Annotated in this window: 55 protein-coding genes and 1 riboswitch (2 of these 56 running past the window's edge); of the genes, 30 read left to right on the top strand and 25 right to left on the bottom strand. The window is 68.6% G+C overall.

Annotated features, from left to right (window positions below; genetic code table 11):
• A protein-coding gene (locus ACZL02_RS23420) for a tyrosine-type recombinase/integrase (protein WP_472941111.1) crosses the window boundary here: on the bottom strand, positions 1-782 show its 5' portion. The gene continues 430 nt to the left of window position 1, outside the view; only the first 782 of its 1212 coding nucleotides appear in the window; its start codon is at positions 780-782; its stop codon lies beyond the left edge, outside the window.
• Between the two features lie 333 nt (positions 783-1115).
• On the opposite strand from ACZL02_RS23420, the gene ACZL02_RS23415 reads away from it, so the two are divergent.
• Genes ACZL02_RS23415 through ACZL02_RS23400 form a run of 4 tightly spaced genes read left to right on the top strand, consistent with a single transcriptional unit; the run spans position 1116 to position 3743 of the window.
• The gene (locus tag ACZL02_RS23415) at positions 1116-1751 is read left to right on the top strand and encodes a TadE/TadG family type IV pilus assembly protein (protein ID WP_496258577.1); all 636 of its coding nucleotides are present in this window, start codon (positions 1116-1118) and stop codon (positions 1749-1751) included.
• Entirely contained in the window at positions 1745-2398 is a 654-nt protein-coding gene (locus ACZL02_RS23410) for a TadE/TadG family type IV pilus assembly protein (protein ID WP_472941109.1), read from the top strand. The genes ACZL02_RS23415 and ACZL02_RS23410 overlap by 7 nt, the downstream gene beginning before the upstream one ends.
• The gene (locus tag ACZL02_RS23405; protein ID WP_496258576.1) at positions 2395-3177 is read left to right on the top strand and encodes a pilus assembly protein TadG-related protein; all 783 of its coding nucleotides are present in this window, start codon (positions 2395-2397) and stop codon (positions 3175-3177) included. The genes ACZL02_RS23410 and ACZL02_RS23405 overlap by 4 nt, the downstream gene beginning before the upstream one ends.
• A complete protein-coding gene (locus tag ACZL02_RS23400) occupies positions 3174-3743 on the top strand; it encodes a hypothetical protein (protein WP_472941107.1) in 570 nt (189 codons plus the stop codon). Before ACZL02_RS23405 ends, ACZL02_RS23400 begins: the two co-directional genes overlap by 4 nt.
• Before the next feature lie 163 nt (positions 3744-3906).
• Here ACZL02_RS23400 and ACZL02_RS23395 read toward each other — a convergent pair whose 3' ends face one another.
• The gene (locus ACZL02_RS23395) at positions 3907-4875 is read right to left on the bottom strand and encodes a Bug family tripartite tricarboxylate transporter substrate binding protein (RefSeq protein WP_472941106.1); all 969 of its coding nucleotides are present in this window, start codon (positions 4873-4875) and stop codon (positions 3907-3909) included.
• 229 nt (positions 4876-5104) lie between these two features.
• On the opposite strand from ACZL02_RS23395, the gene ACZL02_RS23390 reads away from it, so the two are divergent.
• The 7 genes from ACZL02_RS23390 (at position 5105) to ACZL02_RS23360 (ending at position 12032) form a co-directional block, all read left to right on the top strand.
• Positions 5105-5407 carry a hypothetical protein gene (locus ACZL02_RS23390; protein WP_472941105.1) on the top strand — a complete coding sequence of 101 codons (303 nt, stop codon included), beginning with the start codon at positions 5105-5107 and terminating at the stop codon, positions 5405-5407.
• A gap of 168 nt (positions 5408-5575) precedes the next feature.
• Positions 5576-6691, top strand: a complete 1116-nt coding sequence (locus ACZL02_RS23385) for an ABC transporter substrate-binding protein (protein ID WP_472941136.1) — start codon at positions 5576-5578, stop codon at positions 6689-6691.
• A gap of 218 nt (positions 6692-6909) precedes the next feature.
• A complete protein-coding gene (locus ACZL02_RS23380) occupies positions 6910-7908 on the top strand; it encodes an ABC transporter ATP-binding protein (protein WP_472941104.1) in 999 nt (332 codons plus the stop codon).
• Entirely contained in the window at positions 7905-8843 is a 939-nt protein-coding gene (locus ACZL02_RS23375; RefSeq protein WP_472941103.1) for an ABC transporter permease, read from the top strand. Before ACZL02_RS23380 ends, ACZL02_RS23375 begins: the two co-directional genes overlap by 4 nt.
• The gene (locus ACZL02_RS23370; protein ID WP_472941102.1) at positions 8833-9657 is read left to right on the top strand and encodes an ABC transporter permease; all 825 of its coding nucleotides are present in this window, start codon (positions 8833-8835) and stop codon (positions 9655-9657) included. Before ACZL02_RS23375 ends, ACZL02_RS23370 begins: the two co-directional genes overlap by 11 nt.
• Before the next feature lie 11 nt (positions 9658-9668).
• Positions 9669-11096 carry a gamma-aminobutyraldehyde dehydrogenase gene (locus tag ACZL02_RS23365; RefSeq protein ID WP_472941100.1) on the top strand — a complete coding sequence of 476 codons (1428 nt, stop codon included), beginning with the start codon at positions 9669-9671 and terminating at the stop codon, positions 11094-11096.
• Between the two features lie 108 nt (positions 11097-11204).
• Positions 11205-12032: a sulfite exporter TauE/SafE family protein gene (locus ACZL02_RS23360; protein WP_472941099.1), complete on the top strand. Its 828-nt coding sequence runs from the start codon at positions 11205-11207 to the stop codon at positions 12030-12032.
• 15 nt (positions 12033-12047) lie between these two features.
• On the opposite strand, the gene ACZL02_RS23355 is transcribed toward ACZL02_RS23360, so the two are convergent.
• On the bottom strand, positions 12048-12494 hold the full coding sequence (locus ACZL02_RS23355) for an RbsD/FucU family protein (protein ID WP_472941098.1): 447 nt from the start codon (positions 12492-12494) through the stop codon (positions 12048-12050).
• A 169-nt stretch (positions 12495-12663) separates the two neighbouring features.
• Here ACZL02_RS23355 and ACZL02_RS23350 point away from each other — a divergent pair, with 169 nt between their 5' ends.
• Positions 12664-12828, top strand: coding sequence for a hypothetical protein (locus tag ACZL02_RS23350; protein WP_472941097.1), 165 nt, complete (start codon positions 12664-12666; stop codon positions 12826-12828).
• A gap of 92 nt (positions 12829-12920) precedes the next feature.
• Here the strand turns inward: ACZL02_RS23350 and ACZL02_RS23345 are convergent, their stop codons facing one another.
• From ACZL02_RS23345 to ACZL02_RS23320, 6 genes are all read right to left on the bottom strand, one after another.
• Positions 12921-13040 carry an MFS transporter small subunit gene (locus ACZL02_RS23345; protein WP_472941096.1) on the bottom strand — a complete coding sequence of 40 codons (120 nt, stop codon included), beginning with the start codon at positions 13038-13040 and terminating at the stop codon, positions 12921-12923.
• Between the two features lie 10 nt (positions 13041-13050).
• Positions 13051-14406: an L-lactate MFS transporter gene (locus ACZL02_RS23340; protein ID WP_472941135.1), complete on the bottom strand. Its 1356-nt coding sequence runs from the start codon at positions 14404-14406 to the stop codon at positions 13051-13053.
• Positions 14407-14574: 168 nt separating this feature from the next.
• Positions 14575-15789, bottom strand: a complete 1215-nt coding sequence (locus ACZL02_RS23335) for an OpgC family protein (protein WP_472941095.1) — start codon at positions 15787-15789, stop codon at positions 14575-14577.
• 69 nt (positions 15790-15858) lie between these two features.
• Positions 15859-17784, bottom strand: a complete 1926-nt coding sequence (mdoH, locus tag ACZL02_RS23330; protein ID WP_472941134.1) for a glucans biosynthesis glucosyltransferase MdoH — start codon at positions 17782-17784, stop codon at positions 15859-15861.
• 59 nt (positions 17785-17843) lie between these two features.
• Positions 17844-18209: a hypothetical protein gene (locus ACZL02_RS23325; RefSeq protein ID WP_472941094.1), complete on the bottom strand. Its 366-nt coding sequence runs from the start codon at positions 18207-18209 to the stop codon at positions 17844-17846.
• Positions 18206-19846 (bottom strand): OpgD/OpgG family glucan biosynthesis protein, encoded by a 1641-nt coding sequence (locus ACZL02_RS23320; RefSeq protein ID WP_472941092.1) that lies wholly within the window; start codon positions 19844-19846, stop codon positions 18206-18208. The genes ACZL02_RS23325 and ACZL02_RS23320 overlap by 4 nt, the downstream gene beginning before the upstream one ends.
• Positions 19847-20013: 167 nt before the next feature.
• On the opposite strand from ACZL02_RS23320, the gene ACZL02_RS23315 reads away from it, so the two are divergent.
• Positions 20014-20895 (top strand): SMP-30/gluconolactonase/LRE family protein, encoded by an 882-nt coding sequence (locus ACZL02_RS23315; protein ID WP_472941091.1) that lies wholly within the window; start codon positions 20014-20016, stop codon positions 20893-20895.
• Positions 20896-20977: 82 nt separating this feature from the next.
• On the opposite strand, the gene ACZL02_RS23310 is transcribed toward ACZL02_RS23315, so the two are convergent.
• Both ACZL02_RS23310 and ACZL02_RS23305 read right to left on the bottom strand, forming a co-directional pair.
• A complete protein-coding gene (locus tag ACZL02_RS23310; protein ID WP_472941090.1) occupies positions 20978-21940 on the bottom strand; it encodes an aldose epimerase family protein in 963 nt (320 codons plus the stop codon).
• A 193-nt stretch (positions 21941-22133) separates the two neighbouring features.
• Positions 22134-22619: a MarR family winged helix-turn-helix transcriptional regulator gene (locus ACZL02_RS23305; RefSeq protein WP_472941089.1), complete on the bottom strand. Its 486-nt coding sequence runs from the start codon at positions 22617-22619 to the stop codon at positions 22134-22136.
• 245 nt (positions 22620-22864) lie between these two features.
• Between ACZL02_RS23305 and ACZL02_RS23300 the strand changes: the two genes are divergently transcribed.
• Positions 22865-23275, top strand: coding sequence for a diacylglycerol kinase (locus tag ACZL02_RS23300; protein ID WP_472941088.1), 411 nt, complete (start codon positions 22865-22867; stop codon positions 23273-23275).
• A gap of 13 nt (positions 23276-23288) precedes the next feature.
• Here ACZL02_RS23300 and ACZL02_RS23295 read toward each other — a convergent pair whose 3' ends face one another.
• From ACZL02_RS23295 to pabB, 3 genes are read right to left on the bottom strand one after another with little or no spacing between them, the layout of a single operon-like run.
• On the bottom strand, positions 23289-24155 hold the full coding sequence (locus ACZL02_RS23295) for an aminotransferase class IV (protein WP_472941087.1): 867 nt from the start codon (positions 24153-24155) through the stop codon (positions 23289-23291).
• Positions 24136-24732: an anthranilate synthase component II gene (locus ACZL02_RS23290; RefSeq protein ID WP_472941086.1), complete on the bottom strand. Its 597-nt coding sequence runs from the start codon at positions 24730-24732 to the stop codon at positions 24136-24138. Before ACZL02_RS23290 ends, ACZL02_RS23295 begins: the two co-directional genes overlap by 20 nt.
• Entirely contained in the window at positions 24729-26186 is a 1458-nt protein-coding gene (pabB, locus tag ACZL02_RS23285) for an aminodeoxychorismate synthase component I (protein ID WP_472941085.1), read from the bottom strand. The genes ACZL02_RS23290 and pabB overlap by 4 nt, the downstream gene beginning before the upstream one ends.
• Before the next feature lie 295 nt (positions 26187-26481).
• Here pabB and sthA point away from each other — a divergent pair, with 295 nt between their 5' ends.
• Positions 26482-27963 carry a Si-specific NAD(P)(+) transhydrogenase gene (gene sthA, locus ACZL02_RS23280; RefSeq protein ID WP_472941084.1) on the top strand — a complete coding sequence of 494 codons (1482 nt, stop codon included), beginning with the start codon at positions 26482-26484 and terminating at the stop codon, positions 27961-27963.
• A 220-nt stretch (positions 27964-28183) separates the two neighbouring features.
• Here sthA and ACZL02_RS23275 read toward each other — a convergent pair whose 3' ends face one another.
• Positions 28184-29683 carry a CoA-acylating methylmalonate-semialdehyde dehydrogenase gene (locus ACZL02_RS23275; RefSeq protein ID WP_472941083.1) on the bottom strand — a complete coding sequence of 500 codons (1500 nt, stop codon included), beginning with the start codon at positions 29681-29683 and terminating at the stop codon, positions 28184-28186.
• A gap of 116 nt (positions 29684-29799) precedes the next feature.
• Here ACZL02_RS23275 and ACZL02_RS23270 point away from each other — a divergent pair, with 116 nt between their 5' ends.
• From ACZL02_RS23270 to ACZL02_RS23250, 5 genes are all read left to right on the top strand, one after another.
• Complete coding sequence (locus tag ACZL02_RS23270; RefSeq protein ID WP_472941082.1) at positions 29800-30687, top strand: LysR family transcriptional regulator; 888 nt, start codon at positions 29800-29802, stop codon at positions 30685-30687.
• A 75-nt stretch (positions 30688-30762) separates the two neighbouring features.
• Positions 30763-31020, top strand: coding sequence for a ribbon-helix-helix domain-containing protein (locus ACZL02_RS23265; protein ID WP_472941081.1), 258 nt, complete (start codon positions 30763-30765; stop codon positions 31018-31020).
• Positions 31020-31334 (top strand): type II toxin-antitoxin system RelE/ParE family toxin, encoded by a 315-nt coding sequence (locus ACZL02_RS23260; protein WP_472941080.1) that lies wholly within the window; start codon positions 31020-31022, stop codon positions 31332-31334. Before ACZL02_RS23265 ends, ACZL02_RS23260 begins: the two co-directional genes overlap by 1 nt.
• Positions 31335-31452: 118 nt before the next feature.
• Positions 31453-31653, top strand: coding sequence for a DUF3329 domain-containing protein (locus ACZL02_RS23255; protein WP_472941079.1), 201 nt, complete (start codon positions 31453-31455; stop codon positions 31651-31653).
• Between the two features lie 204 nt (positions 31654-31857).
• Positions 31858-33393, top strand: coding sequence for a putative bifunctional diguanylate cyclase/phosphodiesterase (locus ACZL02_RS23250; RefSeq protein ID WP_472941078.1), 1536 nt, complete (start codon positions 31858-31860; stop codon positions 33391-33393).
• Positions 33394-33442: 49 nt separating this feature from the next.
• On the opposite strand, the gene cobT is transcribed toward ACZL02_RS23250, so the two are convergent.
• On the bottom strand, positions 33443-34459 hold the full coding sequence (cobT, locus tag ACZL02_RS23245) for a nicotinate-nucleotide--dimethylbenzimidazole phosphoribosyltransferase (RefSeq protein ID WP_472941077.1): 1017 nt from the start codon (positions 34457-34459) through the stop codon (positions 33443-33445).
• Positions 34460-34579: 120 nt separating this feature from the next.
• On the opposite strand from cobT, the gene ACZL02_RS23240 reads away from it, so the two are divergent.
• Positions 34580-35356, top strand: coding sequence for an adenosylcobinamide-GDP ribazoletransferase (locus ACZL02_RS23240; RefSeq protein WP_472941076.1), 777 nt, complete (start codon positions 34580-34582; stop codon positions 35354-35356).
• 3 nt (positions 35357-35359) lie between these two features.
• Here the strand turns inward: ACZL02_RS23240 and cbiB are convergent, their stop codons facing one another.
• Together cbiB and ACZL02_RS23230 are read right to left on the bottom strand one after the other, a co-directional pair.
• Positions 35360-36340, bottom strand: a complete 981-nt coding sequence (gene cbiB, locus ACZL02_RS23235; protein WP_472941075.1) for an adenosylcobinamide-phosphate synthase CbiB — start codon at positions 36338-36340, stop codon at positions 35360-35362.
• A gap of 199 nt (positions 36341-36539) precedes the next feature.
• Positions 36540-37853 carry a cobyrinic acid a,c-diamide synthase CobB gene (locus ACZL02_RS23230; protein ID WP_472941074.1) on the bottom strand — a complete coding sequence of 438 codons (1314 nt, stop codon included), beginning with the start codon at positions 37851-37853 and terminating at the stop codon, positions 36540-36542.
• A 53-nt stretch (positions 37854-37906) separates the two neighbouring features.
• Here ACZL02_RS23230 and ACZL02_RS23225 point away from each other — a divergent pair, with 53 nt between their 5' ends.
• Positions 37907-39088 (top strand): cobalt-precorrin-5B (C(1))-methyltransferase, encoded by a 1182-nt coding sequence (locus ACZL02_RS23225; protein WP_472941073.1) that lies wholly within the window; start codon positions 37907-37909, stop codon positions 39086-39088.
• Positions 39081-39863, top strand: a complete 783-nt coding sequence (locus tag ACZL02_RS23220; RefSeq protein ID WP_472941072.1) for a cobalt-precorrin-6A reductase — start codon at positions 39081-39083, stop codon at positions 39861-39863. The genes ACZL02_RS23225 and ACZL02_RS23220 overlap by 8 nt, the downstream gene beginning before the upstream one ends.
• Here ACZL02_RS23220 and cobM read toward each other — a convergent pair.
• From cobM to ACZL02_RS23190, 6 genes are all read right to left on the bottom strand, one after another.
• Complete coding sequence (gene cobM, locus ACZL02_RS23215; protein ID WP_472941071.1) at positions 39860-40678, bottom strand: precorrin-4 C(11)-methyltransferase; 819 nt, start codon at positions 40676-40678, stop codon at positions 39860-39862. The genes ACZL02_RS23220 and cobM overlap by 4 nt on opposite strands.
• Complete coding sequence (cobJ, locus tag ACZL02_RS23210) at positions 40675-42711, bottom strand: precorrin-3B C(17)-methyltransferase (RefSeq protein WP_472941070.1); 2037 nt, start codon at positions 42709-42711, stop codon at positions 40675-40677. Before cobJ ends, cobM begins: the two co-directional genes overlap by 4 nt.
• Positions 42708-43436 carry a precorrin-2 C(20)-methyltransferase gene (gene cobI / locus ACZL02_RS23205; protein WP_472941069.1) on the bottom strand — a complete coding sequence of 243 codons (729 nt, stop codon included), beginning with the start codon at positions 43434-43436 and terminating at the stop codon, positions 42708-42710. Before cobI ends, cobJ begins: the two co-directional genes overlap by 4 nt.
• Positions 43433-44749 (bottom strand): precorrin-6y C5,15-methyltransferase (decarboxylating) subunit CbiE, encoded by a 1317-nt coding sequence (gene cbiE, locus ACZL02_RS23200; protein ID WP_472941068.1) that lies wholly within the window; start codon positions 44747-44749, stop codon positions 43433-43435. The genes cobI and cbiE overlap by 4 nt, the downstream gene beginning before the upstream one ends.
• On the bottom strand, positions 44746-45381 hold the full coding sequence (locus tag ACZL02_RS23195) for a precorrin-8X methylmutase (protein ID WP_472941133.1): 636 nt from the start codon (positions 45379-45381) through the stop codon (positions 44746-44748). Before ACZL02_RS23195 ends, cbiE begins: the two co-directional genes overlap by 4 nt.
• Positions 45382-46322: 941 nt before the next feature.
• Positions 46323-47486 carry a sirohydrochlorin chelatase gene (locus ACZL02_RS23190; RefSeq protein ID WP_472941067.1) on the bottom strand — a complete coding sequence of 388 codons (1164 nt, stop codon included), beginning with the start codon at positions 47484-47486 and terminating at the stop codon, positions 46323-46325.
• A gap of 405 nt (positions 47487-47891) precedes the next feature.
• Here ACZL02_RS23190 and ACZL02_RS23185 point away from each other — a divergent pair, with 405 nt between their 5' ends.
• The gene (locus ACZL02_RS23185) at positions 47892-48635 is read left to right on the top strand and encodes a TSUP family transporter (RefSeq protein ID WP_472941066.1); all 744 of its coding nucleotides are present in this window, start codon (positions 47892-47894) and stop codon (positions 48633-48635) included.
• A complete protein-coding gene (locus ACZL02_RS23180; protein ID WP_472941065.1) occupies positions 48632-50143 on the top strand; it encodes a cobyric acid synthase in 1512 nt (503 codons plus the stop codon). Before ACZL02_RS23185 ends, ACZL02_RS23180 begins: the two co-directional genes overlap by 4 nt.
• A gap of 481 nt (positions 50144-50624) precedes the next feature.
• Here ACZL02_RS23180 and ACZL02_RS23175 read toward each other — a convergent pair whose 3' ends face one another.
• Positions 50625-51470, bottom strand: coding sequence for an SDR family NAD(P)-dependent oxidoreductase (locus tag ACZL02_RS23175; RefSeq protein ID WP_472941064.1), 846 nt, complete (start codon positions 51468-51470; stop codon positions 50625-50627).
• A gap of 142 nt (positions 51471-51612) precedes the next feature.
• Positions 51613-51859: riboswitch (cobalamin riboswitch) on the top strand.
• 32 nt (positions 51860-51891) lie between these two features.
• Here ACZL02_RS23175 and ACZL02_RS23170 point away from each other — a divergent pair.
• The 5 genes from ACZL02_RS23170 to cobN all read left to right on the top strand — a co-directional run.
• The gene (locus ACZL02_RS23170; protein WP_472941063.1) at positions 51892-52086 is read left to right on the top strand and encodes a CbtB domain-containing protein; all 195 of its coding nucleotides are present in this window, start codon (positions 51892-51894) and stop codon (positions 52084-52086) included.
• Positions 52087-52342: 256 nt separating this feature from the next.
• Complete coding sequence (locus ACZL02_RS23165) at positions 52343-53104, top strand: CbtA family protein (RefSeq protein ID WP_472941062.1); 762 nt, start codon at positions 52343-52345, stop codon at positions 53102-53104.
• Positions 53101-53706, top strand: a complete 606-nt coding sequence (gene cobU / locus ACZL02_RS23160) for a bifunctional adenosylcobinamide kinase/adenosylcobinamide-phosphate guanylyltransferase (protein WP_472941061.1) — start codon at positions 53101-53103, stop codon at positions 53704-53706. Before ACZL02_RS23165 ends, cobU begins: the two co-directional genes overlap by 4 nt.
• Before the next feature lie 2 nt (positions 53707-53708).
• Positions 53709-54800, top strand: coding sequence for a cobalamin biosynthesis protein CobW (cobW, locus tag ACZL02_RS23155; RefSeq protein ID WP_472941060.1), 1092 nt, complete (start codon positions 53709-53711; stop codon positions 54798-54800).
• Positions 54800-55490, top strand: the beginning of a protein-coding gene (cobN, locus tag ACZL02_RS23150) for a cobaltochelatase subunit CobN (protein ID WP_472941059.1). It continues 3401 nt past the right edge of the window; the window shows 691 of its 4092 coding nt (coding positions 1-691); its start codon is at positions 54800-54802; its stop codon lies beyond the right edge, outside the window. The genes cobW and cobN overlap by 1 nt, the downstream gene beginning before the upstream one ends.

Raw genomic sequence — 55490 nt, 5'->3', positions numbered from 1 at the left:
CACACTGCCGTCTTTAGGTCGATCTCCGCCCAGGTGGCGCCGAACGTCTCTCCGCTCCGTGCCGCGGTCAGGATCGTGAATTCGAGGGCTCGGGCGGAAACCGCCTGCCGCTTTCGAAGTTCGCCGACGAAGGCGGGCACGTCGCGAAAGTCCATCGCTGCATGATGACCACGGGATAACTTCTGCGCCTTCGGCAGAAGGTTGGCGAGATGCCCGCGCCACAGCGCCGGGTTCTCGCCCACGCGGTGACCTTTGGCCTTGGCGGCGTCCAAGACACGCTCGATGCGACCCCGTAGCCGGGAGGCAGTTTCGGGCTTCGCCTGCCAAATCGGTTTCAGCACGCCGAGGATATCTTCGGTCACGATCGCGTCGACCGGCTTGTTGCGTAGCGGGGCCGCATACTGAGTCAGCGTCATCTTCCACTGAGCGATGTGCTTGGCGTTCCGAAACTGGGGTGCCATCGTCTCAATGAAGTCGTCGGCAGCTTCACCGAATGTCGGGACGCGCGGTACCTCGACCCGCTTGTCCGCGATCGGATCGCCGCCAGCCTGAACAGTCGCCCTGGCGCTGGCGGCCATCTCTCGAGCCCTTGCGAGCGGCACAGCAAGAACGCCACCCAAGCCCATCTCCCTGGCTCGGCCATCGTGCCGAAAGAGGAAGACCCAGCGCTTTGCTCCGCTCTTGTCGATCGCAAGGTAGAGGCCGCCGCCGTCGGCATGCCGACCCGGCTTCATCAGCGTGGAAACGCCGCGGGCGCTAAGCCGATTGATCTCTCTAGCCAACGCCTACCCCTATATCCACCCCAACAGCTGACCATTATTGTATGTGACATCCGTGGACAACGAAAGACGGAAGATCGTCGTAAGCCCTGCAAGCATTGACTTGGGTAGAAGATTGAGGACGTCGCTAGACAGTAGTATGGCGGACCCTCTCTCCGCCATTCCCATTTCTTCTTCACCGCAGCAGTGGTGCAGGCCAGATGATCTGGCCAACATCGGCGTGCGCATTTCTCATGCCGAGTGAGCACATAACGATTTCTCAATCTCTGCAGCTTAGAGACGGCCAATTAGCCTGCTAAGCGAAGTCCGAAAATGCGTTTGGGAAACAGAGGTAAGGTGCCCCCCTTCGACCGGCGGGATCGGTCCGTCCGCGAAATTCGGATTATTCGACTTCGGATATCACGGCGTCTAATTATCCCTGCTCTCGCCCGTTTCGCGGCGGCGCGTTCGGGGTCGGCGGCGGTCGAATTCGCCCTCGTCGCGGCGCCGTTCTTTGCCATCGTGTTCATGGTCTTCCAGGTCGCCCTCTACCACTTCAGCACGCAATCGCTGGACTACGCGACGCGGCTCGCGGCCCGGCTTGTGATGACCGGCGACCTCCCCTCGGACGCGCACGACCTGCCGGCGTTCAAGCGCGATGTGCTCTGCCCGAACCTCCTCGACAACCTGTCCTGCGACGACATCATCGTGAACGCCTACAAGCTATCGCCTGAATCGGACCCGGACCTCGACACTGGCATCTACCAGTTCGTCGATGCGAAGGAGAAATCCCTGGCGGCCGTCAACCGGGGTCAGGCTGCCTTCTGCGTCGGGGGTCCCGGCGACTACGTCTTCCTCGACGTCGCCTACGCGATGCCGTCCTTCGTCGGAAATCTCCTGGGGGCGGGAGAAGGCGATCCACCGCTCTACCTCATGCGCTCGACCACCCTGGTGCGGAGCGAACTCTACAAGGGATCGCCTTCGTCATGCTGAAGCGTCTGTTCCGGGCGATCGCAGGTCTGACGCTCGTCTGCGACCGGTCCGCCGTCGCGGCCGTCGAGTTCGCCATCATACTCCCGATCCTGATGCTCATGCTGATGGGCGGCGCGGAGCTGTCGTCCTACATCACGGCCGCGAACCGCTCGACCTTCATCCCCGAGACCATCGGTGAGCTGGTGAGCCGATCCGACAAGACCCTTGGCGAAAAGGACATGGCCGGCTTCATCAAGATGGCCGCCCTCGTCGATCCCAACGTCATCCGATACGCCGCCGCCACCGGCAAGGCGCTGGAGAAGGCGGTCGACGTGACGGTTTCGAGCGTCGCCTTCAGCCTGAAGAACCCGGCCTGCAAGAAGGACTGCGTGTACGACGCCAAGGTCGTCTTCAGCGAAGCGCTGTCCGGCACCAAGCGCGCCTGCGGCACCCTGCAGTCCGGCGAGGACGCGACGATGTCGACCCTGCCGGCGGGCACGTTCGGCCCCGGCTCCATCGTGGTGGTCGACGTGGTCGCCTACTATCAACCGCTGCTGACGAGCTTCCTCGATGGAACGGTCGCGTTCCGGCGGTCGACCTATTTCCGCCCGCGGCAGGTGCCTGTCGTGAACTACGTCAAGAACTGCCCTGGATTTCCCACCACATGATCCGGAACTTCTGTCGGCTCCTCGCCCGACTTGGCCGGCGCAAAGATGGCAACGTAGCGATGATGTTCGCGCTGCTGGCCATACCGATGATCGGCAGCATCGGGCTCGCCGTGGATTTCGGGCAGATACTGACGGCCCGCAACAAGGCTCAGGTCGCCGCCGACGCCGCGGCTCTCCAGGCCGGCGGCGTCGCCCTCGAACTGATCAGCACCGGCGATGGCAGCGATGCCGCCACGGCTGCGGCCCTCGCGGAAGGCAAGCGCCGCGGCAGCCTCCTCTTCAGCGCGAATGCGTCGCAGCTGGGAATCCGCGATGCCGCGGCATCCATCGTCGTTACCCGCGACGGGCAGAACATCACGAGCCGCGTCGAATTCCAGATTTCCCGCAAGAACTTCATTGCCAGCATGTTCGGGCGGGACGACTATACCGCGAGCGGCACCGCGGTCTCGGCGCAAAGCCTTCCGACCTATTCGGACGTGCACATCGCCGTCGACATCTCGCAGTCCATGGGCATCGCCGCGACCAAGTCCGAGATGCTCCGTCTCTTCAACGCCAAGGTGAACCTGGCGAACGGCGGCACCAAGCAAACCTCCTGCGTCTTCGGTTGCCACGCGGTCGACAGCGGGGATGCCGAGAGCTATTCGGACGTCGCGGCCCGCCTGGGCATCCGCTTGCGCATCGACGTCCTGCGCGACGCCACGCTGAAACTCGTGGAGACGGCGCGCGAGGACTCCCAGTCCTTCCGATCTATCGCATCGCGATCTATGCGATGGGAATGACGCAGAGCTATACCAGCGGTTCGCTGCTGACGCTGCACGCTTTGTCGGGCAATTTCTCCACCCTCGCGACCGCCGCAAGCCTGATCTCGCTCGGGCCCAGCAAGGGCAACCGCTTCTCCGACAGCTACCAGAACGAGACCGTCGCCGAGCTCAACGGCGACCTCACCGCGTCAGGCGACGGGTCTTCGCAGGCGAAGGCGAAGAAATACGTCATCCTGATCACCGATGGCGTGCGTGACGTCCAGAAGGGCGGCAGCGGCTGCGTGCAAGCCAGCAACCGATGCGTCAGCGCCCTCGAGCAGGCGTCCTGCACCGCCATGAAGGCGAAGGGCATCACCATCGGGGTCCTCTACACCACCTATCTGCCGCCCGACCCGATCGCCGCTGGCACCAATTTTTACAAGACGCAGGTGGTCGACACCGGCGTCGCCGCCAAGATTCAGCCGGCACTCAAAAATTGCGCCTCGCCGGGATGGTTCTTCGAAGCGAGCGATGCCAGTGCCATCAATGTCGCCCTCGACAAGATGTTCAAGCAGACGCGGGACGAGCCGGCGCTGACGCAGTGACCCCTCGGTCAACCAGCCAGAGCGCACGGCATTTATCACGATGCACAGAGATGCTGTGTCTTTCTGAATCCAGAGCATCTCTCTTTGATTGAGTGGGGCACCCAATCGCCGGATGCCGAAGCCTACCCCGGCGCCCTGAAACCGCCGGGGCTAGCTTCGGGCGTCAGTCCATCTGGACGTTGGCGGCCTTGATCACCGGGCGCCAGCGGGCGATTTCGGCGGTGACGTGGGCGGCGAGCTGTTCGGGGGTGCCGCCGACCGTCTCGGCGCCCACATTGGCGAGCTTCTCCCTCACCGCCGGGTCGGCCAGCGCGGCGTTCGCCGCCGCGTTCAGCCGCGCGACCGCCTCGGGCGGGGTGCCGGCGGGGGCGAAGAGCGCGTTCCAGGTGTTGGTCTCGTAGCCCGGCACGCCCGCCTCCTCCATCGTGGGCACGTCCGGGAAGATCGCCGCGCGCTGCTTGGTCGTCACCGCCAGCGCCCTCAGCGCACCGGACTTGATGAAGCCGGTCGAGGACGGCAGGTTGTCGAAGTTGATCGGAACGTCGCCGGAGATCGCGTCGACCAGCGCCGGGCCGGAGCCCTTGTAGGGCACGTGCACCATCTCGGTCCCCGTCATCGACATGAACAGCTGGCCGGAGAGATGCAGCGGCGTGCCGTTGCCGGAAGAGGAGTAGACCTCCTCGCCCGGATGCTCCTTCAGCCGCGCGATCAACTCCTGCACGGTCTTGGCCGGGTAGTCCTTGTTGACGGTGAGGACGTTCGGCACGGTGACCAGCAGCACGACCGGGGCAAAGTCCTTTTCCGGATCGAAGGGCGGCACGGCATAGAGCGAGGCGGAGAGCGCGTGCGTGGCGATCGTGCCCATCAGGATGGTGTAGCCGTCGGGATCGGCCTCGGCGACGGCGGTCGCGCCGAGATTGCCGCCGGCCCCGCCGCGGTTCTCGATCACCATCTGCTGCCCCAGCCGCTCGCCCATCGCCTGCGCCACCACGCGGGCGACGAGGTCGGTCGAGCCGCCGGCCGCGAACGGCACGACGAGCCGGATCGGCTTGTCGGGATAGGCGTCCTGCGCCGAGGCTCCGCCCGCAAGGGACAGGATGGCGGCCAGCGCCAGAAAGGATCTCCGCTTCATTCTCGTCTCTCCCAGATCATTTTCTTTGCGGCGGTCGTCGCCGGGACGGCGAGCCTAGCGCGGCGCGGAAACGCAATCGACCGCCCCATTGGTCGGAGACTGTTCTGGCCGGACCCTTGCTCGTGCTCGTGCTGGACAAGCCGCAACCCCTCTGCGCCTGTCAGGCAACCCAAACCGTCCCCGCCGGTTGCTGGCCGACCGCCCTCTCCCGCCGCATGGAGCCGCCCCCGTGAAACGCTCGACGAAGATCCTCATCGCTCTGGCCTGCCTTGCCGCCGCCGCGCTCGTCGGCCGCGCGCTCTACAGCGAGGGCACGGCGGTCCAGCAGGTCGAGAACGTCGCCAGCCAGGTGACGCAGACCGAGTGCGACGTGGCCGACCGCGACCGCACCGCGTTCGAGACCGGCGACGCCCGGGCCGCGACGCTGGATTCCGACGTCGTCGCCGGGCTTCTCGCCAATTGCCAGAAACAGGGCCTGGCCCTGCCGCGTCCGGCGCCGCCGGCGGAATGGGCGCGGCAGTACAAGAAGTAGCCGCGCTCCATTTCCCCTCGTGGATTTTTTCCCCTCGCGGATTTTTGAGGCGCCCCGATTGCGCTGGCTCGGCGGCGCGATAAGCTCGTCTTCGCAAGGCCCGCGGTGGCGCGGCAGAAGAGGGGTGGCAGCATGGCGTCGATACTCAGGACCTTTACCGTCGGCCTCATGGCCGCGGCCTTCGCCGGCCAGGCCGTCGCACAGACCGCGATGACTTCCGTCGGTGACGGCGAAGGCGAAGTGCGGATCGTCGCCTGGCCGGGCTATATCGAGCGCGGCGAGACCGACAAGGGCTATGACTGGGTCACCGGCTTCGAGAAGGAGACGGGCTGCAAGGTCAGCGTCAAGACCGCCGCGACGTCCGACGAGATGGTGACGCTGATGAACCAGGGCGGGTTCGACCTCGTCACCGCCTCGGGCGACGCCTCGCTGCGGCTGGTCGCCGGCAAGAAGGTGCAGCCGGTGAACACCGACCTCATCCCCAGCTGGTCGAAGGTCGATCCGCGGCTGAAGGATGCGGCCTGGTTCACCGTCGACGGAAAGCATTACGGCGTGCCCTACCAGTGGGGGCCGAACGTCCTGATGTACAATACCGAGGTGTTCAAGACCGCGCCGACCAGCTGGAACGTCGTGTTCGAGAAGATGGACCTGCCGGACGGCAAGACCAATGCCGGGCGCGTCCAGGCCTATGACGGCGCGATCTACATCGCCGACGCCGCGACCTACCTGATGGCGACGAAGCCGGAGCTGAAGATCACCGATCCCTATGCTCTCAGCGAGGAGCAGTATGCCGCAGCGCTCGAACTCCTGAAGGGCCAGCGCCAGCTCGTCGGCCGCTACTGGCACGACGCGGCCGTGCAGGTCGACGACTTCAAGACCGAGGGCGTCGTCGCCTCCAGCTCCTGGCCGTTCCAGGTCAACACGCTCACCGCCGACAAGCAGAAAATCGCCTCGACCATCCCGGCGGAAGGTGCGACGGGCTGGGCCGATACGACCATGCTGGCGAGCGGCGCCGAGCACCCCAACTGCGCCTACAAATGGCTGGAACACTCGATCGACCCGAAGGTCCAGGGCGACGTCGCCGCCTGGTTCGGCTCGGTACCGGCGGTGCCCGACGCCTGCAAGGCGAGCGACCTCCTCGGGGCGGAGGGCTGCAAGACCAACGGCTTCGACAATTTCGACAAGATCCGCTTCTGGCGCACCCCGACGGCGAAATGCGAACAGGGCAGCTGCGTGCCCTATTCGCGCTGGGTGTCGGACTACATCGCGGTGATGGGCGGCTGACGGCAGCGGCAGGGCCACCGTCGAGCGTTTTCGATCTCCCCCCTTGAGGGGGAGATGCCGGCAGGCAGAGGGGGGCGCCATAGCGCTCGGCCGTCGCCGTTGCGAAAACTGGCAAAGCTGGCGGCAGCTTGCCCCCCTCTGCCCTGCCGGGCATCTCCCCCTCCCGGGGGGAGATCAGCCGTCATCAAAGCCCGCATCCCCCAGGATCTCATGCCCCCATGACCCCAGCCGTCTCGCTCCGCGCCGTCTCCCGCCATTTCGGCGCCGTCAGGGCAATGGACGGGGTCGATCTCGACATCGTGCCGGGCGAGTTCTTCGCCATGCTGGGGCCGTCCGGCTCGGGCAAGACGACGTGCCTCCGGGTGATCGCCGGCTTCGAGCAGCCGACCGCGGGCGCTGTCGCCATCTTCGGCGAGGACGTCACCGGCGTGCCGCCCTACCGGCGGGCGGTGAACACGGTCTTCCAGGACTATGCGCTGTTTCCGCATCTGAACGTCCGCGACAACGTCGCCTACTCGCTGATGCTGCGGAAGGTCGAGAAGCGCGAGCGCCGGCGCGAGGCCGACGCCGCGCTCGACCTCGTCAAACTCGGCGGCTATGGCGAGCGCAAGCCCGGCCAGCTCTCCGGCGGACAGCGCCAGCGCGTCGCGCTCGCCCGCGCCATCGTCAACCGGCCGAAAGTACTGCTGCTCGACGAGCCGCTCGGCGCGCTCGACCTGAAGCTGCGCGAGAGCATGCAGGAGGAGCTGAAAAGCCTGCAGCAGACGCTCGGCATCACCTTCATCTTCGTCACCCACGACCAGGGGGAGGCGCTGTCGATGGCCGACCGGGTGGCGGTGTTCAGCGAGGGCCGGGTGATGCAGGTGGGCTCTCCGGAGGAGATCTACCGGCGGCCCGTCAACCGTTTCGTCGCCGACTTCGTCGGCTCGTCCAACGTTCTGCCGCCCGAGTTTTCCCGCCGCGTCGGCCTCGACGCGCGCTGGGCGAGCCTGCGGCCGGAGGCGGTGCGGCTGGTGGCGCCGGGCAACGCGCCGGACCACCTCACCGGGTGCCTCGCCTCGACCAGCTATCTCGGCGCCACCACACGGCTCGGCATCGACCTCGGTGCCCTCCGCCTCCACGCCGTCGTCCCGGCGGGAACAGTCGTTCCGGCCATCGGGGAGCCGATCGCCATCGGCTTCGCCCCCGAGGCGCTGCACCTGATGGAGCCGGCGTGAGCGCCGTCGTCCTGCCGCGGCGGCCGGGACTTCTCGGCCGGCTGTCCGACCTCCTCTGGCGGCGGCCAAACCTTCTGATCGTTCTGCTGCTCGCGCCGCCGGTCGCCTGGCTCGGCCTCGTCTATCTCGGCTCGCTCGCCGCGCTGCTGGTCCAGAGCTTCTATTCGCTCGACGACTTCTCCGGCGTCATCGTCGAGGAGTTCACGCTCTCGACCTATGCGGCGCTGCTGCAGCCGGCGAACTTCGCGATCATCCTGCGCACGGTGGTGATGGCGGCCGCGGTGACGCTGGCGTCGGGAGTGATCGCCTTTCCCATCGCCTACGTCGCGGCGCGCCACGCCAAGGGCGCATGGAAGGCGCTGTTCTACCTCTGCGTGATGCTGCCGCTGTGGTCGAGCTACCTCGTCAAGGTCTACGCCTGGAAGCTTATCCTCGCGAAGGAGGGCATCCTGACCTGGCTGTTTGCGACGCTCCACCTGACGCCGCTGCTCGACGCCGTGCTGGCGATCCCCGGCGTCGGCGGCAACTCGCTGTCGGTCAGCTACATCGGCACCTTCCTCGTCTTCGTCTACATCTGGCTGCCCTACATGATCCTGCCGACGCAGGCGGCGCTCGAGCGGGTGCCGGTGAACCTCACCGACGCCTCCGCCGACCTCGGCGCGACGCCGTCCGAGACGTTCCGGCACGTGATCTTCCCGCTGGCGCTGCCGGGCATCATCGCCGGCTCGATCTTCACCTTCTCGCTGACCCTCGGCGACTACATCATCCCGCAGATCGTCGGCTCGTCGCGCCTGTTTATCGGCGAGGCCGTCTACACCCAGCAAGGCACCGCCGGAAACATCCCGCTCGCCGCCGCCTTCACCGTGGTGCCGATCGTCATCATGGGGCTCTATCTCTGGATGGCGAAGCGGCAGGGAGCGTTCGATGCGCTCTGACGCTGCCCCTCACTCTGGCGCTGCCCCGCTCGGCCTGAAGCTTGCCGCCGGCGCCGGCCTCGTCTTCCTCTTGGCGCCGCTGGCGATCATCTTCGTCTACGCCTTCACCACCGAGGAGAAGAGCTTCGTCTGGCCGCCGCCCGGGCTGACGCTGAAATGGTTCGCGGTGACCTTGGACCGGCCGGACGTCTGGGCCGCGCTGAAACTCTCGGTGCAGGTGGCTTCCGTCTCGACCGCCATCGCGCTGGTGCTCGGCACGCTCTGCGCTGCCGCCGTCAGCCAGACGAAGTTCTTCGGCCGCGAGACGATCTCGCTGCTCGTGATCCTGCCGATCGCCTTGCCCGGCATCATCACCGGCATCGCGCTGCGCTCGGCCTTCTCGATCGCCGACATCCCCTTCTCGTTCTGGACCATCGTGCTCGGCCACGCGACCTTCTGCGTGGTCGTGGTCTACAACAACGCCGTCGCCCGTTTCCGGCGACTGTCGGGCTCGCTGATCGAGGCGTCGATGGACCTTGGCGCCGACGGCTTCCAGACCTTCCGCCACGTGGTGCTGCCGAACATCGGCACGGCGCTGCTGGCCGGCGGCATGCTCGCCTTCGCGCTGTCCTTCGACGAGGTGATCGTCACCACCTTCACCGCCGGCCAGCAGCAGACCTTGCCGCTGTGGATGCTGGAGGAATTGATCCGCCCGCGGCAGCGCCCGGTGACCAACGTCGTCGCGCTGGTCGTGGTGCTCGTCACCTTCCTGCCGATCCTCGCCGCCTTCTACCTCACCCGCGATGGCGACAGCGTCGCCGGCGCCGGCAAATAACGGAGACTCTCATGGACACCGAGATGCTGATCGGCTCGGCCTTCACCGCCGGCACGGAGACCGAGGAGGCCGTCCTCAACCCGCGCACCGGCGAGACCATCCTTACCCTCGCGGAAGCCTCCCCCTCGCAGGTGGACGCGGCGGTCGCGGCGGCGAAGACGGCGTTCGAGACCTGGTCGCGGACGACGCCCGCCCAGCGCGCCGGCTACCTCCTGAAGATCGCCGATGCGATCGAGGCGGACGCAGCAAGCTTTGCCGCGCTGGAATCGCTGAACTGCGGCAAGCCGATCAACGCCGTCCTCAACGACGAGATCCCGGCCATCGCCGACTGCTACCGCTTCTTCGCCGGGGCGGTGCGCACGCTGCCGGGCCAGGTGGCGGGCGAGTACCTGCCCGGCCACACCTCGATGATCCGCCGCGATCCCGTCGGCGTCGTCGGCTCGATCGCGCCGTGGAACTACCCGCTGATGATGATGGCCTGGAAGCTCGCGCCGGCGATCGCGGCGGGCAACACCGTGGTGTTCAAGCCCTCCGAGCAGACGCCGCTGACCGCGCTGAAGTTCGCACGCCTGCTGTCGGACATCCTGCCGGAGGGCGTCGTCAACGTCATCCTCGGCCGCGGCGCCAGCGTCGGCAATGCGCTGATCCACCATCCGGGCATCGACATGGTCTCGATCACCGGCGATGTCGGCACCGGCCAGAAGGTTCTGCAGGCGGCCGCCACCACGGTCAAGCGCACCCATCTGGAGCTCGGCGGCAAGGCGCCGGTCATCGTCTACGACGATGCCGACCTGTCGGCCGTGGTCGAGGGGCTCCGCGCCTTCGGCTTCTACAATGCCGGCCAGGACTGCACCGCGGCCTGCCGCATCTATGCCGGCGCTGGCATCTACGACAACCTCGTCGCCGACCTCTCCTCGGCGGTCAACGGCATCCGCTACGACCTCGCCGACGACACGGAGAACGAGATCGGCCCGCTGATCTCCGGCCGCCAGCGCGACCGCGTCAGCGGCTTCGTCGACCGCGCCACCGAGTTGGGCCATGTCGAGGTCACCGCCGGCGGCAAGGTGTCAGGCGATCGCGGCTTCTACTTCCAGCCGACGGTGATCGCCGGCGCCCGGCAGGACGACGAGATCGTCCGGCGCGAGGTTTTCGGCCCGGTGGTCTCAGTCACCCGCTTTTCCGACACCGACGATGCGGTCGCCTGGGCGAACGATTCCGACTACGGCCTTGCCTCCTCGGTCTGGACGAAGGACGTGTCGCGCGCGATGGCGACGGCGGCGCGGCTGCGCTACGGCTGCACCTGGGTGAACACCCATTTCATGCTGGTCAACGAGATGCCGCACGGCGGCCTGAAGCGCTCGGGCTATGGCAAGGACCTCTCGCAATACGCGCTCGAGGACTACACCGTCGTCCGGCACGTCATGATCAACCATGGCTGACGCAGTTGCGGCGAGGGTGGGCGGCGCGGCGTCTTCGAACGATGGAGGCGGCCGAGAAAGCCCTGGCGGCGAGATTGCCGCCGGGACCGCCGGACCGTATGAGCGGGGATGCTGACCGCCGACGTCGCCCTCTGGGCCCCCATGCTCCTCACCCTCCTTGCCGCCAGCGTGCTCGGCGGGCTCCTTGCCGGGCTGTTCGGCGTCGGCGGCGGGGCGATCTTCGTGCCGGTGCTCTACCACACCTTCACCTTGCTCGGCGTCGACCCGGCGATCACCATGCACCTTTCGATCGCCACCTCGCTGGCGATCATCGTGCCGACGGCGCTGCGCTCGCTCGCCGCGCACCGCCGACATCCCGGCATGGTCGACATGGCGCTGCTGCGCGAATGGGCGGTGGCGGTGCCGCTCGGCGTCGTCGCCGGCACGGTGGTGGCGGCTTATTCCTCCACCGCGGCGCTGAAGGGGATCTTTGCCACCATCGCCTTCGTGCTGGCGCTGAAGATGATCATCGGCCGGCTGCCGCTGAGCTTTGGCACCGATCTGCCGGGCCTTGCCGGGCGCTCGCTCGCCGGCTTCCTCATCGGGCTCCTTTCGGCGCTGATGGGGATCGGCGGCGGGGTCCTCAACAACACCTTCATGACCGCCTGGGGACGGTCGATGCACCAGGCGGTGGCGACGTCCGCCGGCGTCGGCGTGATCATCGCGATCCCCGGCCTCGTCTCCTATGGCGTCGCGGGCTGGGGCGATCCGCGCCTTCCCGCCTTCAGCCTCGGCTATGTCAGCCTCGCCGCGACGCTGATCGTGGCGCCGGCGGCGATGCTCGTCGCCCCGATCGGCGCGCGGCTGGCGCACCGCCTGTCGAAGCGGCGCCTGCAGGTGGCCTTCGGCGTCTTCCTGCTCGCCGTGGCCCTGCAGTTCGTCTGGGGCCTCGTCTGAAAGCCAAAACCGGCGTCAGTCGAAGACGACACCCTTCTTCAGGAGAAAGCAGCCATAGGGCCGGGACTCGGTGGTCTGCACCACGGCATAGGCCCGGCGCGCCGCCTCGTAGAAGGCGAAGCGCTCGACCTTCTCGATCCCGATGCTCTTGCCCTCGGCGGCATCGACCACCGCCTGCATGTCGGCGTGCACCTCGAGCACCGCCTCGTGGTCACCGACGACGGCCATGCGCCGCACCGGCTGGTCGACGAAGCTGTCGAGCGGCAGCAGCGTCAGGATCGCGCGGGCCGCCTCGGTCGTGTCGACCCCGGTCAGCTGCACGAGCTTGCCGCTGACGGTGGCCCGGGCGGTCGAGACGGCCGGGAAATTACGGTCGGCGAGCACCAGTTCGTCGCCATGGCCCATCTCGGCGAGGATCGCCAGCAACTCGCTGCCGATGATCGGCGGTATCGTCTTCAGCATGTTTCCTCCGGATGAATGCTTCGGCCCCGATGTCGTAACAGCGGACAAACCCGAGCGGAAGCCGATCCAGACTCTGTCGCTCCGTCCCTCCCCGGCGGCTTCTCGAACCCGCCGACCCGTGACACCCGGCGGGAAGGCCCTATGTCAATTTCATAGAGGAGAGATCACCATGAGCCGCATTCCCACCGACGCATTCGACAACCAGCAGGACCAGCCGGACGACGAGGACCGGATGAAGGACCAGGGCGCCCAGCGCGTCCAGCAGGACGAGATCGAGGTGGCCCTGCGCAACCGCAAGACCTATCCCGAGATCAAGGCTCCCACCGGCAAGTAGTCCAACGCAGAAAGGCCGGATACCCCGCGGCATCCGGCCTTTCCTCAGTCTGATAGACGCCCGCGCCGTCCCCCGGCGCGGGCGTCGTCGTTTCAGGCGAACAACGCCATCGCGCTCTTCAGCGTCATCACGACACCCCAGGCGAGCGGCAGGCCGACGAAGATCCAGGCGAGCGCCACGACGATCGGGCTGGTGGTGATTTTCTCGTTCATCGCTCTCTCCTCAGGCGGCCAGTGGACGGGGATCGGCCGGCAGATGGTGCTTGGCGGCGACCGGCTTCATCAGGAAATTCAGCAGGAAGCCGACCGCCAGAAGGCCGGCCATGATGTACATCGTCACCGTATAGGCGTCGGCCTTCGCCACGCCGTTGGCGATCTGGTACTCGCGGATGTAGTTCACCAGCACCGGCCCGGCGACGCCCGCGACCGACCAGGCGGTGAGCAGCCGGCCGTGGATAGCGCCGACATACTTCGTGCCGAACACGTCGCGGAGATAGGCCGGGATGGTGGCGAAGCCGCCGCCGTACATCGACAGGATGATGGCGTAGAGCAGCACGAACAGGACAATCGAGCCCATCTGCCCGGCTGTCGGCACCAGCGCGTAGATCACCACGCCGAGGGCGAAGAAGATCATGTAGGTGTTGCGCCGGCCGATATAGTCCGAGGTCGAGGCCCAGAAGAACCGCCCGGCCATGTTGAACAGGCTGAGCAGGCCAACGAAGCCGGCGGCCGCGGCGGGGGTGATGATGCCCGGGAACATCTCTTGGCTCATCAGCGAGGCCTGGCCGAGCACGCCGATGCCGGCGGTCACGTTGAGGCAGAGCACGCCCCAGAGCAGCCAGAACTGCGGCGTCTTCAGCGCCTCGTCGACATGGACGTTGGCGGAGGTGACGAGGCCGCTCGACTTCGTCGCCGGCACGTAGCCCTCCGGCAGCCAGCCCTCGCGCGGCACACGCACCAGGGTCGCGCCGACCATCATGTAGACGAAGTAGATCAGGCCCATCGCGACGAAGGTGCCGGCGACGCTGAACTGGCTCATCAGGTAGACCGAGAGCGGCGAGGCGATGAAGGCGCCGCCGCCGAAGCCCATGATCGCCATGCCGGTCGCCATGCCCGGCCGGTCCGGGAACCAGGTCATCAGCGTCTTCACCGGCGAGATGTAGCCGAGGCCGAGGCCGCAGCCGCCGAGGACGCCGTAGCCGAGATAGACCAGCCAGAGCTGGTGGGTGGAAATGCCGAGCGCAGCGACGAGGAAGCCGCCGCCGAAGAAGCAGGCGGCCGTCGCCATGGTCCGGCGCGGCCCGACCCGCTCGACCCAGGCGCCGCCGAAGGCCGCCGAGAGGCCGAGGAAGACGATGGCGATCGAGAAGATCCAGCCGAGCGAGGGGATCGTCCAGTCCTGCCCGACGGCGGGCTCGGTGCCGCCGATCAGCAGCGACAGCGGCTTGTTGAACACCGAGAAGGCGTAGGCCTGGCCGATGCAGAGGTGCACGCAGAGCGCGGCCGGGGGTACCAGCCAGCGGTTGAAGCCGGGCTCGGCCACCGTGCGGGACCGCGACAGCCAGCCGCCTCGCCCCATGTCATTGCTTGTCGTCGCCACCGCTGTTCCTCCCAGAGTTCGGTTGCACGCTTCCAGCTTTCGCCGTCAGGCGCAATCGTACAAAGGGCTGATCAACATCAGCAAAACCCTTCCGGCAAGTCGCTGGGATGCAGCGCGACACATATCAGCGGTTTTATTTGGTCTGGTTCAGGCCGTCGGCGTCGAGACGAGCGCTTCCCCGTGCTTCTGCGCAACGGTTCCGGCAGCACGCGCTGCGGCGGCTGGCGGCTGGGCCGCCTTCGGCGCCGGCTTGGTGCGTTTCCACCAGTCGAGATAGGCGGCGAGAGCAAAATGCAGAGCCAGCCCCACACCGATCAGGGCGGAGTCGTACAGGAGGGTCGAAGGCCGGCCGAAATGCACGATCTGTGCGATCAGCGACAGCGCCGTCCCGAGGGCGAACACGGGCAGGGAATGGCGTCCGAGGAGGGTGAAGGGATTGTTCGCGCCGACCCGCTGCAGCGGCGAGGTCAGCGGCGCGTGCGCGAAGACGTAGATCATCGCCAGGAGATGCAGCAGCCGCGGCAGCGTGACGAAGGTCTTGTCGAAATAGCTGATCAGGAACGGCCAGCCGAGCAGCCGCTCGGAGCCCCAGGCATCGAGGCCGACGAACACATAGGCGCCGATGAGGTAGGCGATCGCCAGCGCATAGAGATAGCCGCTGTACGGCACCGCCGGCAGGCCACGCTGCCACTTCGACAGGCCGCACCACAGCCCGATGGCGAAGATGAACTGCCAGGCCAGCGGATTGAAGAACCAGCCGCCGGGATAGGGAAAGTTCGGGATGTCCAGCCGGTAGAGCCCGGTGACCAGCCAGAGCAGGCCCGCCGCCAGCAGCATGCCGTGCCGCCCGACGAGCTTTACCAGGAGAAGGTGCACCGGCAGCATCAGGAGGATCACCGAATACATCGGCAGGATATTCACGTAGCCGAGCTGGTGCGAGAGCGTGATGACGCCGACCAGCGCCTCGATCGGCCGGGTGATGAAGGTCTCCAGCCCGAAATGCAGCAGCATGTCGCCGCGCCCGAAAGCGAGCGCTGCCCAGCAGAACAGGCCGATGGCGAACATCGTCAGCATGATGTGGACGAGGTAGAGCACGCCCGCCCGGCGCCAGGCCTTCAGCAGGGTGATCAGCCGCGCGCCGCCGAGGAAAGGCTTGGCGTAGGCGAAGGCCGAGGCGAAGCCGGCCAGGAAGACGAACAGCTCGGCGGAATCGGAGAAGCCGAAATTGCGGGAGGTGTAGTTCTCCCAGATGTTGCCGGGCACGTGGTTGACGAAGATCATCGCGAGCGCGATGCCGCGGTAGAAGTCGACCCGCTGGTCTCTCATCGGTTTCGGCGGCGGGACGACGGTCTCTGACGGCATGCGGCAAACGGCTCCGAAGGCTATCGGCACGGTGGAGAGGCCACGCTGCCGGGTGACGATCGTCGTCGATCAGGCCGGGTTGGCAGCCAGAACCGGAGCCTGGCGGATGTCCTTGTCGACAGCATGGCCGTCGAGAATCTTCTCCAGCCGGCGACGCCAGGATTCGGACGCGCGGACGACGGGCTCGGGGTCCAGCTCGAAGGGCGTGGCGAAGAGGCCGTGGCGGCGCGCGAAATCGCCGAGCTGCGGATTGCCGGAAAGGCTGATGAGCAGCGGCGAGAACATCAGCGGGACGGCGATTGGGCAGACCCAGAGGAAGAGGTTCGGCGAATAGAAGAAGGTCGCGAGCAGCAGCGCGGTACCGGCGATGACCATGTACCAGCTGGCCTTGAACGAATCGCGCAGCGGCAGGCTGCCGTCCTCGCGCTCGGTTGCCGGCCAGCCGCTGTCGGCGCCGATCAGGATCTCGCCGACCGCCTTGGACTGGAACATCATCATGATCGGCGCCAGCGTCGACGTCATCGCGAGCTCGGCGGTGGCACCCGCCAGCACCTGCCAGGCGCCGCCGAACGACTTGCGCTTGGAGCCGAAGGCGCTGGCGAAGGCGATCAGCGTCTTCGGCAGCAGCAGCAGCAGGAAGATGCCGAACAGCAGCAGCAGCGCCTTGCCGGTCTCGGGCGTCGGGAAGACGGGGAACAGCGAGTCGGCGGGGAAGTAGTTCGGCTCGGCGGCGATGATCGGGTCGAGCAGCGAGACGATCAGGAACATCAGCCAGATCGGCGACGCCGCATAGGCCATGATGCCGCAGACCAGCGCGATGCGGCTCCAGAGGTTCAGCTGCGGTGCCGTGATCAGCCGTCCGTGCTGCAGGTTGCCCTGGCACCAGCGGCGATCGCGCTTGGCATATTCGATCAGGTTGGACGGGGCTTCCTCGTAGGAACCCTCGAGGTCGGGATCCAGCCGGACGCGGTAGCCGCCGCGGGCGAGCAGCGCGGCCTCGACGAAGTCGTGGCTGAGGATGTGGCCGCCGAACGGCGCCTTGCCCGGCAGTGAGGGCAAGCCGCAGCAATCGGCGAAGGCCTTCACCCGGATCATCGCATTATGGCCCCAGAACGGTCCCTCGCGCCCCTGCAGCGCGGCGATGCCGCGCGAGAACACCGGCGAGAACAGCGCCGCGGAGAACTGCAGCGCGCGGCCGAACAGCGTCCGGCGGCCGATGATCAGCGGCTGCGTCTGCAGCAGGCCGAGCTCGGGGTCGGCATCCATGCGGTTGACCATTTCGAGAATGGTCTGCGGCCGCATCAGGCTGTCGGCGTCGAGCACCAGCATGTAGGCGTAGGCGCCGCCCGACGTCGTGACGAAGTCGCCGACATTGCCGGCCTTGCGGCCGATGTTCTTGACGCGGTTGCGGTAATAGAGGTGCCCGGCGACTTCCAGCTCGGCCGCCAGCACAAAGGTCGCCCGGCGCTCCGCCTCGACGAACTCCGCCTTGGTGGAATCGCTGAGGACATGGAAGTCGAAGCCGTCGAGCCGCTTGATCGCCCGCAGGCCCTCCATCATCGCTGCGATCCGCCCGAACACCGCCTTCGGGTCCTCGTTGTAGACGGGGACGAGGATGGCCGTGCGGTTGGGGCTGGAACGCGAGGGAATGGAGACCGACTTGCGCTCTCCGATCCCCGACAGAATGCCGGTGACCGCGGTATTGAATCCCCAGGCCAGCCAGACGCAGCAGATCGTCAGCAGCGAGACCTGCAGCACCTGCAGGCGGCTGGTGCCGCTGGCGGTGACGATCGACGCGAACAGCCCGCCGGCGATAAGCGCGAGGATCACCGCGGTGGCGGCGAAGCAGAAACGGCGAAAGGCGATCAAGGGGCGGCCTATTGTCGGACGATGCATGACGCCAGGATCAGCGTCCTGGCCGGGAAGTGCGAAGTCTCGCGTAGCTTTATCAACTTCCCGTGCATCTCGCCACCCGGCCGAAAGATCGGCCCTCAGCGGCGAAAGGCGACGGGAACCATCAGCCAGCTAGCAGAATAAGCGCTTGGCGACCGAAATCAGCGGCCGAAGGAAACAAGCTTTGACCAGGAAGAAGCCGAGCGCTCGCCCGAACGCTCGCGCAGGATCGACTGGATCGGCATGACCAGCGCCGACTGCGGCGCCGGCAGGACGAGCTTGCGCAGCATGGCCAGCGCCAATGGCTTGCCTGCGATGGCGGCCTTCAGCACACCGGGTGCATGGGACGGATCGCGCCCTTCGAAGACGAGGCGCTCGGCGATCGCGGCCAGCAGCGCCTCATCCGAAAGATCGGGGCGCCCGAGGAGAGCGCCCGAGGGACGGGAGCTGCGAACGGGCTGACGCGGCGCTGCAACGACGCTGTCCAGCGTCTGGGGCTTGTCGGAAAGCGTTGCGAACACGGTCATACGGCATCCGTCCATTGATAGAGCCATGTTTCAGTGACAATGCGTTGCAGCATCGAAAGTTTCGCGCGCAGTTCCACCGGGGCTGAGTTCAGCTTCTGGATCTCGAGCGACAGGCGCCAGCCGCCATCCGGCAGGCGATCGAGCGCCGTGTGCACCAGCTTGGCATTGTCCGGCGTGTCGATGATGGCGTCGAGCACGGCGTCTGCCGGCAGGTTGCCGATGGTGCCCTTGATGAAGTTGATGGCGAAACGCCGGGTGTTCGGCGACGTCTCGTCGGCCGCGTTGCCCCCGACGCCACCATAGGTGCCCGCGACATAGGCGAGGCCCGTCGCCTCCTCCACGACATTGCCCCAGCGCATGCGGTAGCGGAATTCGTACTGGCTGCCGGCGTCGGGCTTCTTCTCCGGCACCCAGAACGCGACGATGTTGTCGTTGATCTCGGAATTGGTCGGGATCTCCACCAGCTCGACCATGCCGCGGCCCCAGTCGCCGAGCGGCTCGATCATCAGCGAAGGCCGAAGCTCGTAGCGCGACTCGATGTCCTCGTAGTGCGAGAAGTCACGGTCGCGCTGCATCAGGCCGAAAGCCGCCGGCGAGGCTTCCTGGAAATAGGACAGCGCCAGGGATTCGGGGTTCTTCAGCGGGCGCCACAGCCGCTCGCCGTTGCGCCGGTGGATCGACAACCCGTCGCTGTCGTGCACTTCCGGGCGGAAATCGTCGCGGTTGCGCCGGTCGTTCTCGCCGAAGGTGAACATCGAGGTCAGCGGCGCCACGCCGAGACGGTCGACGGCGTTGCGGAAGTTCAGCCGCGCGGTGACGTCGATCAGCGTCTCCGGACCCGGCGTGATGGTGAAGGCGTAGGCGCCTGTCAGGCTCGGGCTGTCCAGCTCGGCATAGAGCTGGATGGTGTTCACGCCCGGCTCCGGCTTGACGATGTAGAAGGCGCTGAAGTGCGGGAACTCTTCCGCCGTCTGCGTCGCCGTGTTGATCGCAAGGCCGCGCGCCGACAGGCCGTAGCGGTTGCCCATGCCCAGCGCGCGGAAATAACTGGCGCCGAGGAAGGTGACGAGCTCGTCGAAATAGTCCGGACGCTGCAGCGGATAGTGCAGGCGGAAGCCCGCCACACCCGGAAGCGTGATGCGCTGGAAGATCGTCGGATCGAGCGGCGCGCGGTATTCGAAGTCGGCGCCGGAGAAGGCCTTCAGCTCGAAGCGCTTGCCGTCGCCGAGATAGATCCGCGTGGTGTCGCTGACCCGTGCGCCGGGATAGAAGGCCTGCAGCTGGAAGCTGAGCGGATCGCCTTGCCACAGCGCATGGTCCGGCCGGAAGCGGATCGCCCGGTGCTCGTCATAGGTGAGATTGGTCAGCGCCTCCGGCAGCGCCGCCTCGTTCTCGACATACGGCGTCTCCGCCCGCTTGCGCATCATCGCCGAGAAGGCATCGTAGTCGAAATTGTCGATGACCGTCGCCTCGGCGCTCGGCGCCTGAGGGGCCGGCGGCGTGGGTGCCGGCGGGACGGGAGCCGGCGAAGGCGCCGATTCCTGAGCGACGCCAGAGCCGGCGGCGGCCGCCATCACGGCGGCGGCGACGCCCATCTTCAGGGCGGCGCGGCGGGAGAAATGGGGACGCTGTTTCAACTAGATCGATCTTTTTATAGTGCAGCTGCTCACTCCCTTAGCATATGCACAATTCCGCGCATTGCATAGCGAGTGGCTGGCGATTGGGACTCTTAATAACGCTCTAATGCGCCATCTGCGTGACCAAAGCGTTGACGAAGGATCGAAGCGGTTTGGGACAGGAAAAGATGCGGCAGGTTGCGGGTGTATTGAGCGAGGTGGCGGCGGTGCTCGGCGAGGGAATTGCCGTGAACCCCATCACCGGGGCACTCGCCTGGTTCGACATTCCGGGCCAGAAGAAGCTTACCCACGACTTCGTCACAAACATGACGACCGAGGAGCCGCTGCCCGAGATGGGCTCGGCCGGCGCGGCGGTCGATGCCGACAGCGACATGGTTTTCCTGGCCAGCGGCCTCTGGCGCCGTCAGCGCGCCGACGGTGCGCTGGAGCGGCTGGCGGCGATCGAGGCGGACCGGCCGGATCTTCGCAGCAATGACGGCCGGACGCATCCCTGCGGCGCCTTCTGGTGCTCGACCATGGCGCTCGACAAGACCGAGGGCGCCGGGTCGATCTACTGGTTCTTCAAGGAGGAGCTGCGCCAGCTCTACACCGGGCTCACCGTCGGCAATGCGATCTGCTTTGCCGAGGACGGCAGCTATGCGCATTTCTCCGACACCCCGCGCGGCACCATCTGGCGCGTCGCCACCGACCCCGCGACCGGGCTGCCGATCGGCGAGCCGGAAGTGTTCCATCAGGCGGTCCCCGGCGATCCCAGCGGTCCGGACGGCGCCGTCCTCGACCGCGACGGCCGCCTCTACAGCGCCCGCTGGGGCGGTGCGCGCGTCGACATCTTCGACCGCGACGCCAGCCTCGTCGGCCAGATCACCACCGGCGGCCCGAACACCACCTGCCCGGCCTTCTGCGGCCCGGACCTGTCCTGGCTTGCCATCACCACCGCGCGCGACGAGTTGAGCCTTGAAGAACTCGCCCGCCACCCGCAGTCCGGCAAGACCTTCATCGTCGACATCGGATGCCGCGGCCGGCTCGATCCGCCGGTGCGCCTCGGCTGACGGGCCCCGCCTTGTGTGCCAGAGCTGACAGGTCACGGCTGGCGGGCCACGGCTCGCGAGAAAACCGCGGCGCCGTCCGGGATCAGACGCGGCGGAAGCGGTAGACGCTCTCATGGGCGTAGGCGTCGCCGGCGCCGAGCAGCGTCGCCGGAAAATCCTTCTGGTTCGGCGCGTCCGGCCACTCCTGCGGCTCGAAGGCGATGCCGCCATAGGCGGCGATCCCTTGCCCGTCGAGGCCGATGATCGTGCCGTCGAACAGCGCCCCGTCATAGACCTGCAGGCCTCTTTCGGTGGTCGAGAGATGCAGTCCGACGTCGCCGCCGCGCACCGTGGCCACCGGCCGTGGCCGGACCGTGCGGCCGCCGTCGAGGCAGAAGTTATGATCCAGCATCTCCGGCCCGTCGGCGAGACGCTTGGGCGTCCGGAAATCGAAGCCCGTCCCTTCGACCGGCTGCACCGCGCCGGTCGGGATCAACGCCGCATCGACCGGCAGATAGGCCGCAGCCCCGACCTGCAGCAGATGATCGCGGGTCGAGGCTTCGCCCGAAAGGTTGAGGTAGAGGTGCGACGTCATGTTGAGGACGCTGCGCCGGTCGACGGTTCCCTCAAAGCGGACGACGAGGGTGCCGGGATCCTCGACGGCGAAGATCGCGCGGACATTGGCGGTGCCGGGATAGCCGTCAACGCCGTCGGGGGAGACGAGGGTCATCACCACCCGGTCCGCCCGGCTTTCCGCGATCGTCCAGTCGCGCGCCCAGAACCCTGTCGTGCCGCCATGCAGCTGGTTCGGCGGCTCGTTGATCGAGAGCTGGTGCACCGTCCCGTCCACCGGCAAGCGGCCACCGCCGAGGCGGTTGGCATTGCGGCCGATGGTGGCGCCGAGAAAGGCGCGGTTGGCGGGCCCGTAGAACGACGCGTCGGGCGTCCCGAGCACCAGCGAATGCGCGACCCCGGCGAGGTGGACCGACTGGATCGACGCCCCTGCCGTGAGGACGACGACCTCGATCGAGCCCGTCTTCAGCGTTACCGATGCTGTCTCGGTCATGTCCGTCTCCTCCGCCTGCCGGCCGCCTCGGAAAGGTGCCACGGGAGCGCTGCCGATCCAGGCGGCTGCCCCTGCCTTGCAGGCGGCGTCCCCCTCGAAAACGCTCCGGTTTCCGGGGGATGCTGTAGGAGGCCGGGCGGGCGGAAGTCAAACCGGCGCGCCGGCCGATGGGGCGGGAAGCCTTTTCGAAACGCTAGCGAAGCCGGCGCAGCTTGGAACTGAGGAGATCGTCGACCTGGTCCAGAACCGAGGTGACCCGGGCGACGTCGGCAAGGCTCAGCGAACTGACGAGATCGGCTTCCAACCGGTTCCAGATCACTTTGACCGCGGCCCTGGCCGCCTCGCCCTCCTCGGTCAGCATCACCATGGTGCGCCTTGCATCGCGGTTGCTCGCGGCCCGCAGCACCAGCTTCTTCTCGATCAGCCGGTCGAGCATCTTGGAGACGGTCGAAGGGCGAACGGCGAGCTGGTCGGCGAGCGCGGAAACGCTGACCGGCGAATCCCGCTCCAGCCGGTGCAGCAGCTGGTCCTGGCCGGGATGCAGGTCGATCTCGCTGAGCACCAGGGTCAGGAAGGCGCGGGTCGACTTGGCGATGGAGAGAAGCGAGGGAACGATATGGCTGGTATCGGTCCCGCTCGACACCGGCGAATTACGCCCATTGATCAAGCTGGGAGTCAAAGTCCGGGTATCTTCCGTAAGAGCAAGGATCCAAATCGGCAGAAGCGGTCGCTGTGCAGCGTTAATCCTTCATCAATTCAAGTCGTGCGACCGATCGTTGCAATTTGCGCGAAGTCCTTCATACCGCCGCTCTGCACGACTGACAATTCAGCCTTTCGTTGTGGCGGCCCTGGTACGATTTCGCTCGGTTGTAGCGGGTTGCCGCAGGCTTGTGCTCATCGTGGCGACGTTCAACGGAGGAAGACATGGCCGACATCAGGGTGATCTGCGCGATCGGACACAGCGGCCAGCTCGGCCTCGACGGCGTGCTGCCCTGGGAGGGCAATCCCGGCCGCCCCTTCGTCGAGGATGTCGAGCGCTTCTTCGAGGTCAGCCGCGGCCACGTGCTGATCGCCGGCCCGCGCACCGTGGCGTCCTTCCCGCCCTTCGTGAAGCTCGACCGCACCATCGTCGAGATCCGCTCGCACGAGGATCCGCAGGAAGTGCTCTCGCGCTTTCCCGACCGGGTCGTCTATATCGGCGGCGGCCCGCGCGTCTGGGACGTCTACGCCCCCTTCGTCCGGCACTGGGACATCAACCGCGTGCCCTATGACGGCCCGGCCGATACCTGGTTCGATCCGGCCTGGCTGATCGCCGGCGGCGCCGGGCGGCGCTGACGTCCGATAGGTCTTAGCCCGGCAGCTTCGCGCCGAGGTCGCGCGGGTGCTTGCCGCAGTCGCGGGCGATCGCCTCGCAGAGCCCGATCATCAGCTGGCGGACGGCCTCCGGCACGTCGGCGCTCTCGGCTTTGCCGGACAGCGTCATCGGCGAGATCAGCCGCAGGCTGTTGGTGAGGAACAGCCCGTCGGCGGCGTCGAGGCTCTTCGGCGACACCGAGCGCTCGATCGGTCTAAGGCCGAAATCCTCGCCCTCCTCGATCACCCAGCCGCGGGTGATGCCGGGCAGAACGCCATCCTTCAGCGGCGGGGTCGCGAGGTCCATGCCGTCGGCGACGAAGAGATTGCCGAGCGAGGAACAGGCGACGACGCCCTTGGTATTGAGGAACAGCGCCTCGCTCGCGCCTTCCCGCTCCGCCCGGCGCGAGGCGAGGATAGCGTCGAGATAGCCGAGGCTCTTGATCCGCGACAGCGGCGAGGTCTCGTTTCGGCGCACCTCGGCCATCGCGCAGCGGATCGGCGCGAACATCAGCGAGGGCGTCAGCGGCGCGCTGGACCCGAGGATCAGCGGCGCCGGCTCGGACGGCAAACGAAGCCCGCGCTGTCCGGGGCCGCGCGTCACGGTGAGGCGGATCGAGCCGTCGACCTGGCGCTCCGCCAGCGCCGTCATCGCCGCCTCGATCTCGGCGGTCTCGACCGGGATTTCCACGAGTTCCAGCGCCGCCGCCAGCCGCGCCACGTGCTGCTTCAGCCGGAAGACGGTGCCGCCGATCGCCAGCGCCGTGTCGAACAGCCCGTCGCCGAGCAGGAAGCCGCGGTCGCGCGCGTCGACCGCGGTGTCGGCGGGCACGAAGCCGCCTTTAGTCCAGACGGTCTGCATGCCAGCGCTCCGCAAGCCCGAGAAAGTTCTTGAAGAGGGTGAGGCCCTCGGGGGTCAGCACCGATTCCGGATGGAACTGGATGCCGAAGGTCGGGTGCTCGCGGTGTCGCAAGCCCATCACCTCCCCCTCCTCCGAACGGGCATCGACGATGAGCTGCCCGGCCATCGCCTCGGTCTCCTCGACGATCAGCGAGTGATAGCGCCCCGCCTGCATCGGGCTCGGCACGCCCGCGAACAGGTCCCGGCCGTCGTGCGTGATGGCGGAGGCGCGCCCATGCAGCGGCCGGCGGGCCCGCTCGACCCGGCCGCCGAAAACCTCGCCGATGCACTGGTGCCCGAGGCAGACGCCGAGGATCGGCACCGTGCCCGACAGCTTCTCGATCAGCTCCAGCGAAACCCCTGCCTCGGCCGGGCTGCAGGGGCCGGGCGAGACGACGATGGCGCGCGGTGCCCTCGCCACGATCTCGTCGAGCGTGATCTTGTCGTTGCGCACCACATCGGTCCGGCCGCCGGCGCGCTCGACATAGCGGGCGACGTTGAAGACGAAGCTGTCGTAATTGTCGACGACAAGGATCATGCCGCGTCCCCGGCGGGCGCTTTCCCGTTCCAGGCCCCGGCTCTGGCTCTGGCCTCTGCCTCTGCCTCTGCTTCGGCAGGCGCGGCCTCGAACGCGGCAAACACCCGCGCGGCCTTGGTCAGCGTTTCCTCGTACTCCGCGGCCGGGTCGGAGAGGACGGTGATGCCGCCGCCGGCCTGCAGCGTCGCGCGGCCGTTCGCCAGCGTCACCGTGCGGATGGCGATGTTGAGGTCGAGCGCGCCGTCGAAGCCGAGATAGCCGATCGAGCCGCAATAGATGCCGCGCGCCGTAGCCTCGATCTCGGTGATGATGTCCATTGCCCGGATTTTTGGCGCGCCGGTGATCGATCCGCCGGGGAAGGCGGCAGCGACGAGGTCGAGCCCGTCGGCGTCGCCGCGCAACGTCGCCGAGACCACCGAGGTCAGGTGGTGCACACCGGCATAGCTCTCGAGCCCGCAGAGCACCGGCACCTCGACCGAATCGGGCGTCGCGACGCGGGCGATGTCGTTGCGCAGGAGATCGACGATCATGATGTTCTCCGCCCGGTCCTTTTCCGAGGCGACGAGCGCTGCGCCGAGCGCTGCATCCTCGGCGGGGTCGGCGGCGCGCGGCGCGGTGCCCTTGATCGGCCGGGCCTCGACGCTCCGCCCCGAAAGCTTCAGGAAACGCTCGGGCGAGGAGGAGGCGATCGTCAGGCCGGGAAACTCGAGATAGGCGGCGAACGGCGCCGGATTGACCGCGCGCAGGCGCTCGTAGAAGGCAAAACCGTCGAACGCCGGGGGGAGCGTCGCGGTGAACTGCTGGGCGACGTTCGCCTGGTAGATGTCGCCGGCAAGGATGTACTCCCGCACGGTCTCGATCGCCGCCTCGTAGCGGGCGCGGGTAAAATTCGACGACCAGTCGAGCGCTGCCTTTCCGGCGGCGTGAGCGCGTGCCGCAGGCTGTGCGAGTGCCGCGAGGAACTCGCCGATACGCGCTTCGGCACGGGCGGCGCGGTCGCTTTCCGCCGCCGGAAAGCCGGACGAGAGAAGGGTCGCGCTTTCCGCCTCGAGGTCGAAGGCGAGAATCGTGTCGTAGAAGTGCAGCAGCAGCGACGGCGCCTTCGAGTCGAGCCCCGGCGGGCGGTCGAGCTCCTCGAGATGCTGGGCGAAATCATAGCCGATGGCGCCGATCGCCCCGCCTTGGAACGGCGGCAGGCCGGGCAGTGCCGGCATCGCGAAGCGCTGCATCACCTCCCGCAGGCAGTCCAGCGGCCGGCCTTCCAGCCGCGCGCCGTCGAACACGGCGCCCTCGGCGTCGACGGTGAAGGCGGCAAACGGCGCGGCCGCGACATAGGCGTAGCGGCCGAGACCCGGATGCGGCATGGCGCTGTCGAGGAAGGCGAGCCCGCCCATCCCGCGCAACCGTGCCGCGGCCTCGGCCGGGGCGATGAAATCGATGCGTCGCTGCCACATGGCCGGATGTGAAGCATGCTTCCCCGGCTCCGTCAAAGTGCGAAGCCGCCTCTCGCGGCGATCTTTTGCCGCGCCCCCGCTGGAGCCCGTCCTGACGCCGGCGGGCGCAAAGTCCGGCCTGCGCAGCCGGCGCCCTTGATCCAGGGCGCGACCTTCCCTGATATAGGCCTTGATATAGGCTGATGTTGCAGCGCGGGATGAACGGCTTCAGTGTCGGCCTCGCGCAATCTTGCCGGGTTAGGCAGGCGCGACGCTGCGGCCTGCCGCAGCCCGCAAAGCTCCGAGGAGTGCCGACATGGCAGACTACGACCTCATCGTCATCGGCAGCGGCCCGTCCGGCCGGCGCGCCGCCATCCAGGCCGCCAAGCTCGGCAAGACCGTGCTGGTGGTCGACAAGCGCGCCGAGGTCGGCGGCGTCTCCGTCCACACCGGCACCATCCCGTCGAAGACCATGCGCGAGACCGTGCTGAACCTTACCGGCTGGCGGGAGCGCGGCTTCTACGGCCGGTCCTACCGCGTCAAGAAGGACATCACCGCCGCCGACCTGCTCGCCCGCACCTCGAAGACGCTGGAGCACGAGGTCGACGTGCTCGAGCACCAGTTCAGCCGCAACTACGTGCAGACGGTGCAGGGGGTGGCGCGGTTCGTCGGCCTGCACGAGATCGAGGTCCGCTCGAGCGAGACCGAGGCCGAGGTGCACACTGCCGCCTTCGTGGTGATCGCCTGCGGCACCCGGCCTTTCCGCCCGGCCTACATCCCGTTCAACGGCACCAACGTCCTCGACAGCGACGAGATCCTCACCATCGACAAGCTGCCGCGCAGCCTGACGGTGATCGGCGCCGGCGTTATCGGCGTCGAATACGCCACCATCTTTTCCGCCCTCGACGTCGCCGTCACGCTGATCGAGCCGCGCGAGACCTTCCTCGACTTCGTCGACAAGGAGCTGATCGAGGAGTTCGTGCACGAACTGCGCGACCGCAACGTCTCGATTCGCCTGGGATCCGAGGTGACGTCGGTCGCGCTCGATCATGCCGGCCGGCCGCATTGCGAGATCGCCAGCGGCCGCAACGTGACCAGCGACGTGCTGCTGTTCGCCGCCGGACGCGTCGGCGAGACCGATGGGCTGAACCTTCCGGCCGTCGGCATCGCCAGCGACCACCGCGGCCGCATCACCGTCGACCCGAAGACGCTGCAGACCTCGGTGCCGCACATCTACGCCGCCGGCGATGTGATCGGCTTCCCGAGCCTTGCCTCGACCTCGATGGAACAGGGCCGCCTCGCCGCCTGCCACGCCTTCGGCCTCGCCCCGCCGCCGCCGCCCGAGTTCTTCCCCTATGGCATCTATTCCGTGCCGGAGATCTCCACCGTCGGCATGACCGAGGAGGAGGTCCGCAAGCGCGGGATCGCCTACGAGTGCGGCATCGCCCGCTTCCGCGAGACCTCGCGCGGCCACATCATGGGCCTCGAGACCGGCATGATGAAGATGATCTTTTCCAAGAAGACCCGGCGCCTCCTCGGCGTCCACATCATCGGCGAAGGCGCGACCGAACTCGTCCACATCGGCCAGGCCGTGCTGAACCTCAAGGGCACCATTGACTACTTCATGGAGTCGACGTTCAACTATCCGACGCTCGCCGAAGCCTACAAGATCGCCGCCCTCGACGCCTGGAACCGCGCCTTCGCGCCGTCGGCCGCAATCCCGGAGCCCGCCGATCCGGTCGAGGCGAGCGAGCCGGTGTCCGCCGCAGCGGCGGAGATCGCCGCCGCCGCGGAGTAGAGAAGGCCGCAGCCATAAAGGCGTCCCTCTTCTCCCCTCCGGGGAGAAGGTCGCGGCAGCGGGATGAGGGGCAGCGCGGCCCCCCGCCCAAAGACCGACGCGCAGTCGTCTGGCGCCCCCCTCATCGGCCTGCCGGCCACTTCTCCCCGGAGGGGCGAAGAAACAGCTTCACCGCCGGGTGTCTTGGCGGCAGACCGCGTCATCGACCGAGGCGTGAACCTCAGTGCGAGATCGTCGGGATCGAGAACTCGGCGCCGGCCTTGATGCCGGACGGCCAGCGCGAGGTGACGGTCTTGGTGCGGGTCCAGAACTTGATCGAATCCGGGCCGTGCTGGTTGAGATCGCCGAAGGACGAGCGCTTCCAGCCGCCGAAGGAGTGGTAGGCCATCGGCGTCGGAATCGGCACGTTGATGCCGACCATGCCGACATTGATGCGGCTGGCGAAGTCGCGCGCCGCGTCGCCGTCGCGGGTGTAGAGCGCGACGCCGTTGCCGTACTCATGCTTCATCGGCAGGGCGATCGCGTCCTCGTAGGTTTTGGCGCGGATCACCGAGAGGACGGGGCCGAAGATCTCCTGCTTGTAGATCTCCATGTCGGGGGTGACGTGGTCGAAGAGGCACGAGCCGACGAAGAAGCCGTCCTCATAGCCTTGCATCCTGAACCCGCGGCCGTCGACCTTCAGCTCGGCGCCTTCCGCGACGCCCTGTTCGATCAGGCCGAGGATCTTCTGCTGCGCCGCCTTGGTGACCACCGGGCCGTAATCGGCCGAGACGTCGGTCGCCGGGCCGATCTTCAGCGCCTCGACCTTCGGCACCAGTTTCTCGATCAGCGCGTTCGCCGTCGCCTCGCCGACCGGCACCGCCACGGAGATCGCCATGCAGCGCTCGCCGGCCGAGCCGTAGCCGGCGCCGATCAGCGCGTCGACCGCCTGGTCGAGATCGGCGTCGGGCAGGATGATCATGTGGTTCTTGGCGCCGCCGAAGGTCTGCGCGCGCTTGCCGTATTTCGCGGCCTCGGCATAGACATAGGCGGCGATCGGGGTCGAGCCGACGAAGCTCACCGCCGAGATGTCGGGGTGCTGCAGGATGCCGTCGACCGTCTCCTTGTCGCCATTGACGACCTGCAGGATGCCTTTCGGAAGGCCGGCCTCGATCATCAGCTCGGCGAGGCGCATCGGCACCGACGGATCGCGCTCCGAGGGCTTCAGGATGAAGGCGTTGCCACAGGCGATGGCCGGCGCGAACATCCACATCGGGATCATCGCCGGGAAGTTGAAGGGCGTGATGCCGGCGCCGATGCCGACCGCCTGGCGGATCGAGTACATGTCGATGCCGGGACCGGCGCCCTCGGTGAACTCGCTCTTCATCAGATGCGGGATGCCGATGACGAACTCGCAGACCTCGAGCCCGCGGACGATGTCGCCCTTGGAATCCTCGATCGTCTTGCCGTGCTCGGAGGACAGAAGTTCCGCCAGCTCCTGCATGTTCTCGTTGAGCAGCGCCACGAACTTCATGAACACCCGCGCCCGGCGCTGCGGGTTGGTGGCGGCCCAGGCCGGCTGCGCCGCCTTCGCCGCATCGACCGCAGACTGCAGGTCCGCGGCGGTCGCCAGCGACAGCTGCGCGGTGACCTGGCCGGTCGCAGGGTTGAAGATCTCGGCCGTGCGGCCGGCCGAGCCCGGCACGCGCTTGCCGTCGATGAAGTGGCCGATGCTGGTCATGTCCGTCTCCCTGATCCGATATGCCGCGCAGTGTCCGCCAAACCGGGACCGAATCAAGACATGCCAATGCGCATCCGTTGTGCAAAAACCCGTGTCCCTGTTTCGTTCGAAAGTGAATGCCCGTGAACTGGGACGATATCCGGCTCTTCCTCGCCGTCGCCCGCGCCGGCCAGATCCTTGCCGCGGCCCGCCGGCTGGGGCTGAACCACGCGACCGTCGGCCGCCGGCTCGACCAACTGGAGAAGGCGCTCGCGGCCAAGCTGTTCGAGCGGCGGCCGAACGGCTGCACGCTGACCGCCGACGGCGCCGCCTTCCTGCCGGGCGCCGAACGGATGGAAGCGGAGATGCTGTCGGCCCGCTCCGTGCTCGGCAGTGCCGAGGTCGGGCTCAGCGGCACGGTCCGGATCGGCGCGCCCGATGGATTTGGCACCGCCTTCCTCGCCGCCCGCGTCGGCGTCCTGACGGAAAGGCATCCGGGCCTCACCATCCAACTCGTGCCGGTGCCGCGGGCCTTCTCGCTGTCGCGGCGCGAGGCCGACATCGCCATCACCATGGACCGCCCGGAGGAAGGCCGGCTGGTGGCGCAGAAGCTCGTCGATTATGCGCTCGGCCTCTATGCCGCGACCGCCTATCTCGAGGTGCACGGACGGCCCGAGACGCTCGCCGATCTCGCCTCCCACCGGCTGGTCGGCTATGTCGACGATCTCCTGTCGACGCCCGCACTCGACTACGCCGCCGAGATCGCCGGTAATGTCCGCAGCCGTTTCGAGATCTCATCGGCGCTCGGGCAGACCGAGGCGGTGGCGTCGGGGGCGGGCATCGGCATCCTGCACGCCTTCATCGCCCGGCAGCGCCCCGGCCTCGAGCGCGTCCTGCCGGCGCGGGAGCTGCGCCGCGCCTACTGGCTGGTCTATCACGAGAGCGCCCGCGGCAACGCCGCCGTCGCCGCGGTGGCAGCGGCGATCCGCGAGATGGTGGAGGCGGAGAGAGCGGGCTTCCTCTGACGCCGCCGGCCGCCGGCTATCGCGAAGCCCGGCCCTCTGCGCTATATCGAGGGCATCGACGAAGAGGGACCGCACATGGGACAGATCTCCATTTCCCTGCCCGACGACATCAACGCCTATGTCGCACGCCGCGTCGAGGAAGGCGCCTATGCCGACGCCAGCGACTTCGTCGAAGCCTTGCTGCGGCAGGACCGGGAGAGCCGGCCTCTGACAATGGAGGAACTGAGCGAGCGACTGGAGCGGGCGGAAGCCGGCGGCTTTGGCGAGAGAAGCTTTGCCGAGATCACGGAGGAGGCGCGGCAGCGTGCGAGAGCACGCGGCATGCTCCCTTGATGCGCCGGGTTCGTTTCCGGCGCGCGGCCGAAGACAGCCTGATCGACATCTATTTGCAGTCCATCGAATATTTCGGCGTCCAGCAGGCCGAGCGATACCAGGAGGGCCTTTCCGGCATCTTTTCGCTGATCGCCGACCAGCCGGCGATGGGGCACAAGAGCGACGACGTCCTCCCCGGCAGCCGACGCCATGTCTGGAAGGCCCATGTGATCTACTATGTGGTCGAGGAGCAGGGCATTCGGATCATCGACATCCTGGCCGCCGGTCGTGATCCCGTTCGGGCCATCCGGTCGCCTCTCGCCGGCGAGGACTGACGGCCGGTCGGCTGCTGCAATCCTTGAGGTTTACGCCGGGCGCCGTGCCGCCTATCACCGGCTGGCGAGGCCGGGGACGTCCAAAAAGTCCGTCGGCCGCAGTGCAGGAGCTTTGTGCATGGCGATGTCGAACCAGGAACACCCCTTCTTCCGCCCGCTCTGGCGCCGGATCGCCATCGTCGCGGTGACGGCGGCTTGGAGTGCGGTCGAGTGGTATCACGGCGAACAGGTCTGGGGCATGCTGACGCTGGGCATCGCCGTCTACTCCGCCTGGACCTTCCTGATCACCTATCCGAAGCAGCCCGGCGAAGCGAAGTAGGCCCACGGCCCACCGCTGCAGGATCGCACGGCCCGCGCGGGTGAGCGCATTTTCCCGTCCGGGTTTATTCGCCGTCAGGGTTTTTTCGCCGCCTGAGCTCTCCGCCGAGAATGTCGGATCACGGCGGCATTTTCAGGTGACCTGCAAACCATTCTTCATCAATTTAATAGCAAGCTACCGTTATCCGCGGCAGGGAGAATCCGCATGCGCCTCTTTCCCGACGCGGCCACCCGTGACGCCGTGATCCTCCTGGCTTTCAGTCTTGTTGCCTTCGGCCTGCTCCGGCATATCGACGCCCATGAGATGCTGGATGACTTCTTCAGGAAGTACGAGGACTGGCAGGCCGACGACCTCTTTCTCGGCCTTCTCACGACCGGGCTTCTGGGCTTCGTCTATGCCTGGCGGCGGCTCGCCGATCTGAAGCGGGAGGCCCTCAAGCGCAACAAGGCCGAAGGCTACGCCGAATGGCTCGCCTATCACGACCCGCTGACGCGGCTGCCGAACCGCCACTTTCTCGAGGCGCGCCTTGCCGACGGCGACTGGGGCCTGTCACTGGTCGGCTCCGTCATCGCCATCGACCTCGACGGCTTTAAGAAGGTCAACGATCTCGTCGGCCATCACGGCGGCGACGAACTCCTCGTTGCGGTCGGGCGCCGCCTGAGCGAGAGCTTTCCGGACGACGTCGCCATCCGGCTCGGCGGCGACGAGTTTCTCCTCGTCACGCCCCGCACGGGCAGTTCGGCGAAGGCGCTCTGCGAGGAGATCGTGCAGGTCCTCAGCAATCCCCAGGTGATCGCCGATCTCCAGGTGGAGGTCGGCGCCTCCGTGGGCCTTGCAGCTTGCGGCGGGAAGCTTGGGGTGGAGGCGGCCATGCAGCAGGCGGACCTTGCCCTCTACGCGGCCAAGCGCCAGGGCCGGAACTCGGTCTGCACCTACGATCCGAGCCTCCAGAACGCTTTGGCGGAACGGATCGACCTCGAGCGGTCGCTGCGCAAGGCGATCATCAGCGGCAGAATCCGCCCGCACTACCAGCCGCTGGTGGACATGCAGACGGGAGCGGTCCGCGGCTTCGAGGCGCTTGCCCGGTGGACGCTCGACGACGGCACCGCCGTGCCCCCCTCCGTCTTCATCGAGCTCGCCGAGGAGGCTGGCCTGATCACCGAACTGTCGGGCCAGCTGCTGCGCCAGGCCTGCCTCGACGCCAGGACCTGGCCGGCCGACACCTATCTCGCCTTCAACCTGTCGCCGACGCAGCTGACCGACCGCCTTCTCGGCCTCCGGATCATCCGCATCCTCATGGACACCGGCCTGCCAGCGAGGCGCCTTGAACTCGAGGTCACCGAAAGCGCCGTGGTGCGGGATCTAGACGCGGCCATGGCGATCATCGGACAGTTGCGGGAGGCCGGCATCCGGATCGCCATCGACGACTTCGGCACCGGCTTCTCCAGCCTGTCGCAGCTCGCCAATATCCCGTTCGACCGGATCAAGATCGACCGCAGCTTCGTCAATTCGTTCGAGGGCAACGAGAAGCAGGCGAAGATCGTGAAGTCGATCGTCGGTCTCGGTCAGGGGCTCGGCGTCGAAACGACGGCCGAGGGGATCGAATCCGCCAGCCAGTACGAGCACCTCAAGCTGCTCGGCTGCAGCAATGGCCAGGGCTATCTGTTCGGCAAGGCCATGCAGGCGTCGGACGTCGTGACCTTCATCGAGAACGCCCTGCCCCACCGCGAGTGCGCGTAGAGCGCCCTGCGGACTGGCGGCGCTCCGCAAGGACGAGGCGCCTCATCGATCATGCCTTGCCGGTGACGCCCGCCATCTCGAAGGTCGCCATGCCCGAATGGCAGGCGGCCGCGGCCTTGACGATGCCGGCCGCGATCGCCGCGCCCGTTCCCTCGCCGAGGCGCATGCCGAGCGCCAGCAGCGGCACCTTGTCCATCGCCTCCAGCGCGTCGATATGGCCGGGCTCGGCCGAGACGTGGCCGAACAGGCAATGGTCGAGCGCCGACTTGTCGATTGACCAGAGGATCGCGGCCGCCGCGGTCGCGACGTAGCCGTCGATGATCACCGGCACGCGCTGCAGGCGCGCGGCGACGATCGCCCCGGCCATCGCCGCAAGCTCGCGGCCGCCGAGCCGCCGCAGCACCTCCAGCGGGTCGCCGAGATGGTCGGCATGGAGGGCCAGCGCCTGCTCGACCACCGCCGCCTTGTGCGCCATGCCCTCAGCGCCCTGGCCGGTGCCGGGGCCGACCCAGTCGCTGGCAGCGCCGCCGAACAGCGCGGCGAAGACGGCGGCGGCGATGGTGGTGTTGCCGATGCCCATCTCGCCGATGCAGAGGAGATCCGGCTCGCCCATCAGGCATTCCATGCCGAACGCCATGGTCGCCGCGCAGGTGCGCTCGTCCATCGCCGCCTCTTCCGAGATGTCGGCGGTCGGCACTTCCAGCGCGAGGTCGAAGATCTTCAGGCCGAGGTCGTAGGCCGCGCAGATCTGGTTGATCGCGGCGCCGCCGGCGGCGAAGTTCGAGACCATCTGCACCGTCACCTCCGGCGGATAGGCCGAGACGCCCTTGGCCGCGACGCCATGATTGCCGGCGAAGATCGCCACCAGCGGCCGCGTCACCGCCGGAGTGCGGCCTTGCCAGGCGGCGAGCCATTCCGAGATCTCCTCCAGCCGGCCGAGCGAGCCGGCGGGCTTCGTCAGCTGGCCCTCGCGTGCCCGCTTGGCGTTGACGGCGGCAATGTCCGGGCCCGGCATCTGCCGCACGAGAGCGCGGATGTCGTCGAAGGGAAGGCCGGTGGCGGACATGGAGAACCTCGTGGCGAGCTGGACAGGGCGGCGGTCTGGCGTCCTGCTCTAACGCCCGGCGAACCCGGTGTATAGTTTTGTCGCCTTTGTCGGCTGCAACGGACCGCGCTATGAAGGCGCATGCCGCTACTCCTCGCCAGCACGCTCCGCGCCCTCGCCTTCCTGACCCGGCTGCCCGCCGCGTCGCGCGCCTTCACCGGCACGCATCCGCTCGGGCTCGACGCGCACGCCTTTCCGCTGGCCGGCCTCGTCGCCGCCTTGCCCGCGGCACTGCTGATCCTCCTCGGCAGCGCGCTCGGCCTGTCCGCACCGAGCATCGCCGTGATCGCGGTGACGGCCATGGTGCTCGTCACCGGCGGCCTGCACGAGGACGGGCTCGGCGACGTTGCCGACGGGCTCGGCGGCCACAAGCCGAAGGCCCGGGCGCTGGCGATCATGAAGGACAGCCGCATCGGCGCCTACGGTGCGCTGGCGCTGGTCCTGTCGCTGGCGCTCCGCATCTCGCTGTTGGCGGAGCTCGTCGCGGCGAGGCCCGGTCTTGCCGCGCTCGCGGTGCTGGCGGTCGCGGCAGGGAGCCGCGGCGCCATGGCCTGGCTCTGGTCGAGCCTGCCGAGCGCCGATCCGCGGGGTCTTGCCGCCCGGATCGGCCAGCCCCCGGCGCGCACCGGCCGGACCGCCGGCCTCATCGGCGGCGGCTTGCTGGTCCTCAGTGGGATCGCCGCCGGGCCGCTCGGCGCTGTCCTGCCGCTGCTTCTCGGCCTGCTGATCCTCGGCCAGTTCCGCAAATTCATCCGCCACCGCCTCGGCGGCCAGACCGGCGACTGCCTCGGCGCCGCCCAGCAGCTCACCGAGATCGCCGCACTGCTGGGCTTTGCGATCGCCGTCAGCGCCGGCTGAAAATCACCCGAGACCCGCGACGAGAAACAGCCCGAGCGCCAGCGCGATCAGGAGGTTCGACAGGCGCCGCAGCAGCACCAGAGCGCGGTCGATGTCCTCCCCTGTCGCGGCAAGGCGCCCCTCGGGATGCAGCAGCGGCGCATCGACCACCAGCGCCCCGTAGCGCCGCGGACCGCCGAAGGCGAGGCCGAGCGCGGCCGCCGCCGCCGCTTCCGGCCAGCCGGCATTCGGCGAACGGTGGAGGCCAGCATCGCGCCGGGCGACGCACCAGGTCGTGCGAAAACCGCTGGCGCCCGGCATCGTCGGGGCGATGACAGCGAACATCAGCGCGTTGACCCTTGCGGGCACGAGGTTGGCGAGATCGTCGAGCCGCGCGGCGGCCCAGCCGAAAGCGCGGTGGCGCTCGCTCATGTGGCCGATCATCGAATCGGCGGTGTTCACCACCTTGTAGGCGAGAAGGCCGGGCAGGCCGAAAACGAAATAGAACAGGAAGGGCGCGACGATGCCGTCCGAGGCGTTCTCGGCAAGGCTCTCGATCGCCGCACGGCAGACGCCCGCCTCGTCCAGCTGGTCGGGATCGCGCCCGACGATCATCGACACCGCCCGCCGTCCCTCGGCGAGCCCGCCTGTCTCAAGCGCCTCGGCGACGCGGCGGACATGCTCGGCCATGCTCTTCTGTGCGAGGAAGATGCCGACGATGCCGGCTTCGAGGACGAGGCCGACAGCGCCAAGCGGGACGAGCAGCGCGTGCAGCGCCAGGCCCGCCAGAACGGCCACCGCGAGCAGCCCGAGAATGGCGACGGCGCCATTGCGGCGGCGGGCGGCGAAGGAGAGGTCCTCGCGGTTGAAGCGACGGTCGAGCCCGCCGATCGCCCGGCCGATCCATACGACCGGATGCGGCCAGCGACGCCACAGCCAGTCGGGGTCGCCGATGAGGCGGTCGAGGAGCGTACCGAGGAGGAGGGTCAGGAAATGCGCGGTCACGTCGGTGTCTCTCTAGGGCCTATCCCGTTGCGGCAGTTCGCCCCCCTCTGGCCTGCCGGCCATCTCCCCCTCGGGTGAGGAGATCGGCCTGTCGCAGACCTCGCAGCTTCTGATCTCCCCCTTTGAGGGGGAGATGCCCGGCAGGGCAGAGGGGGGTGAGCCCCGGCAACCGCGTCACGCCGGCACACTGCGCGCGCGATCATGCCCGGTCGATCACGTGCAGGAACGAGCCGCCGACAGTGCCCACCCGGCGCCCCATGGCACCGAGGTCCGCGCCTGCAGCATCGCTCGCCGTCAGCAGCGGCGCGCCGCCACCTTCCGTGAGGATGCTGGCATAGTGGAACTCGTGCGCCGTCATCGCGCCCGTCCACGGAAAATCCATCACCGCCCGCCGATAGCCGAGATGCCGGCGCCGCACGGCGAAACTCGTGGCGACCGGCAGCAGGCCGAGCATCGCATGCGCGGCGCCGCCCGCATCCACCAGCGCCTCGCCCAGCACCATGTAGCCGCCGCACTCGCCATAAACGGTCGCGCCGCGATCCGCCGCCGCCTGCATGCCGGCCTTGAAGCGCCCCGCAGCCGCGAGCCGGCCGGCATGGAGCTCCGGATAGCCGCCGGGCAGGTAGACCGCATCGGCCGCCGCGTCCGGCGCCTCGTCCGCCAGCGGCGAGAACAGGTTGATCGACGCCCCCTGCGCCCGCCAGCCGGCCAGGAGATGCGGGTAGGCGAAGGCGAAGGCGGTGTCGCGGGCGACCGCGATATGCTGTCCGAGCGGCGGCAGGCGCGGGACGACCAGCCCCTCCCAGCCCTTACCGCGCGCCGGCAGGGCCGAAAGCTGCCGGAGCGCCGAGAGGTCGAGCCCGGCCTCGACCCAGTCGGCGGCGCGGTCGAGGAAGGCGTCGAGGTCGCCGTGCTCGCCGGCCTGCACCAGGCCGAGATGGCGCTCCGGCAGAACCAGCCGGGGATCCGACGGCAGCACGCCGAGCACCGGCACGCCGAGCGGCGCCAGTGCTTGCTGCAGCATGCCGGCATGCCGGGCGCTGCCGACGCGGTTGAGGATGAGGCCCGCTAGCCTCACCTCGGGCCGGTGGTCGCGAAACCCGCGCACCAGCGCTGCCACCGACTGCGACTGTTTGGCGCAATCGACCACGAGGACGACGTTCAGCCCCAACAGAACGGCGAGATCGGCCGAAGCCCCGGTGCCGTCTGCGGCCCCGTCGAAGAGCCCCATCATCGCCTCGACGAGAAGCCCCTCGGCAGGCTCGCCCGCGACCGGGCCCGCGACCGCCTCCGCCGCCAGCGCCGCCAGCAGGTCAGGGCGCATGGCCCAGGGATCGAGATTGACGCACGCCGCCCCGCTTGCCGCCGCATGGAAGGCGGGATCGATATAGTCCGGCCCGGCCTTGGCCGAGGCGACGGCATGGCCGGCACGGCGAAAAGCCCGCAGCAGGCCGAGCGTCACCGTGGTCTTGCCGGAGCCGGAGGCCGGCGCGGCGATCAGAAGGCCGGGCATGGCGCGTTGCTCCAAAGCTTTCGCCGGATCGCCGGACACCGTATAAGCCGGACATGGCGCCGGACAACGACCCTCGACCGGACACTTCCCCATCGCCGGAGATCGCCCGACGCGACGCCCCGGCGCGCGGTGCCGAGGCACCGACGGGCGGCACCGAGGCGCCGGCGCTGCGGCGCGGCTGGACGACGGGCGCCTGCGCCACCGCGGCGACCAAGGCGGCACTGACGGCGCTCCTCACCGGCGACTTCCCCGACCCCGTCGAGATCCGCCTGCCGAAGGGCGAGACGCCGGGCTTCACACTGGCCCGCCAGTCGCTCGGCGACGGCATGGCGATGGCGACCATCATCAAGGATGCCGGCGACGATCCGGACGTCACGCATCTCGCCGAAATCATCGCCCGGATCCGGTTTGGTAAGCCGGATTCCGGCATCACCTTCCACGCCGGCGAAGGCGTCGGCATGGTGACGCTGGAAGGCCTGCCGATCCCGCCCGGCGAACCCGCGATCAACCCGGTCCCCCGCGCCCTGATGCGGGCCGTGGTCGAGGAACTCTGCGTCGCCCACGGCCGCGCCGCCGACGTTGAGATCGAGATCGCCGTCACCAATGGAGCGGCGCTGGCGGAAAAGACCTGGAACCCGCGGCTCGGCATCGTCGGCGGCCTGTCGATCCTCGGCACGACCGGGATCGTCCACCCGTTCTCGTGCTCGGCCTGGATCCACTCCATCCACCGCGGCATCGACGTCGCCCGCGCCGCCGGCCTCGGCCACGTCGTCGGCTCCACGGGCTCGTCGAGCGAGGATGCCGCCCGCGCCCTCTATCCCGGCCTGCCGGAAATCGCCTTCCTCGACATGGGCGATTTCGCCGGCGGGCTCTTGAAATACCTCCGCGTCCATCCGGTGCCCCGCGTCACCATCGCCGGCGGCTTCGCCAAGCTGACTAAGCTCGCCGCGGGCGCCCTCGACCTGCACTCCGGCCGGAGCCAGGTCGACTTCGCCTTCCTCAACGTCCTCGTCCAGCAACTCGACCCCGACCGCGGCGAGGCGCTTCAGGCCGGCATCCTCGGTGCCAATACCGCGAAAGCGGTGCTCGACCTCTGCAGTGCTGCTGGCATCGACCTTGCCGCCGCCGTCGCCAAGGCCGCGCTCGCGACCGTTACCGACACGCTGCGCGGCGCAGCGGTGGAAGCCGAAGTGATCGTCGTCGACCGCGCAGGCACGGTGGTCGCGCGTGCCTGACACCATCCTCGTCCTCGGCGGCACGGCGGAATCGCTGATGCTTGCCACCCGCATCACGGCCGAGCGCCCGGCCGACCGGCTGATCGTATCGCTCGCCGGCCGCACCAAGCTGCCGGTCGTGCCCGCCGGCGAACTGCGCATCGGCGGCTTCGGCGGCGCGGACGGGCTCGCGGCGTATCTCGCGGCGGAAGGCGTGACCCGGCTCGTCGACGCGACGCACCCCTTCGCTATCGGCATGTCGCGCAATGCCGAAAAGGCAGCAGGCATCGCCGGCATCGCGCGGCTGGCGCTGGTGCGGCCGGAATGGGCGCCGGTGCCGGGCGACCGCTGGACCATGGCCGACTGCCTCGCCTCCGCGCGCGACGCCTTGCCCTCGGGCGCCCGGCCGCTCCTGGCGCTCGGCCGGCAGCATCTGGCGCCGTTCGCCTCGCGGCCGGATCTCAGCCCCGTGCTGCGCATGGTCGACGCGCCCGCCGACCTGCCGTTTCCGGCCGAGGTGATCGTCGGCAAGCCCTCGCCCGACTGGCGCGAGGAGGCCGAGATGCTGCAGCGGCGCGGCATCACCCACGTTGTCTGCCGCAACTCCGGCGGCGCTGCCTCATATGCCAAGGTCGCGGCCGCCCGCCATCTGGGCCTTCCGGTGGTGATGATCCAGCGCGCCGCCGCGCCCGCGCTGCCGCACGCGGCCGACGTCGATGGCGCGATGGCCTGGCTCGCCAGCCTCACGCCCCAGAGCATCGGGGATGCCCGACCGAAGGCCGCCCTGAAGCGCTAACCCTCGGCATCGGACTGTCCGTCGACCGTTTGAGGCTCTCCGGCCATGGCTTTCCGCTTCGGCCGGAGCACATGCACATGCGCCGCGTCGTAGAGCTTGGAGTCGATGAAGTCGGTCGCCCCCAGCGCCCGTCCGACGAAGATCAGCGCGGTGCGCGTCAGCTTGGCGGCCCGCGCCTGGGCCTGGATCGTCGACAGCGTGCCCTTGATGAACGCCTCGTCCGGCCAGCCGACGCGGTAGGCGATGATCGCCGGGCAGTCGGGCCCGTATTTCTCCAGCGGCTCCAGCTCGCGCTGGATGTGCGGGATGTTGCGGATCGACAGGTGGATGGCGAGCGTCGCGCCGCTCTGCCCGAGCGTCGAGAGCTCCTCGCCGGCCGGCATGGACGAGGACTTCATCGCCGTGCGCGTCAGGATCACCGTCTGGCACACCTCCGGCACCGTCAGCTCGGTCGCCAGCGCTGCGGCGGCGGCGGCAAAGGCCGGCACGCCCGGCGTCACGTCATAGGCAATGCCCAGCGCCTTCAGCCGCCGCATCTGCTCGGCGGTGGCACCGTAGAGCGAGGGATCGCCGGAATGCACGCGCGCGACGTCGAGGCCCTTCCCGTCCGCCGCCGCCATCTCGGCGATGATCTCGTCGAGCGTCATCGGCGCGGTATCCAGCACCCGCGCCCCCGCCGGCGCCGCCGCCACGACCGCCTCCGGCACCAGCGAGCCGGCGTAGAGGCAGACCGGACAAGCCTCGATCAGCCGCAAGCCGCGCACGGTGATTAGATCCGGCGCGCCGGGCCCGGCGCCGATGAAGTGGACGGTCATGCCAAGGACTTTCGATCGTGCGCGGATGGCGGAGTGGTGATCTCCCCCCTCGAGGGGAAGATGGCCGGCAGGCCAGAGGGGGGCGAACTGCCGCCGAGATTTGAAATGGCCGGGCTGGACGAATGGGCACCTCGGGCACCCCCCTCTGCCTTGCCAGGCATCTCCCCCTCAAGGGGGGAGATCGCAGCTGCGGCAGACGATCGCATCCCCGTCCCCGCCTTTCCGGAATACCCGCGCGGCGTGAACGCCCAGCGCCGGCCGTCGCCCGTCTGCACCACCCGCGTCTCGGACGAGCCGACGATCACCACCGTCAGCATGTCGACCTCGTCGATGTCGAGCGCCGACAACGGGACGATGCGGACGTGTTCGCCATCGCGGCCGAGATTGGTGGCGAGGATCACCGGCGTGTCGGCGGGTCGGTGTTCGAGCAGGCGCTCGCGGGCGAAGGCGAGCTGGGTGCGGCGGCGTTTGGAGACGGGGTTGTAGAAGGCGATGACGAAATCGCCTTCCGCCGCCGCCTGAATCCGCCGCTGGATGTCGGCCCAGGGCGTCAGGAGGTCCGACAGCGAGATCGTGCAGAAGTCGTGGCCGAGCGGCGCGCCGGCGCGGGCGGCGGCGGCCTGCAGGGCGGAGATGCCGGGCGAGACGGCGATCTCGATGCGGCCGGCGGCTGGGCTGACGCCCTTGGTGTCGAGCAGCTCGAACACCAGCGTCGCCATGGCGTAGATACCGGCGTCGCCCGAGCAGACGAGGCTGACGGTCCGACCCTCGCCGGCGAGCTCCATCGCATGGCGCACCCGCTTTTCCTCGGCGCCAAGGTCGAAGTCGTGCCGGACCTTGGCCTCGGCGAGCGGCCCGAGGAGGTCGAGATAGAGCGAGTAGCCGACGAGGTCGGTGGAGCTTGCAACCATGCGGCTGACCTCCGGCGAGCGCCATTCCGCGCCGCCCGGCCCGATGCCGACGACGTAGAGCATGCCCCGCGCTTGTCCGCTCGCCGCCATGTCGATCGGCCGCGGCGCTTGCGCGAGGGCGGCGGTGCTGCGTTTCGCCTTGCGCTTGGCGACCAGCAGCCGGCCCTCGGGCCCGGCGGCGGCCAGCGCCGCGCCTTCCGAAACGCCATGGCAGCCGGTCTCGGCGAAGACGATTGCGGAGGGCGTCGCGAGCCGCGGCGCCTCTGTCTCCAGCGTCGCGGCATCGAAGAAGCGCGCGGGCACGCCGAAATGCGCGGCGACCGCGTGCACCGCCGCCTCGTCGGCCTTGAGATCGAGCGAGAACACGCCCGCCAGCGACAGCGGCGAGACCCCTGCCTCGGCCAGAACCGTCTCGGCCAGCGCGATCACCTCCTCGGCCGGGGCATGGCGCTCGGCGCCGATGCCGAGGGCGAGCGTCGCCGGGCGGTAGAGCAGTTCCAGCGGGTTCGGCGTCCGCACGGCTTCCGAAATCGCGAGCGTCACCGTGCCGGCGGCAGTCCGCGTGCCGGGACCGTCGACCAGATCTGCGGCAAACGGCAGGCGCGAAGCCTCCAGCCAGGCCGCCGTGCCGTCCAGCCGGGCGACGGCCCCGGCGACGAGCTCGGCCATTGCGGGTTTGGCGTCGCAGGCGGGATCGAGACGGTAGCCCGCCGGCGGCGCGTCGAGCGCGACGCCGAAGCGCAGGTCCCCCGCCGTCGTCACCGCGGCCACGGCCCCGAGCGCCGCCGACAGCGTCCGCGCGAGATCGTTTGCGCCGTGATGGCCGCCGAGCAGCGGCACGACGACCGAGCCATCCTCGGCGACCGACAGCACCGGCGGCTCGTCCCGCTTGTCGCCGAGGACAGGCGCGAGGAGGCGGATCACCGCGCCGGTCGCCATCACGGCGACGATCGGCCGGCCGGCGGCAAACAGGCTGCGCAGATGCGCCCCCGCCTCGGAGAAGCCGACATCGGCGTCCGAGACGCGGGCCGCGGCGCCGTGGATCTCGCCGCCGAGGGCGGTTCGGATGCGCTTTGCCAGCGGCAAGGCGGCGGCGGAAAGGACGAGGATGGCGGGGGTCACGAAACCCTCCCTCTCTGAATGGCCGAGATCGCCGGCTCGCAGCCGGTATAGCCGAGGATCATCGAGAAATAGGGAGCGTCGCCGACGACTTCGGCCAGCGGCATCACCCGCTCCTCCGCCAGCGAGACGCGCTCGAGATACCAGCAGGCGTCGGTCAGCCCGAGCTCGTCGATGACAGCCCGCACGCGCGCAAAATGCCGGCCGAGCTTCATGATCGCAAAGCCTTCGACCGCCCCTATTCGCGCCGCGATCTCGGCGTCCGGCAGCGGCCCCGGAATGACCGTCAGCACGTCGTTGCGCGCGGCGAGTGGGCGGCGGAGCGCGGCGGAGGCGGCCATCACCGAGGAGATGCCCGGCACGATCTCGGTCGGATAGAGCGGGGCGAGACGCTCGAACAGGTACATGAACGAGCCGTAGAAGAACGGGTCGCCTTCGCAGAGCACGGCGACATCCAGGCCCGCGGCGAGCCGCGCGCCGATCGTTTCCGCCGCCGCGTCGTAGATCGCCTGGCCGGGAAACCGCTCGACCCGCATCGGGATGACGATGGCGATTTCCTCCTGCGCGCCCGGCAAATGACCCTCGACGATCTGCCGCGCAAAGCTCGGCCCGGTATCGGGCGCCGGATAGGCGATCACCGGCGCGGCGCGGAGGATGCGCAGCGCCTTCAAGGTCAGCAGTTCGGGATCGCCGGGGCCGACGCCGACGCCGTAGAGCGTGCCGGTCATGCCGGCTTCTCTGGAGCAAGCGGTGTGCCCGCCGGCGTGCCAGGCTTGCCGTCCGGCGACGTCGCCCCGCTTGGCTTGACGAGCGCCCAGTGCACCACCGGCATGGCCGGCCGCCAGCCGCGGAACGGCCCGACAGGCTCGGCGCGGTCGACCGAGAGGCGGATCAGCTCGCCGCCGAGCCGGGCGTGCAGGTCGATCAGCAGCCGCTCGGACTCCAGCGTCACCGCATGCGCCACCATTCGCCCGCCCGGTTTCAGCCGCGCGAAGGCCGGCTCGAACACCCCGTCCGACAGCCCGCCGCCGATGAACACCGCATCGGGCGCCCCGCCGACTTCAGCGAACACCGCGGGCGCCTTGCCGCCGACGATCTCGATCCGCGGGGCGCCCAGCGCCTCGGCATTGCCGGCGATCATCGCCCTTCGGGCTTCCAGCGGCTCGAAGGCGACGGCCCGGGTGCGGCGGGCGGCGCGCATCCATTCCACCGCGATCGACCCGCTGCCGGCGCCGACATCCCAGAGCACCGCGCCCGGAAACGGCGCGAGCGCCGCAAGCGCCACCGCACGGGCGACGCGCTTGGTCATCTTGCCGTCGTGCTGGAAGGCGTCGTCGGGCAGTCCCGGCACCACCGGCACCAACGCGGCGCCGGGCTCGGCGATGCAGTCGATGGCGATGATGTTCAGCGCGGCGACGCCATCCAGCGCAAAACCCTCGGCGCGATCCTGGCGGATGCGCTCGGCCGGGCCGCCGAGATGCTCGAGCACGGTCACCCGGCTCGGTCCGTAGCCGCGCGCGCAAAGGAGCCTGGCCACCTCGGCCGGCGAGCCGGCATGGTCCGACAGCACCAGCAGGCGGGCCGAGGGCAGGATGTGGCGGTGGAGGCCCGCCAGCGGCAGGCCGTGAATGCTCACCGTCTCCACCGTCTGGAGCGGCCAGCCGAGCCGCGCGGCGGCCAGCTGGAAGGCGGACGCCACGGGCAGCACGCGCATCTCGTCGGGGCGGTAGACGTCCGCCAGCGTCGCGGCGACGCCGAACCAGAGCGGATCGCCGGTCGCGAGGATCACCGTCGGCAGGCCCCGCCGTGCGGCGATGTCGGAGAGCGTCTCCCGGAATGGCGAGCGCCAGGCGAGCGTCTCCTGCGTGCCGCCGAGCATCGCGAGATGCCTTGCGCCGCCGATCACCAGCGTCGCGCCGCTGAGCACCGCTCGGGCCTCGGGCGACAACGTCGCAAGGCCGCCGTCGCCGATGCCGATCACCGTCAGCCACGGCGAGGGCGCCTGGGCGCCGCTCTCCTCGGGAAAATGCGTGCCCGTCATGCGACGCCGCCGCCGAGGCCTGCAGCCAGCGCGTTCACCGCGGCGGCCGCCAGCGCACTGCCGCCGCGCCGGCCGGTGACGGTGACGAAGGGGATGCCGCGGCTGTCGCGGATCAGCTCGGCCTTCGATTCAGCCGCGCCGACGAAGCCGACGGGCAGGCCGAGGATCAGCGCCGGGCGCGGCGCGCCCTCGTCCAGCCGCTCGAGCAGGCGGAACAGCGCGGTCGGCGCATTGCCGATCGCCACCACCGCGCCGTCGAGATCCCAGTCCCAGAAGTCGACCTGCGCGGCCGAACGCGTCGTCGCCTTCTCCAGCGCCAGCGGCAGCACGCCGTCATCGTTAAGCCGGCAAACCACCTTGTTGCGGGCACTGAGCGAGCGCCGGATGATCCCGTGCGCCACCATCTCGGAATCGCAGAGGATCGCCCGCCCGGCCGCCAGCGCCGCTCGGCCCGCCTCGACCGCGCCCGCCGAGACCACGAGATCGCGGACGAGGTCCGTCATCCCGCAGGCATGCACCAGCCGGATCGCGAGGTCATGCGCCTCTTCCGGCACGCCGGCCAGGTCGACCTCCGCCCGGATCGCCGCAAAACTCGCCGCATAGATCCCGGCGGGGTCCTTGAGGTAGTCGATACGGGGCGGCGACGATACGGCATCGACGATCGTGGGGTGTGGCGACGCAACAGGAGCGAATCCTTTGCCAAGACCCAGTATCCAACCCTCCTCGCACACAACGGCCTCTTGCTCTCCCTCGCTCAAGTCCGGCGGGCACAAGAAGAAATCGGCCAGTTGACCGCGCGCATCTGCAGAAGCAAAGCCTTCAGCCAAGGTCTCGACCTGCGCTTCGTCAAGGCAACTCCGATCAGCAAGGACAATAGGAAAGATCGAAGGGTAAATTTCCGCGATGACGCAATCGGAAGCATGATCGCCGCTAAAGCCGGTCTGGAAAGGCCAGACGGCAACCTTCCCGTCAAAGTCCGGGTCTTGGATAAGCTGCTGGAGCCGAGAAATGCCCAAAAGGGCTTGGCTACCCACGCTGCCGGGGAAAGCCAGTTTCCACACTGGCTGGGCACCTTTGGCACGCTGCTCGCAAAGACGGCGCTCCGGAAGATTGATCGCGTACGGTGCAGGCTTGGTTGCCGTGAGCCCTTCGACGTCGAGGTGAAGCGGCCGCCCCCAAAACATGGGACTGGATTGAAGCGGACCCAAGTTCAACCTTCCTCCCACCTCAAAGCGGTTCGACCTGTTATCCGCATTGTCTTCCACTAAGCCCGCAATCCTAGCCCAGAGAGCCTGCCAGTCAGGGGTGCCGGAGACTGTCGCAGCCGTCCCTCTGGGATAGCCGAATGGAAAGTCGAACCCGAGCAGAAGCCGCTTACCGTCGCCGATCGCCACCCGGATATGCTCCCGAATGAGGGCCATGGCCTCATGTCGGGTGCGAGGGTTGGCGCTGGCCATCATGGTCACTTCGCTGCCGCAACGCTCGGCGCATCCGATCCAGATCGAGTCCTTGCCGCTGGTCGGCGAATTCGAAGCCGACCAGTCAACCATCACGTAGCGATCGAACAGTCCGCTCATCCCCGGACCAGCGACTTCGGCCCGAGCGGGTGGTCGGCCTGCGGATAGGGGTGGTGGACGTGGTCATGCCCTGCCGGCCCGTGCGCATGGCCGGCGGCATGGGAATGGCCATGGTCATGGCCATGCGCATGATCATGGCCGTGCGCGTGCCCATGATCATGCCCGTGCCCGCGCGCATGCGGCTCGGGCGGCGGCGGGGCGGCGGTGGCGGGGTTGGTGCCGATGGCGGCAATGGCCGCCGCGCGGCAGGCGCCGGTGCAGGTCATGTCGCAGAGCTTACAGTCGGCCGAGGAGCCGACGCCCTCGACATGGTGGTGGTGGCTCTCCTGCGGCAGGCCGACCTCGGCCTCGAAGCCCAGCACCTGCTCGCGGTACTTGCACATCTGGCAGTTCATGTTGTTGGTGCCCTCGAGGATCTCCCGCAGGCGATCGACGAAGGTCTCGACGACGAGGTCGTGCGCGCCGAGATAGGGCGCCTTGACGAACTCGATGCCGGGATGGCGGGCGGCGACGAGGTCGGTCTGGTCGTAGATCCGCCGCACCAGGACACCGGTGAACAGGAAATACGGGAAGACGACGATCTTCTTGTAGCCGAGCCGGGCGGCGTGATCGAGGCCCGGCTGGACCAGCGGAAAGGTGACGCCGGAATAGCAGGTCTCGCCCCAGCCGAAGCCGAGCCCTTCCCAGAGCATCCGCATCACCTTCGAGACGTTGGAGTTGGCGTCGGGGTCCGAGGCGCCGCGGCCGACGACCATCAGCATGGTGTCGTGCAGCGGCTCGCCGTCGCGCCAGCCGGTGCCGCGCAGCGCCTCGCGGATGCGCTCGCCGGCGGCGCGGATCATCTTCGGGTCGATGCCGAGCTCGCGGCCATAGGTGATGTCGAGGCCGTTCGCCTTGGCATAGGTGTTGAGCACCGAGGGAATGTCGTTCTTGGCATGGCCGGCGGCAAACAGCATGCCCGGTAGCGCCAGCACCTCTTTCGCGCCGCGCGCGCGCAGCGCATCCAGCCCCTCGCGGATGATCGGCTTGGCAAACTCCAGATAGCCGTATTCGATCGCCCAGTCGGGCAGGCGGGCGCGCATCTTGGTGGTGAGGCCGGCAAATTCCGTCATCGCGGCCGCATCGCGGCTGCCATGGCCGCACATCATCAGGGCTTTCATCGCACGCTCCTCGCAACGCCGGAGGAGACGCGCAGGGATCCCCCACGCGAACCGTTCCGACAGCTCCGTCCTGGCCCCCTGTTTGGGTCGGCCGCACCGGAATCTCTCTCAGCCCGGGTCTTCCGGGCACCGTCAGGCGGGCCGAGGTAAACAGCACGGCGCGGGGGACGTCAAATCAAGTTGGCTTTGGCGGGGACGCGAGATACGAACGCGGGCGGGAACCGTCCTCTCCACCGCGTCATGTCCACACGTTAGAGACTCTACTCGCAGACCTTCGAGCTTCGTCATCCCGGGTCAAGCCCGGGATGACGAAGCTGAGAAGTCCGCGCCTTTCGCTTCGCACGCCGACCGTGCCACTCGCCCACCCCGCGCGCCCCTGCGCACCGGCGCCCCGAAAGACCCCGCATGCTCGCCGAGACCTTCGCCCTCCTCGTCTTCGCCGCCTTCATCGCCGGCTTCGTCGATTCGATCGCCGGCGGCGGCGGGCTGATCACCATTCCGACGCTGCTGCTCTCGGGCGTTGACCCCTTGACCGCGCTCGGCACCAACAAGCTGCAGGGCCTGTTCGGGTCCGGCTCGGCGTCGATCTCCTATGCCGCCAAGGGCCATGTCGACTTGCGGAAACTGGCGCCCACGGCGCTGCTGTCGTTTGCCGGCGCCGTGGTCGGCGGGCTCGCGGCGCTGGTGCTGCCGACCGACGTCCTTGAAACGCTGCTCCCCTACCTCCTCATCGCCATCGCCCTCTACTTCGCCTTCAAGCCCGGCCTGTCGGACACGGATGCCGAGCGCCGGGTGTCGCCGGCCTTCTTCGTCGGCCTCGTGGTACCGCTGGTCGGCTTCTACGACGGCCTGTTCGGCCCGGGCACCGGCTCGTTCTTCATGCTCGCCTTCGTGACGCTCGCCGGCTACGGCGTGCTGCGGGCGACGGCGCACACGAAACTCCTGAACTTCGCCTCCAACCTCGGCGGCTTCGCCGTCTTCGCCTTCTCCGGGGTGATCCTCTGGAAGCTCGGCCTCGCCATGGGCGCCGCGCAGTTCGTCGGTGCGCGGATCGGGTCAAGCTTTGCCATGCGCTTCGGCGCGAAGCTGATCCGGCCGCTGCTGGTGGTGGTGTGCCTCGCGCTGGCGCTCAAGCTGCTGCTGTCATGACGGACAGGAAGCCGCCCGCCGCGATCATGCTGCAAGGCACCGGCTCGGATGTCGGCAAGACCGTGCTCTGCGCCGGGCTCTGCCGGCTGTTCACCCGCCGCGGGCTGAAGGTCCGCCCGTTCAAGCCGCAGAACATGTCGAACAACGCCGCCGTCGCCGAGATCCCCGGCACGGCCCGACGCGACGACCCTTCGGGTCGCCCGGAGTTCGGCGAGATCGGCCGGGCGCAATGGCTGCAGGCGCTGGCCTGCATGACCCCGCCGACGGTGCACATGAACCCGGTGCTCTTGAAGCCGCAATCGGAGACCGGCAGCCAGATCGTCGTGCAGGGCCGCGTCTTCGGCGAGGCGAAGGGGCGCGACTACCAGCGGCTGAAGCCGGCGCTGCTCGCCAAGGTGCTGGAGAGTTTTGCCCAGGTTGGCGATGGGGCCGACCTCGTCATCGTCGAGGGTGCGGGCTCGCCGGGCGAGATCAACCTGCGCGCCGGCGACATCGCCAACATGGGCTTTGCGACGGCGGCGAACGTGCCGGTGGTGCTGGTGGGGGATATCGACCGCGGCGGCGTCATCGCCTCGCTGGTCGGCACGCATGTGATCTTGGCCGAAGAGGACCGGGCGATGATCCGCGGCTTCCTCATCAACAAGTTCCGTGGCGACGTCACGCTGTTCGACGACGGGCTCGCCGCCGTCACCCGCTTTACCGGCTGGTCATCGCTCGGCGTCGTCCCCTGGCTGAAGGCCGCCGCGCGGCTGCCGGCCGAGGATTCGGTCGCGCTGGAGCGCCTGTCCCGCCCGCGCACCGGCGGGCTGGTGGTGGCGGTGCCGGTGCTCGGCCGCATCGCCAACTTCGACGACCTCGACCCCTTGCGCGCCGAACCCGGCGTCGACCTCGTCTTCGTCCGCCCCGGCGAAAGCCTGCCCGACGACGCCGCGCTGATCGTCATCCCCGGCTCGAAATCGACCATCGCCGACCTCGCCGCCTTCCGGGCCCATGGCTGGGACCAGGATCTTGCCGCCCACGCCGCGCGCGGCGGCCGGGTCGTCGGCCTCTGCGGCGGCTACCAGATGCTTGGCCGCTCCGTCCGCGACCCCGAGGGCATCGAGGGCGACGCGCGAGAGGCCGAAGGCCTCGGCCTGCTCGATGTCGAGACGGTCATGGCGCGCGAAAAGACAGTCCGCGCCACCTCAGCGACGACCCCCGCGGGCGAGCCGCTCGACGGCTACGAAATCCACCTCGGCCGCACCGAGGGGCCGGACTGCATCAGGCCCTCCGCTCTCGTCGACGGCCGCCCGACGGGTGCGACCAGCGCCGACGGACGGATCACCGGCACCTATCTGCACGGCCTCTTCGGCGCCGACGCCTTCCGCCGCCGCCTCCTCGCCGACCTCGGCCTCGCGACGGACCTTCGCGATGATCGGCAAGGCGTGGAGGACGCGCTAGACGCGATCGCCGCGGATTTGGAACGCGTGCTGGATGTCGAGGCGCTGCTGGCGATCGCACGGGGGTGAGGCGTCCGTTTGCCTGAGCGGCGTGGCGACCAGCATGCGACGTCGGCAGGAAGGACGCCGGGAGCGCAGGTGCGTGGAGCAGGTAACGCGACGCAGCGAACCCAGTAAGGCGTAGTTGGCACCGGCGGCGGCCAAGGACGCGAGGTGCAAACCTCAACGCTCGTCATCCTCGTGCGCAGCACGGGGACCCATGCCTCAGCCTATCCGCACAGTTCCCGCGCAGAATTATTACGCAACATCTACCGCAGCAGATGATTTGAATGCCCCGGCATGGGTCCCCGCGCTGCGCGCGAGGATGACGAGACTTTGGACGTTGGCTGAACTCACTCCGTGTCGTTGGCGAAATTACTCAGAGGCTTGCCATACTGCATTTCAGGTGAGGTCAGTTGCTTGATATCCTCGCCCCAAATCTCACCCGACAGAATACCCCCTGCTGCATCAATCTGCGCCACAGCCCCCCGATCGCTCAACCGCCCCCCGCTTAGCCCTGCGAAGCCTTGAATTTCTCCGCCCAATCCGGGTGCCAACGCGACAGCGGCGGGCGGTTTTCGGCGATGTCGCCGGCGGCCCAGCGGATGCGCTTCTCGTCCATCTCCCGCGTCACCTCGCCGTCGGGGCAGAGGATGTAGAAATCGCCGGCGGCAATTCGCTCAAGCGCGAAGTCGGCGGTCTGGTCGGCCGTCCAGGCGCCGTCCGGCTTCTCGGTGCGGCCCTTGGCGGTGAGGCCGGTGAAGACGAAGCCGGGGATCAGGAGATGCGCCGACAACTGGCTGCCCTCGAGGTTGCGGAACTCGTGCTGCAGCGCCTCGGTCAGCACCTTCACGCCGGCCTTCGAAACGTTGTAGGCGGGGTCGCCCGGGGGCGTGGTGATGCCCTGCTTGGAGCCGGTGTTGATGACAAGGCCCGCCTCGCCGCCCGCGATCATCCGCGGCACGAAGACCTGGACGCCGTTGATCACCCCGCCGAGATTGACCGAGAGCACCGCGTCCCAGGCCTCCCTCGTTCCGAGGATGCCGCTGCCCGGCTGGATGCCGGCATTGTTGACGAGAACGTGGACCGCGCCCCAGCGACCGAAGACCATGTCCGCCAGCGCCTCCATCGCCTCGCGGTCGGCGACGTCGCTGGCGGCTGCGATGATCATGTCCGCTTGGCCCCCGGCCAGCCCCTCGAGCTCGGCCATCGCCGATTTCAGCGCCGCCTCGTCCCGGTCGACGATGCAGACGCGCATGCCGGCGGCCGCGAACCGGCGGGCGAGCGCGAGGCCGATGCCGGACGCGCCGCCGGTGATGAAGGCGGCGTGGCCTGAGGAGATCAGGGGATGGGTCATCAAGGGCTCCTGGTTCGTCAGTCGTTCGGTGCGTCGTTCATTCATGGTCTCGTTGCGACGGGAGATAGCCGAAATGGCGGAAAGGTCGATGCTTCGGCCCGCGGTGGCGCAGGCCGGCCATTGCCCCGGCCCGTCCACCCGTCTATCGTCCGCCCTGGATGGTCCCGCGGCGCACGTTGCGTTTCGGGCTAAGAGGGAATGCGAAGGATCGACCCAAACAGGGGGTCCGTATCGCAGCCGACCCCGCGACTGTAGAGCGGCGAGGCCCCTCCACCGCAGACCGGATTTGATCCGTCTCTGCGGAAAAGCCACTGGAGCTTTGCTCTGGGAAGGCAGGAGAAGGCCGACGACCCGTGAGCCAGGAGACCTGCCATCCCATGGAAAAGGCTGCGCTGTCGCGGCCTTCACGGAGGTTGACCTGATGAATTCCACCCAGACGCTCGACACTGCAATCGGCACGGCAGTCGTCCCTTCGACGGCAACGAGAATTGTCGCCGGCCTGTTCGCCCTCGTCCTCGGCGCCTTCTTCATCTTCGGCGTGGGCTTTGCCCATTCGCAGACGCTGCACGACACCGCCCACGATACCCGGCACGGCTTCGGCTTTCCTTGCCATTGACGGCGGGCTGACGGAGACGCCGCGGTCGGCCTGACCGCGACCCTCTCCGGAATATCCTGAAGACGCCCCCTGAAGACGCCCGGAGTCCGTGCCGCGCTGCCCCCAGCTTTGCTGGCCCGGCGCTCGTCCCGTGTCGTTTCGACGGGCTCTCCTCGGCCGTCGTCTTGGTTCGTCGTCTCCGAATGTCGTTCCGTCTATCGGCCCACCCGCGACCTTGCCCGCAAGGCAGCGCCGGTGCGGCCGACGAAAGGCTATCATGATCACTCGTTTTCTCCTGGCCGCGCTCGGCGCTGGCCTTCTCGCCGGGCTGCTGATCACCCCTGTCCAGTACGCCCGCATCGTACCGCTGATCCTCCACGCCGAGACCTTCGAGGGCGAAGGGGGGCACGCCCATGCCGAAACTGCGGCACCGCATAGCCATGACGAGGCCGCCCCGCACGACCATGTCGCCGCGGCTGCCGTCGCCCCGGCCGCCGCACCGGAAGAGGCCGAGGCGCCGCCGCTGACCGACAGCCGGCTGTTCAACACCGTGCTCGCCAACCTCGTCACCGGCGCCGGCTTCGCGCTGATCCTCGCCGCCGCCAGCCTCATCCTCGACCGCGCGGTCACCGTCCGCAACAGTGCGCTCTGGGGCCTTGCCGGCTTCTGCATCCTGTCGCTGGCGCCAGCGCTCAGCCTTGCGCCGGAACTCCCGGCCATGCCGGCGGCCGATCTCCTCGCCCGGCAGATGTGGTGGCTCGCCACCGTGATCCTCGCCGCCGGCGGCATCTACGCGCTGGCGCTGCGCGGCGAAATCTCAGCGAAGGTGCTCGGCGGCATCGCGCTCCTTGCGCCGCATCTCTACGGCGCGCCGCAGCCCGCCGACCTGGCGAGCCCGGTGCCGCCGATGCTGGCGGCCGAGTTCGCCGTCGCCTCGCTCGTCACCGCGGCCGCCTTCTGGCTGATCCTCGCCGCGCTGTCGGGCTATGCCTTCGACCGCCTGCGCGAGGGACGGCCGGCCCGGCACGCGCTGGCATGACCGGCGACGAGACGGGCACGACAGCGCCCCCGCCATCGGCCGCAACCCTCGCGCCGAGCGCAAACCCTGCGCCGGGCACGACCCTCGCGCCGGGGGCAACGCTCGTCCTCGGCGGCGCGCGCTCGGGCAAGAGCCGGCTGGCCGAGCGGATGGTGCTGGGGTCGGGGCGGCGGGCGGTCTACCTTGCCACCGGCCGCGCCTTCGACGGCGAGATGGAGACGCGGATCGCCGACCACCGGGAACGCCGGGGGCCGGAATGGTTCTCCGTCGACGTGCCGCTGGAACTGGCCCCGGCGCTTGTCGCCCATGCCGCCGCCGACACCGCCGTGCTGGTCGACTGCCTGACGCTCTGGGTCACCAACCTGATGCTGGAGGGGCGCAATGTTTCACGTGAGTCAGACAACCTCGTCGCCATCCTCGAAGACGGCCTGAAAGGGCCGGTCGTCCTCGTCTCCAACGAGGTCGGCCTCGGCATCGTGCCGGACAATGCGATGGCGCGGGAATTTCGCGACCATGCCGGCCGCCTGCACCAATCCATCGCCGAAATCGCCGACCGCGTGCTGTTCGTCGCCGCGGGCCTGCCGCTGACCTTGAAGGGATAGACATGTCCAGGACCACCAAGATCCCCGCCACCGTGATCACCGGCTTCCTCGGCGCCGGCAAGACCACGCTGATCCGCAACCTGCTGCAGAACGCCGGCGGCCGGCGCATCGCCCTCATCATCAACGAGTTCGGCGATCTCGGCGTCGACGGCGACATCCTGAAGGGCTGTGGCATCGAGACCTGCCGGGCCGAGGACGTCGTCGAACTGACCAATGGCTGCATCTGCTGCACCGTCGCCGACGACTTCATCCCGACCATGACCAAGCTTCTCGAGCGCGCCGACCGGCTCGACCACATCGTCATCGAGACCTCCGGCCTCGCGCTGCCGCAGCCGCTGGTCGCCGCGTTCAACTGGCCGGAGGTGAAGGCGCGGGTCACCGTCGACGGCGTCGTCACGGTGATCGATGCCGCCGCCGTCGCCGCCGGCCGCTTTGCCGACGACGAGGACGCGATCAGGGCACAGCGCGCGGCCGACGACAGCCTCGACCACAACAACCCGCTGGAAGAGCTGTTCGAGGACCAGATCCGCGCCGCCGACCTCATCGTCCTCAACAAGGCCGACCTCGTCGATGCCGCAACGCTCGAGGAAGTGCGGGCCGAGGTCGCTGCGGTCTGCGGAGAGCGGGCGGTGAAGGCGGTGACGGCCGAGAACGGCGTCCTGCCGGCCGACGTGCTGCTCGGCCTCAGCGCCGCGACCGAGGACCAGACCGCCCATCGCCGCTCGCACCACGAGATCGAGCACGAGGGCGGCGAGATGCACGACCACGACGACTTCGACAGCTTCGTCGCCGAGGCCGGCCCGGTCGCCGATCCCGCGGCTTTCGCCTCGGGCCTCACCGCCGTCATCGCCGCGCACGACATCCTGCGGATCAAGGGTTTCGCCGACGTGCCGGGTAAGTCGATGCGGCTGGTGGTGCAGGCCGTCGGGCGGCGTGTCGAGACCTATTACGACCGGCCCTGGCGCCCGGACGAGGCGCGCGCGACGCGGCTGGTGGTGATCGGCCTGCACGACCGGCTGGACGCGGCGGCCGAAGCCGCGATTTCCGGCGAACTCCTTGCCCTCACCGGCCTGCGGGAGACGACGGCGGCCTGATGCATCTCCTTCTCGCCCAGCGCGGCAGCGTGGCGGAAGCGGGCGAGGCGGTCGATCTCGGCCAGTCGCCCGCCGACGTCGTCGTGCTGTCGTCCGCCGACACCGAACTGGCGAGCCTTGCGGGCGCTGCCGGCGCGCTCTGCGATGCCGCGCCAAGCCTGCGGCTCGCCAACCTCCTGCGGCTTGCGCACCCGATGTCGGTCGACGCCTATGTCGCCCGCACGCTCCGGCACGCAAAGCTCGTGGTGGTCAGGCTGCTCGGCGGCGCGGCCTACTGGCCGTACGGGCTGGAGGCGCTGCTGGAACTGGCTGAGACGCGGGGCGTGATGCTGTGCGCGCTGCCGGGCGACGACAAGCCCGATCCGAGCCTCGATCGGTTCTCCTCCGTGCCGCCGGAAGCGCGAGACCTTCTGTGGCGCTGCCTCGTCGAGGGTGGGGCGGAGAATGCGCAGAAGTTTCTCCTCGGCTGTGGCGCACTGCTCGGACGCGGCGACTGGCCGGCCGAGGCGCAGCCGCTGCTGAAGGCGGGGGTGCTGGCGCTGCCATCGCCCGCCGGCGCATCGAGGGTCGGCGGGGCTCACCCCCCTCTGCCGGGCATCTCCCCCTCTAGGGGGGAGATCGAGCGTGCTACGGTCGGCGATCATCCGATCTCCCCCCTTGAGGGGGAGATGCCCGGCAGGGCAGAGGGGG

Source organism: Mesocryomonas fontinalis, assembly GCF_055730125.2.
Note: the sequence above shows the minus strand (reverse complement) of the source record. Positions and strands in the feature narration are given on the sequence as shown.

Excerpts from the sequence above, each read along its gene's own strand:
- ACZL02_RS23355 (WP_472941098.1), bottom strand. The coding sequence starts at position 12,494 with ATGCTGAAGACGATACCGCCGATCATCGGCAGCGAGTTGCTGGCGATC.
- ACZL02_RS23190 (WP_472941067.1), bottom strand. The coding sequence starts at position 47,486 with ATGAAAGCCCTGATGATGTGCGGCCATGGCAGCCGCGATGCGGCCGCG.
- ACZL02_RS23255 (WP_472941079.1), top strand. The coding sequence starts at position 31,453 with ATGGCGATGTCGAACCAGGAACACCCCTTCTTCCGCCCGCTCTGGCGC.
- ACZL02_RS23335 (WP_472941095.1), bottom strand. The coding sequence starts at position 15,789 with ATGCCGTCAGAGACCGTCGTCCCGCCGCCGAAACCGATGAGAGACCAG.
- ACZL02_RS23380 (WP_472941104.1), top strand. The coding sequence starts at position 6,910 with ATGACCCCAGCCGTCTCGCTCCGCGCCGTCTCCCGCCATTTCGGCGCC.
- ACZL02_RS23260 (WP_472941080.1), top strand. The coding sequence starts at position 31,020 with ATGCGCCGGGTTCGTTTCCGGCGCGCGGCCGAAGACAGCCTGATCGAC.
- ACZL02_RS23240 (WP_472941076.1), top strand. The coding sequence starts at position 34,580 with ATGCCGCTACTCCTCGCCAGCACGCTCCGCGCCCTCGCCTTCCTGACC.
- pabB (WP_472941085.1), bottom strand. The coding sequence starts at position 26,186 with ATGTGGCAGCGACGCATCGATTTCATCGCCCCGGCCGAGGCCGCGGCA.
- cobI (WP_472941069.1), bottom strand. The coding sequence starts at position 43,436 with ATGACCGGCACGCTCTACGGCGTCGGCGTCGGCCCCGGCGATCCCGAA.
- ACZL02_RS23185 (WP_472941066.1), top strand. The coding sequence starts at position 47,892 with ATGCTCGCCGAGACCTTCGCCCTCCTCGTCTTCGCCGCCTTCATCGCC.
- ACZL02_RS23400 (WP_472941107.1), top strand. The coding sequence starts at position 3,174 with ATGACGCAGAGCTATACCAGCGGTTCGCTGCTGACGCTGCACGCTTTG.
- ACZL02_RS23170 (WP_472941063.1), top strand. The coding sequence starts at position 51,892 with ATGAATTCCACCCAGACGCTCGACACTGCAATCGGCACGGCAGTCGTC.
- ACZL02_RS23360 (WP_472941099.1), top strand. The coding sequence starts at position 11,205 with ATGCTGACCGCCGACGTCGCCCTCTGGGCCCCCATGCTCCTCACCCTC.
- ACZL02_RS23385 (WP_472941136.1), top strand. The coding sequence starts at position 5,576 with ATGGCCGCGGCCTTCGCCGGCCAGGCCGTCGCACAGACCGCGATGACT.
- ACZL02_RS23225 (WP_472941073.1), top strand. The coding sequence starts at position 37,907 with ATGGCGCCGGACAACGACCCTCGACCGGACACTTCCCCATCGCCGGAG.
- ACZL02_RS23180 (WP_472941065.1), top strand. The coding sequence starts at position 48,632 with ATGACGGACAGGAAGCCGCCCGCCGCGATCATGCTGCAAGGCACCGGC.
- ACZL02_RS23315 (WP_472941091.1), top strand. The coding sequence starts at position 20,014 with ATGCGGCAGGTTGCGGGTGTATTGAGCGAGGTGGCGGCGGTGCTCGGC.
- ACZL02_RS23290 (WP_472941086.1), bottom strand. The coding sequence starts at position 24,732 with ATGATCCTTGTCGTCGACAATTACGACAGCTTCGTCTTCAACGTCGCC.
- ACZL02_RS23295 (WP_472941087.1), bottom strand. The coding sequence starts at position 24,155 with ATGCAGACCGTCTGGACTAAAGGCGGCTTCGTGCCCGCCGACACCGCG.
- cobT (WP_472941077.1), bottom strand. The coding sequence starts at position 34,459 with ATGTCCGCCACCGGCCTTCCCTTCGACGACATCCGCGCTCTCGTGCGG.
- ACZL02_RS23270 (WP_472941082.1), top strand. The coding sequence starts at position 29,800 with ATGCCCGTGAACTGGGACGATATCCGGCTCTTCCTCGCCGTCGCCCGC.
- cbiE (WP_472941068.1), bottom strand. The coding sequence starts at position 44,749 with ATGACGGGCACGCATTTTCCCGAGGAGAGCGGCGCCCAGGCGCCCTCG.
- ACZL02_RS23340 (WP_472941135.1), bottom strand. The coding sequence starts at position 14,406 with ATGGGGCGAGGCGGCTGGCTGTCGCGGTCCCGCACGGTGGCCGAGCCC.
- ACZL02_RS23265 (WP_472941081.1), top strand. The coding sequence starts at position 30,763 with ATGGGACAGATCTCCATTTCCCTGCCCGACGACATCAACGCCTATGTC.
- ACZL02_RS23310 (WP_472941090.1), bottom strand. The coding sequence starts at position 21,940 with ATGACCGAGACAGCATCGGTAACGCTGAAGACGGGCTCGATCGAGGTC.
- ACZL02_RS23405 (WP_496258576.1), top strand. The coding sequence starts at position 2,395 with ATGATCCGGAACTTCTGTCGGCTCCTCGCCCGACTTGGCCGGCGCAAA.
- ACZL02_RS23345 (WP_472941096.1), bottom strand. The coding sequence starts at position 13,040 with ATGAACGAGAAAATCACCACCAGCCCGATCGTCGTGGCGCTCGCCTGG.
- ACZL02_RS23300 (WP_472941088.1), top strand. The coding sequence starts at position 22,865 with ATGGCCGACATCAGGGTGATCTGCGCGATCGGACACAGCGGCCAGCTC.
- ACZL02_RS23395 (WP_472941106.1), bottom strand. The coding sequence starts at position 4,875 with ATGAAGCGGAGATCCTTTCTGGCGCTGGCCGCCATCCTGTCCCTTGCG.
- cobW (WP_472941060.1), top strand. The coding sequence starts at position 53,709 with ATGTCCAGGACCACCAAGATCCCCGCCACCGTGATCACCGGCTTCCTC.
- ACZL02_RS23250 (WP_472941078.1), top strand. The coding sequence starts at position 31,858 with ATGCGCCTCTTTCCCGACGCGGCCACCCGTGACGCCGTGATCCTCCTG.
- sthA (WP_472941084.1), top strand. The coding sequence starts at position 26,482 with ATGGCAGACTACGACCTCATCGTCATCGGCAGCGGCCCGTCCGGCCGG.
- ACZL02_RS23275 (WP_472941083.1), bottom strand. The coding sequence starts at position 29,683 with ATGACCAGCATCGGCCACTTCATCGACGGCAAGCGCGTGCCGGGCTCG.
- cobM (WP_472941071.1), bottom strand. The coding sequence starts at position 40,678 with ATGACCGTCCACTTCATCGGCGCCGGGCCCGGCGCGCCGGATCTAATC.
- ACZL02_RS23410 (WP_472941109.1), top strand. The coding sequence starts at position 1,745 with ATGCTGAAGCGTCTGTTCCGGGCGATCGCAGGTCTGACGCTCGTCTGC.
- ACZL02_RS23365 (WP_472941100.1), top strand. The coding sequence starts at position 9,669 with ATGGACACCGAGATGCTGATCGGCTCGGCCTTCACCGCCGGCACGGAG.
- ACZL02_RS23325 (WP_472941094.1), bottom strand. The coding sequence starts at position 18,209 with ATGACCGTGTTCGCAACGCTTTCCGACAAGCCCCAGACGCTGGACAGC.
- ACZL02_RS23370 (WP_472941102.1), top strand. The coding sequence starts at position 8,833 with ATGCGCTCTGACGCTGCCCCTCACTCTGGCGCTGCCCCGCTCGGCCTG.
- ACZL02_RS23165 (WP_472941062.1), top strand. The coding sequence starts at position 52,343 with ATGATCACTCGTTTTCTCCTGGCCGCGCTCGGCGCTGGCCTTCTCGCC.
- ACZL02_RS23175 (WP_472941064.1), bottom strand. The coding sequence starts at position 51,470 with ATGACCCATCCCCTGATCTCCTCAGGCCACGCCGCCTTCATCACCGGC.
- ACZL02_RS23230 (WP_472941074.1), bottom strand. The coding sequence starts at position 37,853 with ATGCCCGGCCTTCTGATCGCCGCGCCGGCCTCCGGCTCCGGCAAGACC.
- cobU (WP_472941061.1), top strand. The coding sequence starts at position 53,101 with ATGACCGGCGACGAGACGGGCACGACAGCGCCCCCGCCATCGGCCGCA.
- ACZL02_RS23350 (WP_472941097.1), top strand. The coding sequence starts at position 12,664 with ATGAGCCGCATTCCCACCGACGCATTCGACAACCAGCAGGACCAGCCG.